We start from the raw sequence: 57,671 nt of genomic DNA on the forward strand, positions 1-57,671 counted from the left end.
ACCATCAGCCTGCCGCTGATTATTTCTGAAAATCTGACAGCAGGGCAGGTCGGTCTGCCGATGGGTATGCCTGGCATCGCGCCGGTTCTGGCGGGTGCGCGTCTTGATAATCTGCAGGAGGCAAAAGCATGAGTTGGTTAACGCCGGATCTTATCGACATCCTGCTGAGCATTCTGAAAGCGATTGTTATCCTGCTGGTGGTGGTCACCTGCGGCGCGTTCATGAGCTTTGGTGAACGTCGTCTGCTCGGTCTGTTCCAGAACCGTTACGGACCGAACCGCGTGGGCTGGGGTGGTTCACTCCAGCTGGTCGCGGACATGATCAAGATGTTCTTTAAAGAGGACTGGATCCCGCGCTTCTCGGATCGCGTGATCTTTACTCTGGCACCGATGATCGCCTTCACCTCGCTGCTGCTGGCGTTTGCTATCGTTCCGGTCAGCCCGACCTGGGTGGTCGCTGACCTGAACATCGGCATTCTGTTCTTCCTGATGATGGCTGGTCTCGCGGTTTACGCGGTCCTGTTCGCAGGCTGGTCCAGTAACAACAAATACTCGCTGCTGGGCGCGATGCGTGCTTCCGCGCAGACGCTGAGCTACGAAGTGTTCCTGGGGCTCTCCCTGATGGGCGTGGTGGCGCAGGCCGGTTCATTCAACATGACCGACATCGTCAACAACCAGGCCGACATCTGGAACGTTATCCCGCAGTTCTTTGGGTTTATTACCTTTGCTATCGCGGGCGTGGCCGTGTGTCACCGTCACCCGTTTGACCAGCCGGAAGCCGAACAGGAACTGGCCGACGGTTACCACATTGAATATTCCGGCATGAAGTTCGGTCTGTTCTTTGTGGGCGAGTACATCGGTATCGTCACCATTTCCGCGTTGATGGTAACGCTGTTCTTTGGTGGCTGGCATGGCCCGTTCTTACCGCCGTTCATCTGGTTCGCGCTGAAAACCGCGTTCTTCATGATGATGTTCATTTTGATTCGCGCAGCGTTACCGCGTCCACGTTATGACCAGGTAATGTCCTTCGGCTGGAAAGTGTGCCTGCCGCTGACGCTCGTCAACTTGTTGGTAACGGCAGCTGTCATTCTCTGGCAGCAGCCATAAGGGGCTATAGACCATGACCTTAAAAGAATTACTGGTAGGTTTCGGTACCCAGGTACGCAGTATCTGGATGATCGGCCTGCACGCGTTTGCTAAACGCGAAACCCGGATGTACCCGGAAGAGCCGGTATATCTGCCGCCGCGCTACCGTGGCCGTATCGTGCTGACGCGCGACCCTGACGGCTCCGAGCGCTGCGTTGCCTGTAACCTGTGTGCGGTAGCGTGTCCGGTCGGCTGTATCTCTCTGCAGAAAGCCGAGACGGTAGACGGCCGCTGGTACCCTGAGTTCTTCCGCATCAACTTCTCACGCTGCATTTTCTGCGGTCTGTGTGAAGAAGCGTGCCCAACCACGGCGATTCAGCTGACTCCAGACTTCGAGCTGGGTGAGTACAAGCGTCAGGACCTGGTGTACGAGAAAGAGGATCTGCTGATTTCCGGTCCGGGCAAATACCCGGAATATAACTTCTACCGGATGGCGGGTATGGCAATCGACGGCAAAGATAAGGGCGAAGCAGAGAATGAAGCTAAGCCTATCGACGTCAAGAGCCTGTTACCGTAAGGAGAGGGCAATGGAATTCGCTTTTTATATCTGTGGCCTTATCGCCATCCTGGCTACGCTGCGAGTGATTACGCACACCAATCCGGTGCATGCGCTGCTGTACTTAATCATTTCGCTGCTGGCTATTTCCGGGGTGTTCTTCGCGCTGGGCGCGCACTTCGCCGGTGCGCTGGAGATCATCGTTTACGCCGGGGCCATCATGGTGCTGTTCGTGTTCGTAGTGATGATGCTGAACCTGGGCGGCTCTGAAATTGAGCAGGAACGTCAGTGGTTAAAACCGCAGGTGTGGATTGGCCCGGCAATTTTGTCGGCCATCATGCTGGTGGTGATCGTTTACGCCATTCTGGGCGTGAACGATCAGGGCATCGACGGCACGCCAATTGGTGCGAAAGAGGTGGGTATCACGCTCTTTGGCCCATACGTTCTGGCGGTGGAACTGGCCTCTATGTTGCTGCTGGCAGGCCTGGTTGTGGCTTTCCACGTTGGCCGCGAAGAGCGTGCTGGCGAGGTGCTGAGCAACCGCACTGACGACCGCGCGAAAAGAAAAACGGAGGAGCGCGCATGATCCCCTTAACACATGGACTGATCCTCGCTGCGATTTTATTCGTTCTGGGTCTGACCGGTCTGGTTATCCGCCGCAATCTGCTGTTTATGCTGATCGGCCTGGAAATCATGATTAACGCCTCCGCACTGGCCTTCGTGGTCGCCGGAAGCTACTGGGGCCAGACCGATGGTCAGGTGATGTACATTCTCGCCATCAGCCTCGCGGCTGCTGAAGCGAGTATTGGCCTGGCGCTGTTGCTGCAGCTCCATCGTCGCCGCCAGAATCTGAACATCGATTCAGTAAGTGAGTTGCGTGGATGAACATGCTTGCCTTAACCATTATTTTTCCGCTGATTGGCTTCGTGCTGCTGGCGTTTTCTCGCGGCCGCTGGTCTGAGAATCTGTCCGCGACCGTTGGCATGGGCTCTGTCGGCCTGGCTGCGCTGGTCACAGCGTATGCGGGTATCGACTTCTTTAACAACGGACGCCAGCCTTTCAGCGTGCCGCTGTGGACCTGGATGTCGGTCGGTGATTTCAACATCGGTTTCAACCTGGTGCTGGACGGCCTCTCGCTGACCATGCTCTCCGTGGTCACCGGCGTCGGCTTCCTGATCCACATGTTTGCCTCCTGGTACATGCGCGGTGAAGAGGGTTACTCCCGCTTCTTCGCCTACACCAACCTGTTTATTGCCAGCATGGTCGTTCTGGTGCTGGCCGATAACCTGCTGCTGATGTATCTGGGCTGGGAAGGCGTGGGCCTGTGCTCTTACCTGCTGATCGGTTTCTACTATACCGATCCGAAGAATGGCGCAGCGGCCATGAAAGCGTTCGTCGTGACCCGCGTGGGTGACGTCTTCCTCGCGTTCGCGCTGTTCATTCTCTACAACGAACTGGGCACGCTGAACTTCCGCGAGATGGTGGAACTGGCGCCAGCACACTTCGCCGCAGGCAATAACATGCTGTGGTGGGCAACGCTGATGCTGCTGGGCGGTGCCGTGGGTAAATCCGCGCAGCTGCCGCTGCAGACATGGCTGGCCGACGCGATGGCGGGTCCAACCCCTGTCTCCGCGCTGATCCACGCCGCGACCATGGTCACCGCCGGTGTTTACCTGATTGCGCGTACTCATGGCCTGTTCCTGATGACCCCGGAAATTCTGCATCTGGTGGGTATCGTCGGTGCGGTCACGCTGGTGCTGGCAGGCTTTGCCGCGCTGGTTCAGACCGACATCAAGCGCGTTCTCGCGTACTCCACCATGAGCCAGATTGGCTACATGTTCCTGGCGCTGGGCGTTCAGGCGTGGGACGCGGCCATTTTCCACCTGATGACGCACGCGTTCTTCAAAGCGCTGCTGTTCCTCTCATCCGGTTCGGTGATTCTGGCCTGCCATCACGAGCAGAACATCTTCAAGATGGGCGGACTGCGTAAGTCCATCCCGCTGGTCTACGTCTGCTTCCTGGTGGGCGGCGCGGCGCTGGCGGCACTGCCGCTGATCACCGCGGGCTTCTTCAGTAAGGACGAAATCCTTGCGGGTGCCATGGCGAATGGTCATATCAATCTGATGGTTGCGGGTCTGGTCGGTGCGTTCATGACCTCCCTGTATACCTTCCGTATGATTTTCATCGTATTCCACGGTAAAGAACAAATTCACGCTCACGCAGGGAAGGGGATTACCCACCACCTGCCGCTGATTGTGCTGCTGGTACTCTCCACCTTCGTTGGCGCGATGATTGTGCCTCCGCTGCAGGGCGTACTGCCGGCGACAACCGAGCTTGAGCACGGTCGTGTTCTGACGCTTGAAATCACCTCCGGTGTGGTCGCTATCGCGGGTATCCTGATTGCGGCATGGCTGTGGCTGGGCAAACGTACGCTGGTCACTGCCGTGGCCAACAGTGCGCCGGGCCGCCTGCTGGGCACCTGGTGGTACAACGCGTGGGGCTTTGACTGGCTGTACGACATGATCTTCGTTAAGCCGTTCCTGGGCATCGCGTGGCTGCTGAAGCGCGACCCGCTGAACAGCCTGATGAACATCCCGGCGCTCCTCTCCCGCTTTGCAGGTAAAGGCCTGCTGTACAGCGAGAACGGTTACCTGCGCTGGTATGTGGCGTCCATGAGCATTGGTGCGGTTGTGGTGCTGGCGCTGCTGATGGTATTGCGTTGATCGTTAAGTGAATTTTATTCGAATTCGTTGAAAATCAGGCCCCTGCTGGGGGCCTTAAAAAGGAATGTAAATCGCCATGTTACTACCCTGGCTAATATTAATTCCCTTCATCGGCGGCTTCCTGTGCTGGCAGACTGAACGCTTTGGCGTGAAGATGCCGCGCTGGATCGCGCTGATCACCATGGGATTGACGCTCGCGCTTGGCCTGCAACTGTGGTTGCAGGGCGGTTACTCACTAACCCAGTCTGCGGGCATTCCGCAGTGGCAGTCTGAGTTCATCCTGCCGTGGATCCCACGTTTCGGCATTACGATCCACCTGGCGATTGACGGTCTGTCGCTGCTGATGGTGGTGCTGACCGGTCTGCTCGGCGTTCTGGCGGTACTCTGCTCCTGGCGTGAAATCGAAAAATACCAGGGCTTCTTCCACCTGAACCTGATGTGGATCCTGGGCGGCGTAATCGGCGTGTTCCTTGCTATCGACATGTTCCTGTTCTTCTTCTTCTGGGAGATGATGCTGGTGCCGATGTACTTCCTGATCGCGCTGTGGGGCCACAAGGCGTCCGACGGTAAAACGCGTATCACGGCGGCAACCAAGTTCTTCATCTATACCCAGGCGAGCGGTCTGGTAATGCTGATTGCCATTCTGGCGCTGGTGTTCGTTCATCACAACGCAACCGGCACCTGGACCTTCAACTACGAAGACCTGCTGAAGACCCCGATGTCACACGGCGTTGAATACCTGCTGATGCTGGGCTTCTTCATTGCCTTCGCGGTGAAAATGCCGGTGGTTCCTCTGCACGGCTGGCTGCCAGACGCGCACTCCCAGGCACCAACGGCGGGTTCCGTTGACCTGGCGGGCATCCTGCTGAAAACGGCGGCCTACGGTCTGCTGCGTTTCGCACTGCCGCTGTTCCCGAATGCCTCCGCGGAGTTCGCACCGATTGCCATGTGGCTGGGTGTGATCGGTATCTTCTACGGTGCCTGGATGGCCTTCACGCAATACGACATCAAGCGTCTGATTGCTTATACCTCCGTTTCCCACATGGGCTTCGTGCTGATTGCTATCTACACCGGCAGCCAGCTGGCGTACCAGGGCGCGGTGATCCAGATGATTGCGCACGGTCTGTCCGCAGCCGGTCTCTTCATCCTGTGCGGCCAGCTGTATGAACGTCTGCATACCCGCGACATGCGTATGATGGGCGGTCTGTGGAGCAAAATTAAATGGCTGCCAGCGCTCTCCATGTTCTTCGCGGTGGCTACCCTGGGGATGCCGGGTACCGGTAACTTCGTCGGCGAATTCATGATTCTGTTCGGCAGCTTCAAAGTGGTACCGGTGATTACCGTGATCTCCACCTTTGGTCTGGTGTTCGCTTCCGTGTACTCGCTGGCGATGCTGCACCGCGCTTACTTCGGTAAAGCGAAGAGCGAAATTGCTGCACAAGAACTGCCGGGGATGTCGCTGCGTGAGCTGTTCATCATCCTGCTGCTGGTCGTACTGCTGGTGCTGTTGGGCTTCTTCCCGCAGCCGATTCTGGATACCTCGCACAGCGCGATGGGCAATATCCAGCAGTGGTTTGTTAATTCTGTTTCTACTACAAGGCCGTAATTCGCCATGACAATAACTCCACAACAACTGATCGCGCTGCTACCGCTGCTGATCGTCGGATTGACGGTGGTGGTTGTGATGCTCTCCATTGCGTGGCGACGCAATCACTTCCTGAATGCCACGCTGTCGGTCATCGGCCTGAATGCCGCGTTAGTCTCACTCTGGTTTGTTGGCCAGGGCGGGGCGATGGACGTCACCCCGCTGATGCGCGTTGACGGTTACGCCATGCTCTACACCGGGCTGGTGCTGCTGGCGAGCCTGGCAACCTGTACCTTTGCTTACCCGTGGCTTGAAGGCTACAACGACAACAAAGAAGAGTTTTACCTGCTGGTACTGATTGCCGCGCTGGGCGGCATTCTGCTGGCGAATGCCAACCATCTGGCCGCGCTGTTCCTCGGTATTGAGCTGATCTCTCTGCCGCTGTTCGGCCTGATTGGTTACGCCTTCCGTCAGAAGCGCTCTCTGGAAGCGAGCATCAAGTACACCATTCTGTCTGCTGCCGCGTCGTCCTTCCTGCTGTTTGGTATTGCGCTGCTGTACGCTCAGTCCGGTAACCTCTCCTTCATGGCGCTCGGCAAGAGCCTCGGCGACGGCATGCTGCATGAGCCGCTGCTGCTGGCGGGTCTGGGCATGATGATCGTTGGCCTCGGCTTCAAGCTCTCTCTGGTTCCGTTCCACCTATGGACACCAGACGTATACCAGGGGGCGCCTGCTCCGGTGTCGACCTTCCTGGCGACGGCGAGCAAAATCGCTATCTTCGGTGTGGTCATGCGTCTGTTCCTGTACGCGCCGGTGGGTGATAGTGAAGCCGTTCGCGTGGTGCTGGGCATCATCGCGTTCGTCTCCATCATCTTCGGTAACCTGATGGCGCTGAGCCAGACCAACATCAAGCGTCTGCTGGGCTACTCGTCCATCTCTCATCTGGGCTACCTGCTGGTGGCGCTGATTGCGCTGCAGAGCGGTGAGATGTCGATGGAAGCCGTAGGCGTGTATCTGGCCGGTTACCTGTTCAGCAGCCTCGGCGCCTTCGGCGTGGTGAGCCTGATGTCCAGTCCGTACCGTGGTCCGGATGCCGATTCACTGTTCTCCTACCGTGGTCTGTTCTGGCACCGTCCAATTCTGTCCGCGGTAATGACCGTGATGATGCTCTCTCTGGCGGGTATCCCGATGACGCTGGGCTTTATCGGTAAGTTCTACGTGCTGGCCGTTGGTGTGCAGGCGCACCTGTGGTGGCTGACTGCCGGTGTCGTTATCGGCTCCGCGATTGGCCTCTACTACTACCTGCGTGTGGCCGTGAGCCTGTACCTGAGCGCGCCTCAGCAGCTCAACCGTGATGCTCCAGGCAACTGGCAGTACAGCGCCGGTGGTATCGTAGTGCTTATCTCCGCGCTGCTGGTGCTGATCTTCGGTATCTATCCGCAGCCGCTGATTGATATCGTGCAGCGAGCGATGCCGCTGATGTAATAGCATTATATATAATGAAACCGCTGGATTATCCCGGCGGTTTTTTTCATCATCAGAAAAGTTGCGTGGGGTTGCGCATAACAAAAAGGTTAATGACAAGTCCCGGTGATTGCGATGTATTATGTCTTTGACTGAGCTGAAAGAAGGGAATGAAAATGCGACAGCCGTACCGGATAGAGAGTCTTACCTTGAAAGGTGTGGGGGTATTTGAACACACACATATTAATTTTCCGCAGATTGCCAATGAAATGAGGGATGCGAAAAAGGCCGAGATTCATATCTTTACAGGGCCGAATGGTTGCGGGAAAAGCACGGTTTTATACGCGCTAGCCAGTACTCTAAACCCGCAACCAGGAGGCGACGCATTAGTTAGAAAACGCTACCACGGAAACAATAGCTACGTACAGTTTTCTTTTTCAGGGGAAAAGGGAATTATTGGAGTTCAAGAGCCATTACAACCTGATACTCTTCCTGCTATCTGGAGCACAGAATCGTACTATTACGCCGTAGAAAATTCGAATTCAAGTAAGATTTACCACAATAGACCGTATTTAAATATTAATGAGCAATGGAATTCTTCGTCTTTCAATTTTGCTGCTTTTGCTTATTCAGGGGTTCGAGAACAAATAACTAGTTTTGACATAGGTGCCATTCAGGAAATTAAAACATCGCCGTTTGAAAACTCATTGTCTTTTTCAAATACAGTAAGACCAAAACTTCTGGCACAATGGATAGCAAATAGTATTACACAGGCTGTATTGGCTCGTGATGAAGGTAACGAAGTTGAGGCAAAGGAATATGATAGAGCGCTAACTCAGATTTCAGCATTTATTAAAAATGTCTGTGGTATTGAAACAAAATTTAGGTTGAAAAGAAAACCTCTGGCTGTCGCTATTAGCGTCGAAGGGCAGGATATTGCTTTTGATACTCTGCCTGAAGGGTTAAAGTCTATGATTACATGGATTGTTGATCTGGCGTTACGATTGGAATCAATCCCGTGGAAAGACAGTTGCGAAATTTTCGCACAACCGATCATCCTTTTTCTCGATGAAGTGGATATTCACTTGCACCCTAAATGGCAGCGGAGAATATTACCAGCAATACAAAAACTTCTTCCGAATGCTCAAATTTTTGTTTCTACTCATTCTCCATTTGTTGTGGGTTCGGTTGAGGATGCTTATGTGTATCGCCTACCTGAACCGCATCGTAATGAGTGTCGAGATGCATCCATTGCTGAGAACATTAAAGCTATTGATTCGAAAGCGGGAAAAAGTTATCAATTGATACTTTCCGATGTATTTGGAATTGACGAAGAGTTTGATGTGGAAACTGAAGAACAGCTTGCTGAATTCAAGTCTTTGATACATCAACATTTGCTCACCGAACAATATGGTGAGGCTATTAATGGACTTGCCAAAAAATTGAGTGATAAAGGTGAGGAGCTTTCTGAAATTGTCAGCCTTGAGCTTCGCCAGATGCAGCGTTTGATGAGCAAAAAACAAGGATAATGTGATGTATGCTTTTCAAAGGACTCCATGTCCTGATTATCTTAACGAGTGTTGGGAAGTGTTGGGTCTGCGCTATGTGGAAGCAAAGAATCGAAATCCTGGTTATAAGTTCCGTTGGTATACAGCATTTCGATATGATGAAACTAGGCGGTTGCTTAATGAAATGACGCAAGGTCATTGTGCTTTTTGTGATGGTGGTGATTTAGGTGCTATCAGCCGAGAAACTATAGAACACTTCAGACCGAAAAGCCATCCAGAATTCAGGCGGCTGGCTTTTCAATGGCAAAACCTTTATCCATGTTGCGATCAATGTCAGACTCAAAAATTAGAAAATTTTGATATTAACCTACTTGTTGCAGATGAATTTGGTTACCGGTTTGAAGATTTCTTCATCGCAGATTATGCCAATGGCGAGATCCGACCAAACCCGCTTGCCAGTGAACATAATCAGCAACGCGCGCAATGTACTATTGATTTTTACGGACTTAATACATCACTTAGGGCACGTTGCCGTAAAAAGGAATTAAAGCGGTTTCGGCAGCGAAATCCGGAAGAAGATTTTCTGAACGACTTTAGTTATCGCTATTTCCTTATGGATGCCTGAAACAGGCATCCAGGTATGATATTTAAGCCAGCTGCTTCCTGCTAATCAACGGCCCGCCAATCTTCTTCATCGAACGATCCAGCACTTCCTCAATCACCGACGACAGCTCGTTCAGCTCAAACTTCGCCACGTACCCATCCGCCTTCACCTTGCGAATATGATCTTCGTTGGCGTTGCCGGAAAGGGAGGAGTGGATCACTACCGGAATATCCTTCAGAACCGGGTCGGTTTTGATTTTGCGCGTCAGCGTAAATCCGTCCATCTCCGGCATTTCGAGGTCGGTCAGCACCAGAGCGATCTTATCGGTGATCGGCACGCCCTCAGCCTGCGCCTGCGCGGCCAGCACGCCAATTTTTTCCCACGCGTCTTTGCCGGTGATGTGCAGCTGCGCTGGGATCTCCATCGCCTGCAGACCTTTCTCCAGCATCGAACGTGCCACTTTGGAATCTTCCGCCACAATCGCGACTGCGCCCGGCTTGATGTTGAACTTGGTGGTTTTCAGATTGGTGGCGTGCAGATCGTGGTTGGCTGGGGTGATGTCATAGAGGATCTGCTCAACGTCCAGTACCATCGCCAGATCGTTGGTATCCGTTTTCTCATCCAGGCAGGCAATGCTGGTGATATAGCGGCCGCTGACGGCTGTTTCCGCCGCGTGCACCTGCTTCCAGTCCAGACGCATGATGTTTTCAACCGACTCCACGGCAAAGGCCTGCACGCTGCGGGCATATTCGGTGATAAGCAGGATGTTCAGCCCGGTGGTAGGCTTACAGCCCGCCACGGCGGCCAGATCGATCACCGGGATCACCTGATCGCGAATATTCACCATCCCCATCAGCGGTGATTTCATCCCGGCGGGTTTTGTGAATTCCGGCATCGGCACAATTTCACGCAGCTTAAAGACGTTAATGCCAAACAGCTCGGATTTATTTTCGTTCAGAGAGGTGCCAAGACGGAACAGCAACAGTTCAAAACGGTTCGACAGGGTCAGATTCGCCCTGTCATCAATATCTTTCTGGAAATTATCCATTCTACCCTCGAGAGAAATGCTGACCTTTTAATCGTTATCGGCATTCTGAGAGAAAAATGAAGGGCTAAACGCTGACCTTAGCGAAATCTTCGGCCAGCTCGCACGCCGGGAACACCGCCAGGCACTCTGCCAGCAGGCTTGCACACCCCCGCGCGTCGTAGCGGGAACTAACGTGAGTGACGATCAGCCTCCCGACGCCTGCGTCGCGGGCAAGCTGCGCCGCCTGACGCGTGGAGCTATGGCCGCGGCCGTTGGCTTTCTCTTCCATCGCTGTTTCCAGCGTGGCTTCGTGCACCATCACGTCAACGCCCTGGGCAAGCTGAAGGGTGGCAGGGCACGGCGCCGTGTCGCCAAAGATAGCCAGCTTCTTGCCCGGCTCGGGCGCGGCGAGATAATCCTGGCCGTCGATCGTGCGCCCGTCCTCCAGCGTAACGCTCTCGCCCTGTTTGAGTCGCTGGAACAGCGGTCCGGGTTTTACGCCAGCGGCCATCAGCGCGGCGGCGTCCAGCGCGCCGGGTTTGTCATGCGCTTCAATGCGATAGCCATAGCACTCAACGGGATGATTCAGCGGCTGAGCGCTCACCTTATAATCACCGTCATCGAAAACCAGTCCTTCGCTAATCTCAACGATCTCCAGCGGATAATCCGTCCATGATCCGCTCAGGCGCAGCGCGGTTTCAACAAATTCACGCACACCCGCAGGACCGTAAATCGTCAGCGGATTGGCGTTGCCGGCCATGGAGCGGCTGCACAGCAGGCCCGGCAGGCCAAACAGATGGTCGCCGTGCAGGTGAGTAATAAAAATTTTATCCAGCTTGCCGGGGTGATACGCGGTGTGCAGCAGCTGATGCTGCGTCCCTTCACCGCAGTCAAACAGCCACAGCCCGCCGCGGGTGGGATGCTTAAGATCCAGCAGAATTGCCGTCACGTTTCGTGAGCGGGTTGGCACGCCAGCGGACGTACCCAGAAAAATCAGTTCCATAACGCAATCAGCCCTTTGCCGAACGGGGAGGAGTTTAGTATAACGTGATGAACCCCAGGAAGGAGAAAGAGATGATCCAGTGGCAAGATTTACATCATAGTGAGCTCACCGTTCATTCGCTCTACGCGCTGCTTAAACTGCGCTGCGAAGTGTTTGTGGTTGAACAGACGTGCCCGTATCAGGACATCGACGGCGATGACCTCGTTGGCGAAAACCGCCATATCCTCGGCTGGAAGGATAACGAGCTGGTGGCGTATGCGAGGATTCTGAAAAGCGAGGACGATGTCGAGCCCGTGGTGATAGGCCGCGTCATTATCAGCGGTAACGCTCGGGGTGAGAAACTGGGCTATCAGCTGATGGAAAAAACGCTGGAGTCATGCCAGAAACAGTGGCCGGACAAGGCGTTATACCTGGGCGCGCAGGCGCACCTGCAATCCTTCTATGGTCATTTCGGTTTTATGCCGGTCACCGACATCTACGACGAAGACGGTATTCCGCACATCGGCATGGCGCGGGAAGCGAAACAGGCGTAATGGCGCGTCGTTGTCTATAGTTAGCGGACTGGTGTACTAACATGGAGAAAAATATGTCATTTCAATCCTGGGATACCCGTATCGACGACGACCTGACCTTACTGAGCGAAACGCTGGAAGAGGTGTTACGTTCCTCGGGCGACCCTGCCGACCAGAAGTATATCGAGCTGAAAGCCCGTGCCGAGCAGGCGCTCCACGACGTTAAAAACCGCGTCAGCCATGCGTCTGATACTTACTACTACCGCGCCAAAAAAGCGGTTTATCGTGCCGATGATTACGTCCATGAAAAACCGTGGCAGGGCATTGGGGTGGGCGCAGCCGTAGGGCTGGTGCTGGGTCTGCTGCTGGCCCGTCGTTAAGCCGTTTAACCACTCCCTATACGTGGGTACTGATATTTCTTATGGTACCCCGTATAATATGAGGTTTTAACAGGGAGAGGTTCGCGTGAATTCGATTTTCCTCGCGCTGGAACAATTGCGTAGCCATCTTTCGCAAGCGTTACCTGCCACATCCGGCCTGCGTCATTTCGACGTCTCTTTCCCGTTAAACGATGCCTTCGATCCCCTCGCCTGGCTGGGCGAGCAGCAGTGCTATCCCCAGTTTTACTGGCAACAGCGTAACGGCGATGAAGAGCTGGCCGCGCTGGGAGCGGTGGTCCAATTCTCCTCTCTGGCGTTAGCCTCGCAGTTTTTAAGTGCGCAACACGCCCCTGAAGATACCCGTATCTGCGGCCTGAACGCGTTTAACCCGGAGCAGGGCAGCCTCTTTTTACCGCGTCTGCTGTGGCGACGTACCGCTGGCAACGCCACGTTGCGTCTGCAGCTGTGGAGCGACAGCTCGCTTGAGGACGATGCCGACACCGCGCGGGCGTTCTTACAGCAACTGCTTCCCGCCAGACCGATCCGTCCGCTCTCCGTGCAGGTTGAGCGCGAAACCCATCACCCGGAAAAACCGCAATGGCTTAGCCTTATCGGCAAAGCGACAGAGACGATTGCACGCGGTGATTTCGAAAAGGTCGTTCTCGCCCGAGCCACCGACCTGCAGTGTAAACAGCGCGTTAACCCCGTCGCGCTGATGGCCGCCAGCCGCGCCCTGAATTTAAACTGCTATCATTTCTGCATGATATTCGACGCCAGCAACGCGTTTCTCGGCTCCACGCCCGAGCGTCTCTGGCGGCGGCGCGGCAAGCTGCTGCGCACCGAAGCGCTGGCGGGCACCGTCGCCAGCCATACTGACGATAAACAGGCGCAGCGTCTGGGCGAGTGGCTGTTGAATGACGATAAAAACCAGCGCGAAAATATGCTGGTGGTGGAAGATATCTGCCAGCGTCTTCAACACCATACGCAGACGCTGGAGGTGTTGCCGGCTCAGGTCGTCCGCCTGCGCAAAGTGCAGCACTTACGCCGCTGTATCTGGACCGAGCTCAAGCAGGCCGACGATGAGCTGTGCCTGCACGTGCTACAGCCGACGGCGGCGGTTGCCGGGCTTCCGCGACAGCCAGCGCGCGAGTTTATTCAGCACGTTGAACCCTTTAACCGCGAGTGGTACGCCGGTTCGGCCGGGTATTTATCCCCCGAACAAAGCGAATTCTGCGTGGCGCTGCGCTCGGCGCGCGTACAGGAAGACGCTCTGCGGCTTTACGCCGGAGCGGGCATTGTCAGCGGCTCTGACCCGGAGCAGGAGTGGCAGGAGATCGAAAACAAAGCCGCCGGATTGCGCTCTCTGCTCCTAAGGGATTAATACTGATTCGCGCAATCCCGATTCATATCAAAATTCCAATTTTTTCTATTATTTATACTGTGTCGCATTCTTGATACCGGACAATCTCATGTCAGTAAGTTCTTTTAACCGACGCTGGGCGGCGGTGATCCTTGAAGCCCTGACGCGCCATGGCGTCAGGCACGTGTGTATTGCACCGGGTTCTCGCTCAACGCCGCTGACGCTGGCGGCGGCTGAAAACCGGGCGTTTGTTCACCACACCCACTTTGACGAGCGAGGTCTGGGGCATCTCGCGCTCGGGCTGGCGAAGGTCAGCAAAGAACCCGTGGCGGTGATTGTCACTTCCGGTACCGCCGTGGCGAACCTCTATCCGGCCCTGATTGAAGCCGGGTTAACCGGTGAAAAACTGATCCTGCTGACGGCCGACCGTCCGCCTGAGCTAATCGACTGCGGCGCCAACCAGGCCATTCGCCAGCCCGGACTTTTTTCTACGCACCCTTCGCAGACGGTTTCGTTACCGCGTCCCACCCAAGATATTCCTGCAAGCTGGCTGGTCTCCACCGTCGATCACGCCATGGCGACATTGCGCAGCGGGGCGCTGCATATCAACTGCCCGTTTGCCGAGCCGCTGTACGGCGAGCTGGACGATACCGACCTTGACTGGCAGCGGTCGCTCGGCGAATGGTGGCAGAGCGAAAAGCCGTGGCTGCGCGAGCAGACGCATCTTGAGAGCGCGAAACAGCGCGACTGGTTCTTCTGGCGGCAGAAGCGAGGCGTGGTCATCGCCGGGCGCATGAGTGCCGCCGAAGGCAGGCTGGTCGCCGAATGGGCGCAAACCCTCGGCTGGCCGCTGATTGGCGACGTGCTTTCCCAGACCGGCCAGCCGCTGCCGTGCGCCGATCTCTGGCTGGGAAACGCGAAAGCGGTTACTGAGCTTTCGCAGGCGCAGATTGTGGTCCAGATCGGCGCAAGCCTGACCGGAAAACGTCTGCTGCAGTGGCAGGCGACCTGCACGCCGGAAGAGTACTGGGTGGTGGACGCGCTGGAAGGGCGGCTCGACCCGGCGCACCATCGCGGCCGTCGTCTGGTGAGCAAAATTGATAGCTGGCTGGAACTGCACCCGGCGGAAAAACGTCAGCCCTGGGCGGTGGCGATCCCTGAGCTGTCGCGTCAGGCGTGGGAAATCACCAAAGCGCGCTGTGAGACATTCAGCGAGGCCGGGCTGGCGCACCGTATTCGCCAATACCTGCCGGAACAGGGGCAGCTGTTTGTCGGCAACAGCCTGGTCGTACGGCTGATCGATGCCTTTTCGAAGCTGCCGGCGGGCTACCCGGTGTACAGCAACCGCGGTGCCAGCGGCATCGACGGGCTGATCTCGACGGCGGCGGGGGTGCAGCGCGCCAGCGCGAAATCGACGCTGGCGATCGTGGGCGATCTCTCCGCGCTCTACGATCTCAACGCGCTGGCGCTACTGCGTCAGGCGTCCGCGCCGTTTGTGCTGATTGTGGTCAACAACAACGGCGGGCAGATTTTCTCCCTGTTGCCAACGCCCCAGAGCGAGCGCGAGCGCTTCTACCTGATGCCGCAGAACGTGCAGTTTGAACACGCCGCGGCGATGTTCAGCCTGAAATACCATCGCCCGGAAAGCTGGGAACAGCTGGAAGCGGCGTTAAGCACCGCCTGGAAGCAGCCGGGCGCGACGCTGGTTGAGCTGGTGGTGAACGAGGCCGATGGCGCGCAGACCCTGCAAAGCCTGCTGGCGCAGGTGAGCCAGCTGTGATCCTCTCGGGCGTGCAGCAGGCCGGAAAACCGGGCTATCCCTGGCTGGTCTTTTTGCACGGTTTTTCCGGCGACTGCCGCGAGTGGCAGGCTGTCGGGAAGCAACTCGGCGAGTATTCCCGGCTCTGTCTTGACCTGCCGGGCCACGGTGCGTCCGGGGATATTGCCGTGACGGGGTTCGACGAGATGAGCACGTTACTTACCCGAACTCTGCTTAGTTACAACATACTGAACTACTGGCTGGTGGGGTACTCCCTCGGCGGCCGCATTGCGATGTTTCATGCCTGCCAGCAGCCAAAGGGGCTGCTGGGGGTGATCGTTGAAGGTGGACATCCGGGCCTGCTTGATGAGGATGAGCGTCACGCGCGGTGGACATCCGACCGCCGCTGGGCGACGCGTTTTCGCACCGAACCGCTGGAAAAGGTCTTTACCGACTGGTATCAACAGCCGGTATTTGCTTCCCTCACTGACCACCAGCGCAAGGCGCTTATCGCCCTGCGCAGCCTGAACAACGGCCCGACGCTGGCGAAGATGCTCGAAGCAACGTCGCTGGCCGTGCAGCCCGATTTGCGTGCCGCGATTAGCGTATGCAATTTCCCTTTTGACTATATCTACGGTGAACGTGACCAGAAGTTCGCGGCCCTGGCCGCTGAACTGGACGCCGTTCGCCATGCGATTCCAAACGCCGGACACAACGCCCACCGGGAAAACCCCGACGCGGTTGCCGCGAGTCTGGCTCAGATACTGCGTCTTCGAATAAAGGACACTCTATGATCTATCCTGATGAACACATGCTTTATGCGCCGGTTGAATGGCAGGACTGCTCCGAAGGCTACACCGACATTCGTTACCACAAATCCGCCGACGGCATTGCCAAAATCACCATCAACCGTCCGCAGGTGCGTAACGCCTTCCGTCCGCTGACCGTCAAAGAGATGATTCAGGCCCTGGCGGATGCGCGCTACGACGACAATATCGGCGTGATCGTGCTGACCGGTGAAGGCGAGAAGGCCTTCTGCTCCGGTGGCGATCAGAAGGTGCGCGGTGACTACGGCGGATACCAGGATGATGCGGGCACGCACCACCTGAACGTCCTCGATTTCCAGCGCCAGATCCGCACCTGCCCGAAACCGGTTGTCGCGATGGTGGCGGGCTACTCCATCGGCGGCGGCCACGTGCTGCACATGATGTGCGACCTGACCATCGCTGCTGAAAACGCCATCTTCGGCCAGACCGGCCCGAAAGTGGGCTCCTTCGACGGCGGCTGGGGTGCCTCTTACATGGCGCGCATCGTCGGGCAGAAAAAAGCCCGCGAAATCTGGTTCCTGTGCCGCCAGTACAACGCACAGGAAGCGCTGGATATGGGCCTGGTGAATACCGTGGTGCCGCTTGCCGATCTCGAAAAAGAGACCGTGCGCTGGTGCCGCGAGATGCTGCAAAACAGCCCGATGGCGCTGCGCTGCCTGAAAGCGGCACTTAATGCCGACTGTGACGGTCAGGCGGGTCTGCAGGAGCTGGCGGGCAACGCCACCATGCTGTTCTACATGACCGAAGAGGGTCAGGAAGGGCGCAACGCGTTTAACGAAAAACGCCAGCCGGACTTCAGCAAATACAAACGGAACCCGTAATGCGTCGCGCGCAGGTTTACCGCTGGCAGATACCGATGGACGCGGGCGTGGTGCTGCGTGAACGGCGGTTAAAAACCCGTGACGGCTTCTTCGTGCATTTGCAGCAGGGCGAGCAGGAAGGCTGGGGCGAGATTTCGCCTCTGCCGGGCTTTAGCCTGGAGTCGCTGGATGAGGCGCAGTCTGCATTGCTGACGTGGGTAAAGGCGTGGCGTGAGGGCGCAAACCCGGCATTACCGGACGCGCGTTCCGCCGCCTTTGGCATCAGCTGCGCGCTGGCGGAGCTGGACGGTAGCCTGCCGGAAGAGGCTAATTATCGCGCGGCACCGCTCTGCACGGGCGATCCGGACGAGCTGTTCGCGCTGCTCGCCGCCATGCCGGGCGAGAAAGTGGCGAAAATCAAAGTCGGTCTCTACGAAGCGGTGCGTGACGGCATGGTCGCCAACCTGCTGCTGGAAGCGATCCCCGATCTGCACCTGCGTCTGGATGCCAACCGCGCGTGGACGCCGCTTAAGGCGCTGCAGTTCGCGAAGTACGTTAACCCGGCGTACCGCAGCCGCATTGCCTTCCTCGAAGAACCGTGCAAAACCCGCGATGATTCGCGCGCCTTTGCCCGCGAAACGGGGATCGCCATCGCCTGGGATGAAAGCCTGCGCGAGGACGATTTTGAATTTGTCGCCGAGCCCGGCGTCAGCGCGGTGGTGATTAAGCCGACGCTAACCGGCAGCCTGGCGAAGGTGCGCGAGCAGGTCTCGGCGGCGCACGCGCTGGGGCTGACGGCGGTGATCAGCTCGTCGATAGAGTCCAGTCTGGGGCTGACCCAGCTGGCGCGCATTGCCGCCTGGTTAACGCCGGAGACGGTTCCCGGCCTCGACACGCTGAACCTGATGCAGGCTCAGCTTCTCCGCGAGTGGCCTGCCAGCACGCTGCCGTGCCTCGACGCAGAGGCGCTGGAGCCGTTGCTATGAGTTTTACCGACTGGCCCTGGCGTCACTGGCGCGCGCTTTTTGCCGATAAACCGGCCCTGAGGCTGAATGATGAAGCGCTCACCTGGCAGCAGTTGTGCGCGCGCGTCGACCGCCTTGCGGCAGGGTTTCACCAGCAGGGCGTGGCGGAGGGCGACGGCGTACTGCTGCTGGCCTATAACCACCCGCAAACGCTGCTGGCATGGCTGGCGCTGCTTCAGTGCGGGGCACGTATTCTTCCCGTTAATCCGCAGCTGCCGCGCCCGCTGCTCGACGTGCTGATCCCGCAGATGACGCTGCGCTTTGCGCTGGTGCTGGACGGCAGCTACGACGGCCTTCATGGCCTGAGCATGTGCGAGCCAGCGGATGCGTACTGCGCTGCGTGGCAGCCGTCGCGGCTGGCCACCATGACGCTCACCTCCGGCTCCACCGGGCTGCCGAAGGCGGCGGTGCATACCTGCGCCGCCCATCTTGCCAGCGCCCGCGGCGTGCTGTCGCTGATGCCCTACGGGGATAATGACGACTGGCTGCTTTCGCTGCCGCTGTTTCACGTTTCCGGCCAGGGGATTTTATGGCGCTGGCTGCAGGCCGGTGCGCGCTTAACCGTGCGGGAGAAGCAGCCGCTGGAGCAGGCGCTACGCGGCTGCACCCACGCCTCGCTGGTGCCGACCCAGCTCTGGCGTCTCCTGAATAGCGAAAGCCACATCGCACTGAAAGCGGTGCTGCTCGGCGGGGCGGCCATTCCCGTGACGCTGACGCAAAAGGCCCGGGAACAGGGCGTTCGAACGTACTGCGGCTACGGCCTCACCGAGTTTGCCTCTACCGTCTGCGCAAAAGAGGCTGACGGCGATCCGGACGTGGGCCGTGCGCTGCCGGGCAGAGAGGTGCAGGTCGTTAACGGTGAAGTCTGGATCAAAGCACAGAGCATGGCTTCCGGCTACTGGCGGGACGGCGCGCTGATACCGCTGACCAACGCGCAGGGCTGGTTTGCCACTCGCGATCGTGGGGAATGGCATGGCGACCGTCTGACGATTTTAGGCCGCATGGACAATCTCTTTTTCAGCGGTGGAGAGGGGATCCAGCCGGAATCGCTGGAGCGCGTTATCGCCGCGCATCCGCAGATTAACCAGGTGTTTATCGTCCCGCTGGATGACGCCGAGTTTGGGCAGCGTCCGGTGGCGGTGGTGGAGTGCGAGCCGGGAACGGATATCACCCGTTTCCCGACCTGGGTACAGGGTAGGCTGGCGCGCTTTGAGCAGCCCGTTCACTGGCTGGTGCTGCCGGCTGAGCTAAAAAATGGCGGGATTAAGATCTCCCGCCAGGCGTTAAAGCAGTGGGTCAATGCCCAGCTGTCCGTATAGTTAGCCGATATCCGGCTCCGGTTTGCGCTGGCGACGACGCAGCAGGCGCAACACCGGCGGCACCACAATCACCATGACCGCGAGCGCTAACAGAACCTTCGCGACGCTGCTGTCCCACAGTATCGACACATTACCGTTGCTGATGGACAGGGCGCGGCGCAGGTTCTGCTCCAGCATCTCACCCAGCACAAAGCCCAAAATCAGCGGAGACATTGGGAAGTGCATTTTTCGCAAGATGTAGCCGAACACGCCGAGGACCACCATCAGCACGAGGTCAAACGTGGTGCTGTGCACCGCGTAAACCCCCACCGCAGAGACGGCGGCAATGGCGGGTACCAGGAACCATAGCGGAATCGTCAGCATGCGGGTGAACAACCCAATCAGCGGGATATTCATCACCAGCAGCATGACGTTAGCGATCAGCAGCGCGGCAATCAGCCCCCAGACAATATCAGGCTGCTCGGTAAACATCGCCGGGCCGGGCGTAATGTTATAGAGCGTCAGCGCGCCCATCATCACCGCCGTGGTGCCGGATCCCGGCACGCCCAGGGTCAGCATCGGGATAAACGAGCCGCAGGCCGAGGCGTTATTGGCCGCCTCAGGCGCGGCGACGCCGCGAATATCGCCTTTACCAAAGCTGTCGCTATTGCCGCTGAGCTTCTTCTCGGTCATGTAGGTGATGGCGCTGGCGATAGTGGCCCCGGCGCCCGGCAGGATGCCGACGAAGAAGCCAATCACCGACGAGCGCAGCGTGGCGCCGATGCACTGCGCGCCCTCTTTAGCGCTAAAGAGCATCCGGCCGGTTTTGCGCACCAGCGTCTGCCCGCTGCTGGTATGCTCCAGCATCAGTAAGATCTCAGAGACAGAGAACAGGCCGATCACGACGACAATGAACTGCACGCCATCGGACAGGTGAACGCTGTCGAAGGTAAAGCGATAGACCCCGGTGTTGGCATCCACGCCGACGGTGGCTAACCCTAAGCCAATCAGCGCGGATAAAAACGACTTCAGCGGATTTTGCGCCATCATGCTGCCGAGGCAGGCAATGGCGAACACCATCAGGGCAAAATATTCTGCCGGACCAAACGCCAGCGACCACTGGGCCAGCGCAGGAGCGAACAGAATAATGCCGCCAATGGCAATCAGTGAGCCAAAGAATGAACTGACCGCAGAGATGGAGAGCGCCACGCCGCCGCGTCCCTGCCGCGCCATTGGGTAGCCGTCCAGCGCGGTCATGATCGCCGCCGCATCCCCCGGCACGTTAAGCAGGATCGACGAAATGCGTCCGCCATATTCACAGCCGATGTAGACCGTTGCCAGCAGGATCAGCGCCGATTCCGCAGGCAGATGCAGGGCAAACGCCAGCGGGAGTAAAATCGCCACGCCGTTGATCGGCCCAAGGCCCGGCAGCAGGCCGACAATCGTGCCCACGAAACAGCCGATCAGGGCGATCACCAGGTTTTCCGGGGTCATCGCCACGGCGAACCCCTGCGAGAGGTAAATCCAGGTATCCATAGCGTGCTCCGTTAATTAAGCCAGGCGCCGAGCGGTAACGTCACGTCCAGCAGGCGGTCAAAGGCGTACCACAGTAAAATCCCCATCACCACGCCAGAGATCCCCGCCGCGGGGAGGGTGGCGTTAAACAGCATGCCGATGACCATCGTCAGAATGGCGGTCGCCACCGGGAAGCCGAGCCACTCAAAGCCCCAGGCATACATCAGCAGGACAATCACCATCACCAGCAGACGCTGCAGAATGCGACGCGGCGGCCACTCGACGGTATCCGGGCGGCGAAGCAGCAGCGCCACCGAGCAGAGCAGCATCAGGCCGACGATGCCCATCGGGAAGGGGCGGGGTCCCACGGGTTCATAGCTGTATTCGCTGTGGATCTGCCAGGCGACAAACATCCCGCCAACGCAGAGCAGCAGCCATATCCCGGCAAAAATACGATCGCTCATAGCGCCTCCGGTTATTTCGCCAGGCCAAAGGCTTTCGCCTGTTCGCGGTAGTCATTCACCTGTTTTTTGACGTACTCATCCAGTGGCTTACCGGTCAGGTTGAACTCAAACAGTCCGCGCAGATCGCGCTGTTTCTTAAATTCTTCCGTCTGCTGGAGTTTGTTGAACGCGTCGACCCACCACTGGTACTCGGCGTCGGTCACTTTTGGCCCGACGAAGAAGCCGCGGATGATCGGCCAGACCAGGTTATAACCCTGCTCTTTGGCGGTCGGGACGTTCGCCAGCTGGCCCGGCAGACGGTTTTCCGAGAAGACCGCCAGCACGCGGATTTTATCCCCGCTCAGGTACGGCACCATCTCGCTAAGATCGCCGGAAACGGCCTGAACGTGCTTGCCCATCAGCGCCGTGACCGGTTCGCCGCCGCCCTCAAAGGCCACGTAGCGCATCTTGTGCGGGTCAACCTTCGCCTGCTGGGCGAGAAGGGCCGCTTTCATCCAGTCCTGGCTGCCGATAGACGCCCCTGCGCCAATCACCACGCTGTTCGGATCTTTTTCCATAGCGATCAGCAGATCTTTCAGGGATTTCCACGGGGAATCGGCACGCACGGCAATCATTCCGTAGTCGGTGCCGACGGTCGCCAGCCAGCGCACGTCGTCCACACCGTAGCGGCCAAACTTGCCCTGCGACAGGTTCAGCAGCGAGCCGCCGGAGAAGGCCACTACCGTTCCCGCTTCCGCCGGACGTTGCGCGACAATCGCGTTATAGGCCACCGCGCCCACGCCGCCTGGCATGTAGGTGACGCGCATCGGTTTCTCAATGGCCTTCGTCTCCAGCAGGCTGACCTGAATAAGCTTGCAGGTGAGATCGAAACCGCCGCCCGGTTTGGCCGGGGCGATACATTCGGTACGGGACGGAGCGTCCTGGGCCTGAACGACAGAGGTACTCAACAGCAATACGCTTGCAGCAAGGGTAGAAAGTAATTGTTTTTTCATCGTTTATCCTCACGCCGGGGGTACGGGTCTTTTTTTCTGATTATGTGAACCACCTTGTAGCGGTTCCGTTGCGTGATTGTTAAAACAATAACCTTTCATTTCCCTTTCAACGGGACACCAACTTTACAGGATGTGACATGCGTCTCTTACTCGCAGAAGATAATCGTGAGCTGGCTCACTGGCTGGAGAAAGCGCTGGTGCAGGAAGGCTTTGCCGTGGACTGCGTCTCCGACGGACGTGCCGCCGACCATCTGCTGCAGGGTGAAAACTACGCGGTCGCTATTCTGGACATCGGCATGCCCGGTTTTGACGGCCTGGAAGTGGTCCACCGCCTCAGAAAACGGGGGCAGACGCTGCCGGTGCTGTTTCTTACCGCCCGCAGCAACGTGGCGGATCGGGTGAAGGGACTGAACGCCGGGGCAGATGACTATCTGCCAAAACCGTTTGAGCTGGAGGAGCTTGATGCGCGTCTGCGCGCCCTGTTGCGCCGAAGCGAGGGTCGAACGCAGGAGCGCCAGCGCCTTGGGGAGCTGGAGTATGACGACGAGGGCTTTTTCCTGCTGCGCGATGAACCGCTTTCCCTGACGCCGCGGGAGCTCTCCCTGATGAAAGTGCTGATGCACCGCCGGACCCGTCCGGTTTCACGACAGCAGCTTTTCGACCAGGTGTTCAGCCTGAACGACGACGTCAGCCCTGAAAGCATCGATCTCTATATTCACCGGCTGCGTAAGAAGCTGACCGGCAGCGGCGTGCGGATAACCACCCTTCGGGGGCTTGGGTACGTGCTGGAGTGCGGCGATGAGGTGGGTTAAGCCGCAGTCGCTCTATCTGCAGCTGCTGCTTTTCCTGGGCCTGCCGCTGCTGCTGCTGTGGGGATTGTCGGCCTTTAACAGCTACGTTAGCGCGCTGCAGGCGGCCACGCAGGCCTACGATCGCACGCTGTTATCCTCTGCCCGCACCATCTCCGAGCGGCTGGAGGTGCGCAACAGCAGGTTGGCGGTCGACGTGCCCTGGGTGGTGCTCGACAGCTTTGAGCTCAACATGAACGACCGGCTCTACTATAAGGTGGTCGACCCCGACGGACGGGTGATCTCCGGCTATGACGATCTGCCGAAGATGCCGCCTGCGACGTCGCGCACCACGCTCTATCCGGCGCTGGCCTGGTTTTACCACACCGAATATCGCGGCCAGGCGATTCGGGTGGCGCGCCTGCTGCAGCCCGTAAATGAAGATAATGTTTTTGGCATGGCGGAGATTTACGTCGCCGAGACGCTCCAGTCCCGCCGCTATCTCGCCAGCCAGTTGCTCTTTTCATCCTGGGTTTCACAGGGGCTGCTGGTGCTGCTGACGCTGGTGCTGACCGCATGGCTGCTGCGCCGCGTGCTGCGCCCAATGCGCCAGCTTTCGTCACTGATGGTGCGGCGCGAGCCGGGCCTGCTCGCACCGCTGCCGGAGCTGCTGCCCTGGTCGGAGACCCGGCTGCTGATAGTCGCCTTTAACCGCTATATCGACCGGCTGCGCGGCGTGCTTTCGCGTCAGGAACGCTTTAACGCGGATGCGTCGCACCAGCTCAAAACGCCGCTGGCGGTGCTTAAAACCCAGGTCTCCGTCGCCCTCGCGCGTCAGGATCCCGCCCTGTGGCAGGAGAGCCTGCGGGCAATGAATGTCACGCTGGACGACACTATCGTGCTCACCGAGCGGCTGCTGCAGCTTTCAGCGGTGAAGGGAAAAGAGCAGGGGGATCGTCATTTTACGCCTGTGGATCTGGTTCAGGTGGTGCAGAACTGCTGCTTTTCCCGGCTGGCGCAGGCGCGGAGCAAGGCGATCGATTTGGGATATGACGGTGTACAGCAGCCGGTCACGATCGAAGGCGATGACGTTCTGCTGGGCGAGCTGTGCGCCAACCTGCTGGAGAACGCGATTAAATATACGCCTGCAGGCGGGACCGTGACCGTTTTCCTGCGCGTGGATGGCGGCGCCGTTGAGCTGAGCGTTGAGGACAGCGGCCCCGGCATTGAAGAGGATCAGATCTACCAGGCGATGCAGCCTTTCCACCGTCTGGACAACGTCGGGAACGCCGCCGGTTCCGGGATTGGGCTGGCGCTGGCGGGGGATATCGCCCGGCTGCACCGCAGCCATTTGCAGATGACCCGCAGCGAAACGCTGGGTGGCCTTTGCGTCAAAATGCGCTTTCTGCTGCTTACGTAAAAAAGCAGAGGGTTTCAAATCGTTACAATCTTCCTGTCCGCCGCACGCAGAGTGCTTGATCCCCCGGAGACTCAGGTTAAAATCTCGCGGTTTTGGGGACTTCTCTATAATTATGCAGGATCGCGATAATGAAAAAAGTGGCATTACTGGGCCTCGGCCTGATGGTTGTATCTGCGGCGGCTAACGCCATTAGCATTAATGGTTCGGCGGGTCAGGACTATACCCACCTCGGTTTTGGCATGGGTACTGACACCTCCGGTCTGGCAATGACCGGCGGCTGGACGCACAACGATGACGACGGCGATGCTGCAAGCCTCGGCCTCGGTCTGAATATTCCTCTTGGCCCATTCCTGGCCACCGTTGGCGGTAAAGGTATCTACACCAACCCGAACGACGGTGATGAAGGGTACGCAGCGGCAGTGGGCGGCGGCCTGCAGTGGAAAATTGGCGACAGCTTCGGCCTGTTTGGCGAGTACTACTACTCTCCGGATTCCCTCTCCAGCGGCATCGACAGCTATGAAGAAGCCAACGCCGGCGCGCGCTGGACCATCATGCGTCCGATTACCATCGAAGCGGGCTACCGTTATCTGAACCTGGCCGGTAAAGACGGCAACCGCGATAACGCGCTGGCTGACGGCCCGTACGTGGGCGTGAGCGCAGGCTTCTAATCGTTCCGGCGCGGCGTTCCGTCGCGCCAGTTTCTCTCATCTCCACCCCGCGTTTGCGCTATAGTGTTTTGACCAAATAAGCGGGAGAACACAATGATTAACGTGGAGATGTTATCCACCGGCGACGAAGTGCTGCACGGACAGATTATTGATACCAATGCTGCCTGGCTTGCCGATCTTTTCTTTGAGCAAGGATTACCGTTAACGCGCCGCAATACCGTGGGCGACAATCTGGAGTCACTGGTCGCTGTTCTGCGCGAGCGCAGTGAACAGTGCGACGTGCTGATCGTGAACGGCGGGCTCGGCCCCACCGGTGACGATCTTAGCGCGCTGGCCGCCGCGACCGCAAAAGGCGAAGGGCTGGTGCTGCACGAGGCGTGGCTTTCGCAGATGGAACGCTTCTTCTCCGAACGTGGCCGCGTCATGGCCCCCAGCAACCGCAAGCAGGCTGAAATTCCCGCCAGCGCCGAGCTGGTTGATAACCCGGTCGGTACCGCATGCGGGTTTGCCATGCAACTGAATCGCTGCCTGATGTTCTTCACGCCGGGCGTGCCTTCCGAATTTAAGGTAATGGTCGAGCAGCAGATCCTGCCGCGCCTTCGCCAGCGTTTTACTCTGCCTGAACCTCCGCTGTGCCTGCGCCTGACCACCTTTGGCCGCTCGGAAAGCGATCTGGCCCAGAGCCTTGACCACCTTCCGCTGCCGCCGGGCGTCTCCATGGGCTATCGCTCCTCTATGCCGATCATTGAACTCAAATTAACAGGACCGGCCGCGCAGAAAGAGGCGATGCTGGCCCTGTGGCCTGAGGTGCAGCGCGTGGCGGGCGAAAGCCTGATTTTTGAAGGGACGGAAGGGTTGCCTGAGCAGATTGCAAAACATCTGCAGACTCGCCAGCTCAGCGTGACCTTAAGCGAGCAGTTCACCGGTGGCCTGCTGGCGCTGCAATTGTCGCGCGTCAACGCGCCGCTGCTCGCCAGCGAAGTGGTGCCGTTTCAGCAGGAGACCCTGGCGCAAACCGCCCGCTGGGCTTCCGAAAGAAGGGTGAAGCATTTTGCCGGTCTGGCGCTGTTTGTCGGCGGGCTGGATGAGGATTACCTCAACTTCGCGCTGGCGACGCCGGAAGGCACCTGGGCGCTGCGGGTAAAAATGAGCATCACCCGCCACAGCCTGGCGGTGCGTCAGGAGGTCTGCGCCATGATGGCGCTGAATATGCTGCGCCGCTGGCTCAACGGCAAAGAGGTCGCCAGCGAGCACGGCTGGATTAACGTTGTCGAGTCGCTGTTCGTTGAGTAACGCCTGTGCCGGGGCCTTTCGCCCCGGCAACGTTCAGCCCAGCGCTTTCGCCAGCAGGGTAATCGGATGTTCGCAGCGCTTGCTGGTGGACATCTCAATCTGCCATTTACAGGTTTCGCAGTCCGTCACCACGATATCCGCGCCGCTCTCTTCAATCTGGCGGAACAGCGGGGCGCCAATTGCCTGTGAGGTTTCGTAGTTTTCACGCTTAAAGCCGTAGGTGCCTGCGATGCCGCAGCAGCGCGAATCCAGCACCGTCAGCTCCAGCCCCGGAATTAACCGCAGCAGCTCCAGCGTATAGAGCGACCAGCCCATTTTCTCCATATGACACGGGGTGTGATAGACCACCTTCAGCGGCAATGTTCCCAGCGGCAACGTCTGCCCGCTGTCCAGCTTGCGCCAGAGGAAGCGCGTCGCCAGCTCGATGTGCTCGCGCAGTCCGGCGTTATCCACGTCCAGCAGGTGCGGATACTCATCGCGCAGGGTGAAGGTGCAGGTGGACGACGTCGCCAGCACCGGCATGCCTTTATCGACAATCGCTTCGCGCAGGGAGGTGACATTGCTTTTGGCCTGCCTGCGCGCTTTATCGGTAAACCCGTTGGCAATCAGCGGCACGCCGCAGCACTTCTCTTTGCTAAGCAGCTGTACGCCTGTTCCCATGGCGTTCAGCACCTTCAGCAGGTCTTTTCCCAGCTGCGGATGGTTGTAGTTCACATAGCAGCCGTGGAAAAAGGCTACCCGATCGTCGTACTGCGCCTGCTGCTCCGCGACGGTTTTATACCAGCGACGGAAGGTGCCGTGAGAATATTTTGGCAGGCTGCGGTGATGGTCTATCTTCAGCGTGGCATCCAGCAGTTGACGCACCGGCTTGAGTGAGGTTGCGGCATTCACCAGCGGGGCAAACGGCGTGGAGACGCTGCCCATCAGATCGGTATGGCTCAGGATCGCATCGCGCAGTGACGGCTTTTGCGTGCTATAGCGCGCCCGGGCGCGCTGGATGATGTCGCCGATTTTCACGTCCGACGGGCAGGCGACCTCGCAGCGCTTGCAGTTGATGCAGTATTTCAGCGCCTCGTCGTAAAGCCTGCCGTCCTTCAGGCGCAGGCGCTCGCCGTCCGGCCCGGCCTGCTTTGGCCCAGGGTAGCGCGGGTTCACGCCGCTGACCGGGCAGACGGTAGTACAGACCGTGCATTTAATGCAGCTTTCGAAACGGGTGTCGTTCATTGTTCAGCCTCCACGCGCTGGATAATCTGCTCGGCTACATACAGCGCCGTGACGGCGCAAACCCCGCCGCCGCATCCCTGGGGGATCGGATCGTATCCGCCCAGCAGCGAGCCGATGGCAAAAAGATTATCGACGGGCATACCGGAAAGCTGCGGATGTAGCCGGTTATCGACAATTACGCCAAACTGCTGCCAGGGCTGCGGCGTGAAGAAATCACACTGATACCAGTCCGTGCGGGAAGCGGTTTGCCGCACATCCAGCCCCATAATCGCTTCCCGGATGCCCTCCCGGCTGCTCAGCAGCCCGTTGCTGAAGAAGCTTCCGCTCGCCAGCACCGTATAGCGGGCGCGAAGCGGAATATCCTCGTGGTTGCGCGTCCAGATTTCGCTCACCGCGCCTTCGGTCAGGGTGATTTTTTTCACCTCGTCACCCGCCATCCACACGCCGCCCTGCGCAACAAACTGGCGCTGAAGCTGGGTGTGCAGACGAATGCCGGGTACGGAAGGGGGAAGCGTCGGCAGTAAACCGAGCGTGCAGGGCAGACGATCCGAGAGCCAGCGCCAGAGCCGGTTGTCGTTTAAACCAAAGCAGGCGGGCATTAACAGGGCATCGCAGGTTTCACCGAGCGGCCTGAGCGCGTCATACAGCAGCGGCCATTTGTCCTCGTTATCCAGAAAACGGGCGATATTCACCGCACGAAACTCGCTCGGGTTATCGCGCAGGATATCCAGCTCGGGCAGCTCTATTTCTGCCGTGTCGGCGTTGATGCCCTGGCGACAGAGCGAGGCCGCCGCGAGATGGGGTTGAAAATCAAGAAAGCCGCTAATACCCACCACCCGCACTCGTCCCGCGCTGACGGGGGCCACGGGAACTTCCTCCGGGCTGAGCCACGCGGAGCGCAGGGTGCCGAGCGGCGTGATGCGCTGGTGATTTTGCCTGGCGCTTCCCTTCAGACGCGCGCCGCAGCCCGCCAGCAGCGCTTCGGCTTCCAGCGCAAAGCGGTCAATATGCTGCGCGCCAACCAGGTGATAGGGGTGCTCCGGCGGCAGCCTGTCGCGGTACGCTTCGTCCACCAGATCCAGCGATCCCGACGAGAAGTGCAGGGCGCTCTGGCCGCGGGTGATAATGGCGCAGCGCAGCCCCTGCTTCGTGAGTTTGATGCCGCAGAGCAAGCCTGCCAGCCCGCCGCCGACGATTACGGTATCAAATTTCATCGTGTTGCTCCTTCTCCAGGCCGCAAAGCCCCTGATAGACCCAGCGGGTAAATTCGCTTTCGCGCAGGGCATCACCCCAGGCGACAGGCTGAATGCCTTTCCAGCGCTCGTTCAGAAACGCGCTGAGCTGATCGAGCGACTGGGTGGCGGTGGTGGTATGAAAACGCTGCAGCAGCCCGGCGGCACGACAGGCGCACAGCTCGCCCTGACAGGTCCCCATTCCGACGCGGGTGCGGCGGCGGAGATCCAACAGGCTGTTGACCGTCAGGTTCTCTACCGCGTACTGCACTTCGCCTGCGGTAACGGCTTCGCACTCGCACACCAGGCTGCGGCTCAGTCGTCCTTCACCGAGCCACTGCGGCGTTCTGTCGCCGTGCCGGTAGATGGCCGAACCGCGCAGCGGCGCGGGCAGGGAGATGATTTTTTGCAGCGTTTTTTCGGTAGACTGGCGCGATCCCGGCAGCGGCTGTTCTGCGGTAACGCACGGTTCGGTATTTCCGAGCTTGCGGCAGACGGCATCGGTCGCCCACTCGGCCATCAGCCGGTAGGTCATCAGCTTGCCGCCGGTAATGGTGATAAACCCGTCCATGCCGTCGCGCTCGGCGTGATCGAGCAGCACGATGCCGCGGCTGACGTTACGTCCGCTCGGATCGTTATCGCTGGCGACAAGGGGACGCACGCCCGCGTAGGCGCGCAGAATACGCGTCTGCGCCATCACCGGCGCCAGCTTTTCCCCTTCGCGCAGCAGAATATCCACTTCTTCGGCGGTGACCCGGTTGACGTCAATGTCGCTGTAGTCAACGTGCGTTGACGTCGTACCGATGAGCGAAATGGTGTCGCCCGGCACCAGAATGTCGGCGTCAGACGGTTTGCGGCAGCGGTTGATGACGTGGTTATTGATGCGGTGGTCAAGGATCAGCAGCGAACCTTTGGCCGGGAACATGCGGATGGATAAATCGGCGTATTCCGCGATGCGCTGGCCCCAGATCCCCGCCGCGTTGACCACCACGGCGGCGTGCAGCTCGCTGTGTTCGTTATATTGCGTATCAAACACCCGCACGCCGCAGATGCGATGACCCTCGCGGATAAGCCCGGTCACTTCATGTCCGGTCAGAATGCGCGCGCCATGCTCGCGGGCATCCAGCATGTTGGCGGCGGTCAGGCGGAACGGATCGACGGTGCCGTCAGGCACCTTCACCGCGCCGATCAGCGTCGGGTTCACCGACGGCTCCAGCCGCCGGGCCAGCGCCGGATCCATGGCCTCTGCCTGAATGCCTGCTGCAGTACAGGCGGTTATAAAGGTTGACTGAAAGGCGAGGTCATCTTCGGGAAGGGTAATAAAGAGGCCGTCGGTCGGCTCTATGCAGTGTCGGGCGATACGCTTGAGGATCTGGTTTTCAGCGATACATTCGCGCGCGGATTCACCGTCGGTGACCGCATACCGCGCGCCGCTGTGCAGCAGGCCGTGGTTACGCCCCGTCGCGCCGGTGGCGATATCGTGGCGCTCCAGAAGCGTGACGCTTAAGCCGCGAAGGGCGCAGTCGCGTGCGATGCCGGCGCCGGTTGCGCCACCGCCAATGATAATCACATCGCTGTAGCGTGGATCGTGAATTGTCATTGCCTTTCCTCTATGTTCGTTTTTTAGCATTTAGCCACATAGATCGTGTGGTTTGTTTGATTTCGAACATAAACGCGCGAAATTCGAAACTGAAACGTGATTTCATGCGCTTTTTTGCGCATTCTGTCATATTTCTGTAACAATTTGTGCGTTGATTCACAGTAACAAACCGCATGTTTTTTTAACATCCCCGCCTCTGTAACCGGGCGCGAGATGCCTGGTCATTTTTTGAAAGGCCACGGAGGCTGTTATGCTCAGTATCTTCAAACCTGCGCCGCATCGGGCGCGACTGCCAGAGGCAGAGATCGATCCTCTCTACCGCCGTCTGCGTTGGCAAATCTTCCTCGGGATCTTCTTCGGGTATGCGGCGTACTATCTTGTACGTAAAAACTTTGCGCTCGCCATGCCGTATCTGGTGGAGCAGGGCTTCTCACGCGGCGACCTGGGCTTCGCGCTGTCGGGGATCTCCATCGCCTACGGTTTTTCTAAATTCATCATGGGTTCCGTGTCGGACCGCTCGAATCCGCGCGTGTTCCTGCCCGCCGGTCTGATCCTCGCGGCAGCGGTCATGCTGTTCATGGGCTTTGTGCCGTGGGCGACGTCCAGCATTGCCATCATGTTCGTGCTGCTGTTCCTCTGCGGCTGGTTCCAGGGGATGGGGTGGCCGCCGTGCGGACGTACCATGGTGCACTGGTGGTCGCAGAAGGAGCGTGGCGGCATTGTGTCGGTGTGGAACTGCGCGCATAACGTCGGGGGCGGGCTTCCACCTCTGCTGTTCCTGCTGGGGATGGCCTGGTTCAACGACTGGCACGCGGCGCTCTACATGCCTGCCTTTGGTGCTATTCTGGTGGCGATTATTGCCTTCGCCCTGATGCGCGACACGCCGCAGTCCTGCGGGCTGCCGCCAATCGAAGAGTACAAAAACGACTATCCGGATGACTACAGCGAGAAGCACGAAGAAGAGCTGACCGCGAAACAGATCTTCATGAAGTACGTGCTGCCGAACAAGCTGCTGTGGTACATCGCGGTGGCGAACGTGTTCGTATACCTGCTGCGCTACGGCATCCTCGACTGGTCCCCGACCTACCTGAAAGAGGTGAAGCACTTCGCGCTGGATAAATCCTCCTGGGCGTACTTCCTCTATGAATATGCCGGGATCCCGGGCACGCTGATTTGCGGCTGGATGTCGGACAAAGTGTTTAAAGGCAACCGCGGCGCAACGGGCGTGTTCTTTATGACCCTGGTGACCATCGCGACTGTCGTTTACTGGCTTAACCCGCCGGGTAACCCATCAGTAGACATGGCCTGTATGATCGTTATCGGCTTCCTGATTTACGGCCCGGTGATGCTGATCGGTCTGCACGCGCTTGAGCTGGCGCCGAAAAAAGCGGCGGGCACGGCGGCAGGCTTTACCGGTCTGTTTGGCTACCTCGGCGGTTCCGTCGCGGCGAGCGCTATCGTGGGCTACACCGTTGACTTCTTCGGCTGGGACGGCGGCTTTATGGTGATGATTGGCGGTAGCGTGCTGGCGGTTCTGCTGCTGGTTGTTGTGATGATCGGCGAGAAACGTCACCACGCGGAAGTGCTGGCGCGTCGTCAATAAGGAGCATTGCGATGAAATTAACTCCATTAACCACCGGCCTGCTGCTGGCAGGCCTGATGACTGGCTCTGCCCTGGCGGTGGATAAAATCGTTATCGCCCACCGCGGTGCCAGCGGCTATCTGCCGGAGCATACGCTGCCGGCGAAAGCGATGGCCTATGCCCAGGGGGCGGATTACCTGGAGCAGGATCTGGTGATGACGAAGGACGACCAGCTGGTCGTCCTGCATGACCACTATCTTGACCGCGTCACGGACGTGGCGGAGCGTTTCCCGGACCGCGCGCGCAAAGACGGTCGTTACTACGCCATCGACTTTACCCTGGATGAAATTCGCTCTCTGAAGTTTACCGAAGGCTTTGAGATTGAAAACGGCAAGAAGGTGCAGGTTTACCCGGGACGCTTCCCGATGGGCAAATCTGACTTCCGGATCCATACCTTCCAGGAAGAGATTGAGTTTGTTCAGGGGCTGAACCACTCGACCGGTAAAAACATCGGTATCTACCCGGAAATCAAAGCGCCGTGGTTCCACCATCAGGAAGGGAAGGACATTGCCGCGAAGACGCTGGAGGTGCTGAAACAGTACGGCTACACCAGCAAGAAGGACAAAGTCTACCTGCAGTGTTTTGACGCCGCCGAGCTGAAGCGCATCAAAACCGAGCTGGAGCCGAAGATGGGGATGGATCTCAATCTGGTGCAGCTGATTGCCTACACCGACTGGAATGAAACCCAGGAGAAGCAGCCGGATGGGAAGTGGGTGAACTACAGCTACGACTGGATGTTCAAGCCGGGCGCGATGAAGCAGATTGCGCAGTACGCTGACGGCATCGGGCCGGATTATCACATGCTGGTGGCGGAAGGCTCAACGCCTGGCCACGTGAAGCTGACGGCGATGGTGAAAGAGGCGCACGCCAGCAAGATGCAGGTGCATCCGTACACGGTGCGTGCCGATCAGCTGCCGCCATATGCCACCGATGTGAATCAGCTTTACGAGGTGTTGTATAAGCAGGCGGACGTGGACGGGCTGTTTACGGATTTCCCGGATAAAGCGGTGACGTTCTTAAAATAGAAAAAAGGGCCGTAAGGCCCTTTTTTACATCTCGATCTCAATATCGCCTTTTGCCCGGCAGCAGCAGGGCAAAATTTCACCTTCACTGATAAAGGCCAGCGGTTCGGTCAGCCAGTCCACCTGGCCTGCAACCAGACGGCAGCGGCAGGAGCCGCAATAGCCTTCACGACACTGGTACTCTACCTCCACCTGATGCGCTTCAAGCGCCACCAGCAGGGAAGGGTGCTCTTCCTGGCACAGCACTTCGGTGCCAGAAAGGCTCAGCGTTACGCGCGTCATCAGAGCTGGAAGTCGCTCAGGTCGTCGGTGTTGACTTCAGAATCAATCTGACCGACCAGATAAGAGCTCACTTCCACTTCCTGCGGCGCAACCTGCACGTTATCGGATACCAGCCAGGTGTTGATCCACGGAATCGGGTTAGAGCGCGTCTGGAACGGCAGGTCCAGACCAACCGCCTGCATGCGGATGTTGGTGATGTACTCCACGTACTGGCACAGAATATCTTTGTTCAGGCCAATCATGGAGCCGTCGCGGAACAGGTAGTCTGCCCACTCTTTCTCCTGCTGAGCCGCCAGCACGAACAGGTCGTAGCACTCCTGCTTGCACTCTTCGGCGATTTCCGCCATCTCCGGGTCGTCCGTACCGCTGCGCAGCAGGTTCAGCATGTGCTGGGTGCCGGTCAGGTGCAGGGCTTCGTCACGAGCGATCAAACGGATGATTTTGGCGTTGCCTTCCATCAGCTTGCGCTCGGCAAAGGCGAAGGAGCAGGCGAAGCTCACGTAGAAGCGGATCGCTTCCAGCGCGTTAACGCTCATCAGGCAGAGGTACAGCTGCTTTTTCAGCGCGCGCAGGTTCACGGTAACGGTTTTGCCGTTCACGCTGTGGGTGCCTTCGCCCAGCAGATGCCAGTAGCTGGTCATCTCGATCAGCTCGTCGTAGTAGTGCGCAATGCCTTCCGCGCGCTTCTGGATCTGCTCGTTAGTGACGATATCGTCAAACACCACCGCCGGATCGTTCACGATGTTGCGGATGATGTGGGTGTAAGAGCGGGAGTGGATCGTCTCGGAGAACGCCCAGGTTTCCACCCAGGTTTCCAGCTCAGGAATCGAGATCAGCGGCAACAGCGCCACGTTCGGGCTACGGCCCTGAATGGAGTCCAGCAGCGTCTGGTACTTCAGATTGCTGATGAAAATATGCTTTTCGTGATCCGGCAGCGACTGGTAATCAATACGGTCGCGGGAAACGTCAACTTCTTCCGGACGCCAGAAGAAGGAGAGTTGCTTTTCAATCAGCTTTTCGAAGATGTCATATTTTTGCTGATCGTAGCGTGCCACGTTGACCGGCTGGCCGAAGAACATTGGCTCTTTGAGCTGGTCGTTTTTCGTCTGTGAAAAGGTGGTATATGCCATGAGTGTGTCCTGTCTTACGAAATAAAGGCGGGGATATCCCCGCCCTTCATTAGATCTTACATGCGCCGCTTTCGCAGCCATCGTCCTGAATTGACGGTACCAGGTCGTCCTGCGCGTCTTCTGCACCGTCACGGGTGTTGTGATAGTACAGCGTTTTCACGCCAAATTTGTAGGCGGTCAGCAGGTCTTTCAACAGCTGCTGCATCGGTACCTTGCCGGACGGGAAGCGCGTCGGGTCGTAGTTAGTATTGGCAGAGATCGACTGGTCGATAAACTTCTGCATGATACCCACCAGCTGCAGGTAGCCGTCGTTGTTTGGCATCTCCCACAGCAGCTCGTAGTTGTTGCCCAGCGTTTCGTAATCCGGCACCACCTGACGCAGCACGCCGTCTTTCGACGCTTTAATGCTGACGTGGCCGCGCGGTGGCTCAATACCGTTGGTGGCGTTGGAGATCTGCGAAGAGGTCTCGGACGGCATCAGGGCAGAGAGCGTGGAGTTACGCAGGCCGTGCGTTTTGATGGACTCGCGCAGGCGTTCCCAGTCCAGGTGCAGCGGCTCGCTGACGATCGCATCCAGGTCTTTCTTATAGGTGTCGATCGGCAGAATGCCTTTTGCATAGGTGGTTTCGTTGAACCACGGGCACGCGCCTTGCTCTTTCGCCAGCTCGTTAGAGGCTTTCATCAGGTAGTACTGAATCGCTTCGAACGTCTGGTGCGTCAGGTTGTTAGCGCTGCCGTCGGAGTATCGCTTGCCGTTTTTCGCCAGCCAGTAGGCGAAGTTGATCACGCCGATACCCAGGGTACGACGGCCCATTGCGCCGCGTTTAGCGGCCGGGATTGGGTAATCCTGGTAGTCCAGCAGGGCATCCAGCGCACGTACCGCCAGCACGGCCAGCTCTTCCAGCTCGTCCAGGCTCTTAATCGCACCCAGGTTGAACGCGGAGAGCGTACACAGGGCGATTTCGCCGTTTTCGTCGTTCACGTCTTCCAGTGGTTTGGTCGGCAGGGCGATCTCCAGGCACAGGTTAGACTGGCGCACTGGCGCAACCGCCGGATCAAACGGGCTGTGGGTGTTGCAGTGGTCAACGTTCTGGATGTAGATACGGCCGGTAGAGGCGCGCTCCTGCATCATCAGGGAGAACAGGTCTACCGCCTTCAGGCGCTGTTTACGGATGCTGTCGTCTTTTTCATATTTGGTGTACAGACGCTCGAACTCGTCCTGATCGGCGAAGAACGCGTCATACAGGCCAGGGACGTCGGACGGGCTGAATAGGGTAATGTCTTCCCCTTTCAGCAGACGGGTGTACATCAGCTTGTTGATCTGCACGCCGTAGTCCATGTGACGCACGCGGTTGCCTTCCACGCCGCGGTTGTTTTTCAGTACCAGCAGGCTTTCCACTTCCAGGTGCCACATTGGGTAGAACAGGGTCGCTGCGCCGCCGCGCACGCCGCCCTGAGAGCAGGATTTTACCGCCGTCTGGAAGTGCTTATAGAACGGGATACAGCCGGTGTGGAACGCTTCACCGCCGCGAATCGGGCTGCCCAGCGCGCGGATGCGACCGGCGTTGATGCCGATACCGGCACGCTGGGAGACGTATTTCACGATGGCGCTGGAGGTGGCGTTGATGGAATCCAGGCTGTCACCACACTCGATCAGTACGCAGGAGCTGAACTGACGGGTAGGAGTGCGCACGCCAGACATGATCGGCGTTGGCAGAGAAATTTTGAACGTCGATACCGCATCGTAGAAACGCTTCACGTAGTCCAGACGGGTGTCGCGCGGGTAGTTTGAGAACAGGCAGGCAGCCACCAGAATATAGAGGAACTGGGCGCTTTCGTAGATCTCACCGGTCACACGGTTCTGAACCAGGTATTTGCCTTCGAGCTGCTTCACCGCCGCGTAGGAGAAGTTCATGTCGCGCCAGTGATCGATAAACCCGTTCATCTGCTCGAACTCTTCTTCCGTATAGTCTTCCAGCAGATGCGTGTCGTATTTGCCCAGCTCAACCATTTTCACCACGTGATCGTAAAGCTTCGGCGGCTCGAACTGGCCGTAGGCTTTCTTACGCAGGTGGAAAATCGCCAGACGCGCAGCGAGGTACTGATAATCCGGTGCGTCGCGGGAGATCAGATCCGCCGCTGCTTTGATAATGGTTTCGTGGATATCAGACGTTTTGATGCCGTCGTAGAACTGAATGTGAGAACGCAGTTCAACCTGGGATATAGATACGTTATTCAGTCCTTCTGCTGCCCAGTCGAGAACTCGATGGATTTTGTCCAGATTGATACGCTCGGTAGTACCGTCGCGCTTTGTCACCAGCAGACTCTGATTCATGTGGGTTTTACCTGTCCGTGAAATAAAAAATATCCCCCGCTTATCCACAGATCCGTCTTGTGACTAACTCTGTGGATAAATACTACATATAGGGGGTTTGCGATAAGAAAAACGCTATATGGTGAGTATTCTAGTATCGAATCTTTTCAGCACAAGGGTTGATTTTGAGGTTAAATTGAGGTTGTGAAAGGGTAAAAAAGCGTAAGTCCTCGTACCGTAAGGCCTGGAAGAGATGTCAATAATTTAGAAAAAAAATTCAAAATTTGATCGAGTGCTGATTTCTTCAACGGGAGGTCAGAATTGCGCAACATGATGTCGCGCAATCATTATAAGAATAACGGATGACGTTAGTCGTTTTTGGCGGTTGTATGCAACATATAGTTAACATCCACGCCCGGGGCAAGTTTGAATTTATCCGTTAGCGGGTTGTAGTGCAGGCCCGTGATGTGCTGCTCCTTAAGCCACGTCTGGTCAACCCAGCCCAGCAGTTCGGCAGGCTTGATAAACTTCTTCACGTCGTGCGTCCCTTTCGGCACCATGCGCAGCACATATTCTGCGCCGACCACGGCCATCAGCCAGGCTTTACCGTTGCGGTTAATTGTCGAGAAGAAGACCTGGCCGCCCGGCTTCACCAGTTTTGCACAGGCGTTTACCACCGACTGCGGATCCGGAACGTGCTCCAGCATCTCCATGCAGGTCACCACATCATACTGGTGGGCATGTTTTGCCGCGTGCTCTTCCACGGTTTCCTGCACATATTCCACCCGTATACCGGACTCCAGCGCATGAAGACGGGCAACCTGTAGAGGCTCGAAGCCCATGTCCAGGCCGGTGACGGTGGCCCCTTCGCGCGCCATGCTCTCCGCCAGGATGCCACCGCCGCAGCCGACGTCGAGCACTTTCTTACCGAACAGACCGCCGGAACGCTCCGCGATATAGCCCAGACGCAGCGGGTTAATGCGATGCAGCGGTTTGAACTCACCTTCGAGATCCCACCAGCGGGACGCCACCGCTTCAAATTTGGCAATCTCTTCGTGGTCAACGTTGTGTGCCACCGGGGATTTTTCGGCATTCATGGGCGCTTTTACTCCTTATTTAGCAAGACAAATGAGTATATCAGGCAATCCCTGTGAATAAAGCGTATAGGTTTACCTGTATCACCGCGGCTGTGTTATAATTTGCGACCTTTGAATCCGGGATACAGTAGAGGGATAGCGGTTAGATGAGCGACCTTGCGAGAGAAATTACACCGGTTAACATCGAGGAAGAGCTGAAAAGCTCCTATCTGGACTATGCGATGTCGGTCATTGTTGGCCGTGCGCTGCCGGATGTCCGCGATGGCCTGAAGCCGGTACACCGTCGCGTACTATACGCCATGAACGTATTGGGCAATGACTGGAATAAAGCCTACAAAAAATCTGCCCGTGTCGTTGGTGACGTAATCGGTAAATACCATCCCCATGGTGATTCCGCGGTGTACGACACCATTGTCCGTATGGCGCAGCCATTCTCGCTGCGTTACATGCTGGTAGATGGTCAGGGTAACTTTGGTTCTATCGACGGCGACTCCGCCGCGGCAATGCGTTATACGGAAATCCGTCTGGCGAAGATTGCCCATGAGCTGATGGCCGACCTGGAAAAAGAGACGGTTGATTTCGTTGATAACTACGACGGCACGGAAAAAATTCCTGACGTTATGCCAACGAAGATCCCTAACCTGCTGGTGAACGGCTCGTCCGGTATCGCCGTGGGTATGGCGACCAACATTCCGCCGCACAACATCACGGAAGTGATCAACGGCTGCCTGGCCTATATCGACGATGAAGACATCAGCATTGAAGGGCTGATGGAACACATCCCGGGCCCGGACTTCCCGACGGCGGCGATCATCAACGGTCGTCGCGGCATTGAAGAAGCGTACCGCACCGGTCGCGGCAAGATTTACATCCGTGCCCGCGCCGAAGTGGAAGCGGACGCCAAAACCGGCCGTGAAACTATCATTGTTCACGAGATCCCGTATCAGGTGAACAAAGCGCGTCTGATTGAAAAAATCGCCGAGCTGGTAAAAGAGAAACGCGTTGAAGGCATCAGCGCGCTGCGTGACGAGTCTGACAAAGACGGTATGCGCATCGTGATTGAAATCAAGCGCGACGCGGTGGGTGAGGTTGTGCTGAACAACCTGTACTCCCAGACTCAGCTTCAGGTCTCCTTCGGTATCAACATGGTTGCGCTGCACCATGGTCAGCCGAAGATCATGAACCTGAAAGAGATCCTGAGCGCGTTCGTGCGTCACCGCCGCGAAGTGGTGACCCGTCGTACCATATTCGAACTGCGCAAAGCGCGCGATCGCGCTCATATCCTTGAAGCGCTGGCGGTTGCGCTGGCGAACATCGACCCGATCATCGAGCTGATCCGCCGTGCGCCGACGCCGGCAGAAGCGAAAGCGTCGCTGGTTGCGCGTCCGTGGGATCTGGGCAACGTGGCGGCGATGCTGGAACGTGCGGGCGACGACGCCGCGCGTCCTGAGTGGCTCGAGCCTGAATTCGGCGTGCGTGACGGTCAGTACTACCTGACTGAACAGCAGGCCCAGGCGATTCTGGATCTGCGCCTGCAGAAGCTGACCGGCCTTGAGCATGAAAAACTGCTCGACGAGTACAAAGAGCTGCTGGAGCAAATTGCTGAGCTGCTGCACATCCTGGGTAGCGCCGAGCGCCTGATGGAAGTGATCCGCGAAGAGCTGGAACTGGTCCGCGATCAGTTCGGCGACGAGCGCCGCACCGAAATCACCGCGAACAGCTCTGATATCAACATTGAAGATCTGATCAACCGCGAAGACGTGGTAGTGACCCTGTCTCACCAGGGCTACGTGAAGTATCAGCCTCTGACCGACTACGAAGCACAGCGTCGTGGCGGTAAAGGTAAATCTGCGGCACGTATTAAAGAAGAAGACTTTATTGACCGTCTGCTGGTGGCTAACACCCACGATACGATCCTCTGCTTCTCCAGCCGTGGCCGTCTGTACTGGATGAAGGTCTATCAGCTGCCGGAAGCGAGCCGCGGTGCGCGCGGTCGTCCAATCGTCAACCTGCTGCCGCTGGAAGCGAACGAACGTATCACCGCCATCCTGCCGGTACGCGAGTACGAAGAGGGCGTGAACGTCTTTATGGCGACCGCCAGCGGTACCGTGAAGAAAACCGCGCTGACCGAGTTCAGCCGTCCGCGTTCTGCCGGTATTATTGCGGTAAACCTGAACGAAGGCGACGAGCTGATCGGTGTGGATCTGACCTCCGGTTCTGATGAAGTGATGCTGTTCTCTGCGGCCGGTAAAGTGGTGCGCTTCAAAGAGAACGCCGTGCGCGCAATGGGTCGTACGGCGACCGGCGTGCGCGGTATTAAGCTGGCGGGTGAAGACTCCGTTGTTTCCCTGATCGTTCCACGTGGCGAAGGCGCAATCCTGACCGTCACCCAGAACGGCTACGGTAAACGTACGGCGGAAAGCGAATACCCGACCAAGTCACGCGGCACGCAGGGCGTTATCTCCATCAAGGTTACCGAGCGCAACGGTTCTGTTGTGGGCGCGGTGCAGGTGGACGATGCCGACCAGATTATGATGATCACCGATGCCGGTACGCTGGTGCGTACGCGCGTATCCGAGATCAGCGTGGTGGGCCGTAACACCCAGGGCGTTATCCTCATCCGTACGGCGGAAGATGAAAACGTGGTCGGTCTGCAGCGCGTTGCTGAGCCGGTGGACGACGAAGAGCTCGATTCCATCGACGGCAGCGTCGCGGAAGGTGATGATGAAATCGCACCGGAAGCAGAGAGCGACGACGACGCAGCGGATGACGCTGACGAGTAATCTCTTCTGACGCATAAAGGGCCGGATTCCGGCCCTTTTCTTTTGCAGATGCAGATACGTGAACGTTGCGACAAGCCGCGTTTACCGCTACCTTAACCACATTCTTTTGACCCCGACGGCGGAGCCTCGCCCCTTTGAAATACCTCGTCTCCTTTCGTACCACGCTGAAAGTTTCTCGCTATCTGTTCCGGGCGCTGGCGCTCCTGCTTTGGCTGCTGGTGGCCTTGCTGTCGGTGTTTTACATCGTCAATGCGCTGAACCAGAAAGAAGCGGAGATCCGCCAGGAGTTTAATTTAAGCTCCGATCAGGCCCAGCGCTACATTCAGCGAACGTCTGACGTGATGAAGGAGCTGAAGTATATTGCCGAAAATCGGCTGACGGCAGAAAACGGTATTCTTGCCCTGCGCGGGCGCAATGATAAAACCGAAGTACCGGACTTCCAGCCGCTTTTCCCGGACTCGGATTGCTCCACCATGAGCAGCACCTGGCGCGGGTCGCTGGAATCCCTCGCCTGGTTTATGCGCTACTGGCGCGACAACTTCTCCGCCGCCTACGACCTTAACCGCGTATTCCTGATTGGCAGTGAAAACCTCTGCATGGCTGACTTTGGCCTGCGCGATGTGCCCGTCGAGCGCGATGATGCGCTGAAAAGCCTGCACGAGCGTATTGTGAAATATCGCAATGCGCCGCAGGACGAGCGCGGGAACAACATTTTCTGGATTAGCCAGGGGCCGCGCATGGGCGTGGGCTATTTCTACGCGCTGACGCCGGTCTACCTGGGCAATCGCCTGCAGGCGCTGCTGGGGATTGAACAGACCATCCGCATGGAAAACTTCTTCACGCCGGGCAGCCTGCCGATGGGCGTGACCATTCTGGATGAAAACGGGCATCAGCTGATCTCACTCGCCGGGCCGGATAAAAGTTTGAACGTCGATCCGCACTGGATGCAGGAACGCTCATGGTTTGGCTACACCTCCGGCTTCCGCGAGCTGGTGCTGAAAAAAAGCCTGCCGCCATCGTCGCTGAGCATTGTTTACTCGCTGCCGGTGGATATGGTCCTTGAGCGGATACGCATTCTTATTATGAATGCGATCCTGCTGAACCTGCTGGTGGGCGGGGCGCTGTTTACGCTGGCGCGCATGTATGAGCGGAGAATCTTTATTCCCGCCGAAAGTGACGCCCAGCGTCTGGAGGAGCACGAGCAGTTCAACCGCAAGATTGTCGCCTCGGCTCCGGTGGGGATCTGCATTCTTCGTACCCAGGACGGGACCAACATCCTGAGTAACGAGCTGGCGCACAACTACCTGAACATGCTGACGCACGAGGACCGGCAAAGGCTGACGCAAATCATCTGCGGCCAGCAGGTGAACTTTGTCGACGTGCTCACCAGCACCCACACTAACCTGCAGATCAGCTTTGTTCATTCCCGCTATCGCAATGAAAACGTAGCGATTTGCGTGCTGGTGGATGTCTCCGCGCGCGTGAAGATGGAAGAGTCGCTGCAGGAGATGGCGCAGGCCGCGGAGCAGGCCAGCCAGTCGAAATCCATGTTCCTGGCTACCGTCAGTCACGAGCTGCGTACGCCGCTGTACGGGATTATCGGTAACCTCGATCTGCTGCAGACGAAGGAATTGCCGAAAGGCGTCGACCGGCTGGTAACGGCGATGAACAACTCCTCCAGCCTGCTGCTGAAGATCATCAGCGATATTCTCGACTTCTCTAAAATTGAGTCTGAGCAGCTGAAAATTGAGCCGCGCGAGTTTTCGCCGCGTGAGGTCATGAACCACATCAGCGCCAACTATCTGCCGCTGGTGGTGCGTAAACAGCTGGGGCTCTACTGCTTCATTGAACCGGACGTGCCGCTGACGCTGCACGGCGACCCGATGCGCCTGCAGCAGGTCATCTCTAACCTGCTCAGCAATGCCATCAAATTCACCGATATCGGCTGCATTGTGCTACACGTCTGCCGGGCGGGAGATTACCTCAGCATCCGCGTGCGCGACACGGGGGTGGGCATACCGGCCAAGGAGGTGGTACGTCTGTTCGATCCGTTCTTCCAGGTCGGCACCGGCGTGCAGCGTAACTTCCAGGGCACCGGTCTGGGGCTAGCGATTTGCGAGAAGCTCGTCAGCATGATGGACGGCGACATTTCCGTGGATACCGAGCCCGGCATGGGCAGCCAGTTCACCATCCGCATTCCGCTCTATTCCGCGCAGTATCCGGCAAAAGCCACGGTTGACGGGCTGAACGATAAGCGCTGCTGGCTGGCGGTCAATAATGCCTCGCTGAATGACTATCTGACGGCGCTGCTCGCCCATAGCGGCGTGAGGGTCTGCCGCTATGAAGGCCAGACGCCGGACGTGGACGATGTGCTCATCGCCGACGAGATGCCGGAACAGCCGTGGCAGGGGAGAGGAACGGTGCTCTTCTGCCGTCGCCACATTGGCATACCGGTTGAACGTGCGCCGGGGGAATGGGTGCACAGCGTCGCAACGCCGCATGAGCTGTTGAGCCTGCTGGCCCGTATCTATAAAGTCGAGCTGGAAGAGAACGACGGTGCAGTCGCGCTGCCGTCACCGGAAGGTCTGGCGTCAGTGAATGACGATATGATGATTCTGGTGGTGGATGACCATCCGATTAACCGCCGCCTGCTGGCTGACCAGCTCGGATCGCTGGGCTATCAGTGCAAAACCGCCAATGACGGCGTGGATGCGCTGAATGTGCTGAGTAAAAATCATATTGATATCGTGCTGAGCGACGTCAACATGCCTAACATGGACGGCTACCGTCTGACGCAGCGCATCCGACAGCTTGGCCTGACGCTGCCTGTCGTGGGCGTGACGGCGAACGCGCTGGCGGAAGAGAAACAGCGCTGTCTGGAGTCGGGCATGGACAGCTGCCTGTCGAAACCGGTGACGCTGGACGTGCTCAAACAAACGCTGTCTGTTTATGCGGATCGCGTGAGAAAAACCAGAATATAAAAAAGGCCCGTAAGGGCCTTTTTTATTTGCCCGGCGGCGCTGCGCTTGCGCGGGCCTACGGGTTCTGTAGGCCGGGTAAGCGTGAGCGCCATCCGGCATTTACAGTGGGGGATCAATCCTTATCCGATGCGCTCAGCGTAACGGAGGAGAGATAGTTCAGCAGGGCAATATCGTTGTCCACGCCCAGCTTCATCATTGCTGATTTTTTCTGGCTGCTGATGGTTTTAATGCTGCGGTTCAGCTTCTTGGCAATCTCGGTCACCAGGAAACCTTCGGCGAACAGGCGCAGAACTTCGCTCTCTTTCGGCGACAGGCGTTTGTCACCGTAGCCACCCGCGCTGATTTTTTCCAGCAGACGAGAGACGCTCTCAGGCGTGAACTTCTTGCCTTTCTGCAGCGCAGCCAGCGCTTTTGGCAGATCGGTCGGGGCGCCTTGCTTCAGCACAATTCCTTCGATATCCAGATCCAGCACGGCGCTCAGGATCGCCGGGTTGTTGTTCATGGTCAGAACAATAATCGAGATGTCAGGGAAGTGACGTTTAATATATTTGATGAGCGTGATCCCATCACCGTATTTGTCTCCAGGCATAGAGAGATCGGTAATGAGCACGTGCGCATCAAGCTTTGGGAGGTTATTGATCAGTGCTGTAGAGTCTTCAAATTCACCGACTACATTCACCCACTCGATCTGTTCAAGTGATTTGCGAATACCGAACAGTACAATCGGATGGTCATCGGCAATAATTACGTTCATATTGTTCATGTATAAGGCTACCTTGCTACAGCAAGCTTTTGACGTAGGCGTCAATGTCGCTGATGTATTTTTCAATGCCAGAGGCATCTTTCTCACGAATTAGATGTTCCAGCGTTTCACATAACTGCTTGCCGGGAACCAGATTAAGCATGGCAAACACCCCTTTAAGCCGGTGTGCTGTCTGTGCCAGCGCTGCAAAATCATTCGCAGCGGACTCAGTATACAACCGCTTCACATCATCTGGTACTGTATCAACAAAGAGGGAATAGTATCCGCTGGCGTGAAGCTCGGCATTTTCATTACCGCCTAACGGGGATTCCGTTATCTCTTCCTGCGCCAGCTGCTCTTCAATTAGTTGTAGTACAGCTTCCTGCATCGCATTGCTTATATTAAAGTTGACGCGCAGCTGGCCAGGGCCGATTTTCCGCACGCGTGACTCATCATCGCTTAAAAGCAAGCCCGAGGCAGTAAGATTAGACGGATTATCAGTTAAAAACAGATCAAATTCTTGACTTGCCAGCCTTTCATCCGGCGTGATGCAGGCCGCGCCCCAGTTTTCGAGCTGACGAACCACAATATTGCGGATCTCGTTTGAGGTCACATCCACCATCACCACGACGTCATCCAGCAGGCGTTCTTCATCTTCTTCCTGTGGATTGGCGGCCATTTTCACGTGGAGAGAGTAACGGGTGCCGAGCGATTCACGGGCCTTGATATTCAGATGGCCGCCGAGCTTACGCGCCAGCTGATCGCATAGCCAGAAGGTCAGGGCGTTAGCCTTGCCGTAATGATCGCTTTGCGTGTCATTCAGGAACGGGAAGTGCAGATTATCAATTTCACTCGCCGTCACGCCTTCCCCGGTGTCCAGAATGCGGAACGTCAGGCGATCTTCCGCCGACTCGTCGGTGCTCACTTCAAGGGTGATCTTGCCGATTTGCGTGGTGGTCACGGCGTACTGAATAATCATCAGCAGAATACGACGCAGCGCCTCGCGGTCGCCGTGACGTTCGTCATTGGCGGGTAAATGGTTGTTGATTAGCAGCTGCAGCCCTTTGCGCTTAATTACGGGCAGGACTTCCGGAACCACTTCATCGATCAGATCCTGAATGGAGAAGAGAGAAGGGGTACCTTTCCAGAAATCATTTTCCAGCATGTTTGCCAGTTGGATCTCATCCACCATGCGGACCAGCGAGTCGGCCTGGCAGGCGAGCTGGTGGCTTTCAGACGTGTTTAACGCCGCCGCCTGGGTCGCCAGCGTTTTTAACGGCTGCTTGAAGGCATCGCCAATATTCTGCATGAATGCCGCGCGCCCCTGCTGGTTCTTCTCATACAGCCTTTGCGCCTGCTTGAGCTTTTTATTCACCAGCACTTCGCGATCCTGATCGCGAATGATGAAGATTTGCGTACGCGGTGCCACCTGGCTGCGGAACTGACGGATCTCGTAAAGTTCATTGTTAATCGTGGCCTGAATAACCCCCTGGTGCTGATCCGCCATAGTGGTGATGTTCTGCAGGTTAAGGTGCGGCAGCAGATGGTCAGCAATTTTATTGCTCATCACCGTGCGATTCGATTCCTGATCGTGAACTAACACCCCTAGCGGCAGCACGGAGACAATCTCTTCATTGAGCGCGCGCAATACGCGCAGCTCGTTGGTGTTGCCTGCGGAGACCGCAGACGCGTCGCTCTGGCGTCCCGGCTGGAAGCGGAAGGTACTGTAGCCAAACAGGGCCAGCGCCAGCAGGCCAATATTCAGCAGCAGCGGCAGCAGAATATTTTGCAGGGTATCAAGCAGCAGCGTGCCGAACGGTACCTGCCACACCAGACGCATGCCGGTTGAGTTCAGCGACGAGGCAATTTCAATTTTCGAGCCGTTAAAGGAGATGGTGACGCTCTCTGCGGCCTCTTTGTCGGACGCCGCACGCATGTTCTGGGTGCTGCTGTCCGGCTCCAGACGGAAGCTGTCGAGCGGCATATCCGGCGGGATCAAATCATTAATGGGTAAATCGAAGGCCACGACCGTCGCCAGATGACCCGGCTGGTTAAAGGTGGTACGCAGGGTAAAATAGTGACCATTCTGCCAGGCCAGCCGGCGCAGCGATGAGAAGCTCTCACGTTCATCAAGGGCGTTGGCCTGCTGCAGCATTTCTGCCCGGCGGGAGTCGACAATGCTGCCGACCGTCGTCTCTTTAAATCCGGAAGAGAGATCTTTTAACGGCAGCGTCGAAATCAGGATCATGCTGTTGTCCTGACCGTTCAGATAGTACATCGACCACGGCACCGTTTCGGCGCCCCAGAGGGTATCCAGGTAGGTCGAAATACGCTGCGTCATCTCAAGGGTCGCGCTGTCGTGAGAGCCAAAGATAAGCGCTTCAGTCTTACGCTGCGGTTTTTCGAGATAGTAGACATCCTGCTTCAGCCGCGTCTCCTGAAGCCCATCTCCGGATGAGCTGGCAGGCGCTGCCGCAATGTTGTCGTAAATCTGCCAGGTGGCGTAGCGCCAGGTATCAATGCGCTTGTGTACGGCGTGGGTAATATCCACCACCTGATAGCTCTTATCCTTCAGCCAGGCGTTAACCGCGCTCTGCACCATCACGCCCATTGTGACTAACAGCACCACGATCAAAAGAAGAAAGAAACGGGTGATGCTTCCGGGCAGGAGGGAGAATTTGCTCTGGGCGGTAGTTTCAGTCTGACTCATTGATATCTTTAACCCGTGATGGTCGTGCTCTGTGGCGATAGGGCAGTATAAAGGGTAATAACTGAATTTCCAGCGCCACTGTCCTTCAACAAGCGACTTTTTCGATGACCCGTGCGAGAGAGGAAGTACGCCTTAAATGTGTACAAGCACATAGTGCATGTACAAATAAAAAATGAATTTAGTCAGAAAATAGCACGAATTAACAAGAAATTAAGTTTTGAGCGAATTTTTCCGTTATGTACAGGGGCGAGCGTGAATTTAGTTAATAGTCGTTACAATTACGCGGCGGTAGCACAAAAAAGGAAAAGTTACGTAAAGAAGGGTAAAAAAAAACCGAATGCGACGCATCCGGTTGAATTAGGGATAAACAGACATTCAAAGCTGAATGACGGTAATAAATAAAGTTAATGATGATAGCGAGAGTTATTTTAGAGACTGGAGTCGATCTTGTTTTGTCATTCAGTGCGGTAACGTTTTTTATTTTAACTCTTTGATATTTATTGGTTCATTTTTCGTTTTGATTATGAGTGCTAAATTTCTAAGCTTTTTGTGCTTTGTAAAAGTTCCTTTTCATTTACATCTTGAAACATGTTGATGGATAAATGAAACATCTTCAAAGTTTTCGTATCATATTCGCATTGGATTATTCTGTAATTTTGCGGAGAATGAATTTGCCGACTGGTTAATGAGGGTTAACCAGTAAGCAGTGGCAATTATAAGGCATATAACAGAGGGTTAATAAAATGAAAGTTAAAGTACTGTCCCTCCTGGTACCAGCACTGCTGGTAGCAGGCGCAGCAAATGCGGCCGAAATTTATAACAAAGATGGCAACAAATTAGATCTGTACGGCAAAGTTGATGGTCTGCACTATTTCTCTGACGACAAGAGTGCTGACGGCGACCAGACCTACATGCGTCTTGGCTTCAAAGGCGAAACTCAGGTTAACGATCAGCTGACCGGTTACGGCCAGTGGGAATACCAGATCCAGGGCAACACGACTGAAAGCGACAACCAGTCCTGGACGCGTGTGGCGTTTGCTGGTCTGAAATTCGCTGAAGCGGGCTCTTTCGATTACGGTCGTAACTACGGCGTGATCTACGACGTAACTTCCTGGACTGACGTTCTGCCAGAATTTGGCGGCGATACCTACGGCTCAGACAACTTCCTGCAGTCTCGTGCTAACGGCGTGGCGACCTATCGTAACCAGGACTTCTTTGGTCTGGTGGATGGCCTGAACTTTGCGCTGCAGTATCAGGGTAAAAACGGTAGCGTAAGCGGCGAAAACGTCGGTGGACGCAGCCTGCTGAAACAGAACGGCGACGGCTACGGTGCATCCGTAACCTATAACCTGGGCGAAGGCTTCAGTGTGGGTGGTGCGATGTCCTCCTCCAAACGTACCGCTGACCAGAACGCACCGGGCGTTTACGGTAACGGCGATCACGCAGAAGTCTATTCTGGCGGCCTGAAATATGATGCCAACAACATCTACCTGGCTGCGCAGTACTCTCAGACCTACAACGCAACCCGCTTCGGTACCTCTAACGGCAGCAGCCCGACTACCGCTTACGGTTTTGCTAACAAAGCGCAGAACTTCGAAGTGGTTGCTCAGTACCAGTTCGACTTCGGCCTGCGTCCATCCGTGGCTTACCTGCAGTCCAAAGGTAAAGACATCGAAGGTTACGGCGATCAGGATCTGCTGAAATATGTTGATGTGGGTGCGACTTACTACTTCAACAAAAACATGTCCACCTACGTGGATTACAAAATCAACCTGGTTGATGAAAATGAGTTCACCCGTCAGGCCGGTATCGGCACTGATGATATCGTCGCGCTGGGTCTGGTTTACCAGTTCTAATCGCGTCATCGTGTGACTAAGGGGCCTGAAGGCCCCTTTTTTGTGCTTTTTTTTGGCCTCACAATGCAACCGTTTTGGTGTACTCTTGCCGCCCTGGCATGAGGATAATAATGAATGGACATGACTTTTTTACGCGCCAGCTTTCTGGCTATGCTTTTTTTCCTGACCGCGTGTGACGATTCCGCGCCCGTGGCGAAAACCGATGCACCCGCCGCGACGGTGCTCGAAGGCAAAACGATGGGCACCTTCTGGCGCGTCAGCGTGATGGGCCTGGATAAAACGCGCGCTGATGAACTTCGCGGTAAAATCCAGTCTCAGCTGGACGCCGACGACCAGCTGCTCTCAACCTATAAAAATGACTCGGCGCTGATGCGCTTTAATCTTTCTACCAGTACCTCCCTGTGGCCGGTGAGCGAAGCGATGGCCGATATCGTCACCGAATCAATGCGCGTGGGATATAAAACCAACGGCGCGATGGATGTCACCGTCGGGCCTCTGGTCAATCTCTGGGGGTTTGGCCCGAACAAACAGCCGGATACCACACCCGATCAGGCGGCCATTGATGATGCCCGCGCCCGGACAGGGCTAAAGCATCTGACGGTGATCAACCAGTACGGCCAGCAGTATCTGCAGAAAGACATCCCCGATCTGTTTGTCGATCTGTCGACGGTAGGTGAAGGTTACGCGGCGGATCACCTTGCCGCGCTGATGACGCAGGAAGGGATATCGCGCTACCTGGTCTCCGTGGGGGGCGCGTTAGTCAGCCGGGGCATGAACGCCAGCGGTAAACCGTGGCGCGTGGCGATTCAAAAACCGACCGATCGGCAAAACGCCGTACAGGCCATTGTGGATATTAACGGGCACGGCATCAGCACTTCCGGGAGCTACCGTAACTATTACGAGCTCGACGGGAAGCGAATTTCGCACGTGATCGATTCGCTGACCGGACGTCCCATCACGCATAACCTGGTCTCGGTGACCGTGATTGCCCCCACTGCGCTGGAAGCCGACGCCTGGGATACCGGATTAATGGTTCTCGGCCCGGAAAAAGCCAAAGAGGTGGTTCGTCAGGAAGGACTGGCGGTTTATATGATCACTAAAGAGGGCGACGGGTTCAAAACCTGGAGCTCGCCGCAGTTCAACAGCTTCCTGGTGAGCGACAAAAATTAAAAAGCAAGGTTGCGGGTTTTTTATCACTGGCACTCGGGCACGCTAAAGGTATGCTTGTAAGAGGAGCTGATGATGAAAAATCCAACCTATATGAATGATGAGGATCGCTGGCAGGCCGTTCTGGCTCGCGATCCGCGCGCTGACGATCGGTTTGTCTTTGCCGTGCAGACGACGGGGATTTTCTGCCGCCCGTCATGCCGCGCCCGTCACGCGCTGCGTAAAAACGTCTGCTTTTATCCCGATGTCCAGCATGCCGTTCAGGCAGGGTTTCGCCCGTGTAAGCGCTGCATGCCGGACAAACGCGATCCGAATCAGCAAAAGCTGGCGAAAGTGGAGCACGCCTGTCGCCTTCTGGAGCAGGATCCCGCGCTGACGCTTGAAGGCCTGGCGCAGCAGGTCGCCATGAGTCCTTTCCATTTCCACCGGCTGTTTAAGTCCGTCACCGGGATGACGCCAAAAGCCTGGCAGCAGGCGGCGCGGGGGCAGCGTCTGCGCGCGGCACTTGCGCAGGGAAACAAAATTACCGATGCCGTGCTGGCGGCAGGGTTTCCCGACAGCAGCAGCTATTACCGTAAAGCCAACGATGCGCTGGGCATGACGGCGAAGCAGTACCGCAAAGGCGAGGTGGCGGTGCGTTACGCCATCGGCGACTGTTCGCTGGGACGCTGCCTGGTTGCGGAAAGCGAGCGGGGAATTTGCGCGATACTGCTGGGCGACAACGATACCAAACTGGCAGAAGAATTTGCGACGCTGTTTCCAAACGCGGAGCCTGCCCCGCAGGAAGATGCCTTTGCCCAGCGTATCAGCCAGGTCATTGCCAGTATTGATAACCACGTGGTGCCGCTGGCGCTGCCGCTGGATATACGCGGCACCGCGTTCCAGCAGCGGGTCTGGCAGGCCCTTCGTGACATCCCCTGCGGGGAAACGGCCAGCTATCAGCAGGTGGCGAAGGCGATTGGCCAGCCCAACGCGGTGCGTGCCGTCGCGGGTGCCTGTGCGGCAAACAGGCTGGCGATTGTGATCCCCTGTCACCGCGTGGTCCGCAACGACGGCGCGCTATCGGGCTATCGCTGGGGGGCAGCGCGAAAAGCGCTATTACTGAAACGTGAGGCGAAACGCCGGGAGGGATAATGCTCGATCTTTTTGCGGATGCTGAACCGTGGCAGGAACCGCTTGCGCCCGGGGCAGTGATCCTGCGCCGCTTTGCACTCTCCCGTGCGGCGGCATTGCTTGCCGGTATTGAAGAGGTCACGGCGGTTTCACCGTTTCGCCATATGGTGACGCCGGGCGGCTACACCATGTCGGTGGCCATGGCCAACTGCGGCGAACTGGGGTGGGCGACGAACGAACGTGGGTATGTGTATGCCCCGAACGATCCCACGACCGGCCAGCCGTGGCCCCCGATGCCGGCAGTTTTTCAGGCGCTCTGCCACGAGGCTGCTGTGGCGGCGGATTATCCTGACTTCCGGCCTGATGCCTGCCTGATTAACCGCTACGCCATCGGTGCGAAGCTCTCGCTGCATCAGGACAAAGATGAACCCGATCTGCGCGCGCCCATCGTCTCGGTATCGTTGGGTCTGCCCGCCGTCTTCCAGTTTGGCGGATTGCGCCGCAACGATCCGCTCAGGCGCATTATGCTGGAGCACGGCGACGTGGTGGTGTGGGGCAGGGAGTCACGGCTGTACTATCACGGCATTCAGCCCCTGAAGCCCGGGGTTCATCCCCTCACTGGCGAGTACCGCTATAATCTGACTTTCCGTCAGGCGGGATTGAACAAACAAAAATAAGAATTATTCTTGATGTCCGCTCAGGGCAGTTTACACTGCTGGCTGATTTTTATTGTCCGGATTGCCTGCATGCAACTACTTCTTCTTGTCTGGCGTCAGTACCGCTGGCCCTTCATTGCCGTAATGGCCTTAAGCCTTGCCAGCGCGGCGCTGGGTATTGGCCTGATCGCGTTTATAAACGTGCGGCTGATCGAAATGGTCGACACCTCACTCTCGGTTCTGCCGGAGTTTCTTGGCCTGCTCCTGCTGTTGATGGCGGTTACGCTCGGCTCTCAGCTGGCGCTGACCGCGCTCGGCCACCATTTCGTTTTCCGCCTGCGCAGCGAGTTCATCAAGCGGATCCTCGACACGCAGGTTGAGCGCGTGGAGCAGCTCGGCAGCGCCTCCCTGCTGGCGGGGCTGACCAGCGATGTGCGCGCGATTACCATCGCGTTTGTCCGCCTGCCGGAGCTGGTGCAGGGGATCATCCTTACCTTTGGCTCGGCGGCCTATCTCGCCTGGCTTTCGACCAAAATGCTGGCGGTGACCGCGGTGTGGATTGCCATCACCATCTGGGGCGGTTTCATGCTGGTGTCGCGCGTCTATAAACACATGGCGGTCCTGCGCGAAACGGAAGATAAGCTCTATAACGATTACCAGACGGTACTGGAAGGGCGCAAAGAGCTGACCCTCAACCGCGAGCGTGCCGAGCATATCTTCAATAACCTCTATATCCCGGACGCGCGCGAATACCGGCACCACATTATTCGCGCCGATACCTTCCACCTGAGCGCGGTGAACTGGTCCAACATTATGATGCTGGGCGCCATTGGCCTGGTATTCTGGATGGCGAACAGCCTGGGCTGGGCGGACACCAACGTGGCGGCGACCTACTCGCTGACCCTGCTGTTCCTGCGTACGCCGCTGCTCTCGGCCGTCGGCGCATTGCCCACCTTGCTGAGCGCGCAGGTGGCGTTTAACAAGCTTAAGAAGTTCGACCTGGCGCCATTTAAGGCTGAATTCCCGCGCCCGCAGGCCTTCCCGAACTGGCAGACCCTGGAGCTGCGCGACGTGACGTTCCGCTATCAGGACAACGCCTTCTCCGTGGGACCGGTCAACCTGACGATTCACCGCGGCGAACTGCTGTTCCTCATCGGCGGCAACGGTAGCGGAAAATCCACGCTGGCGATGTTGCTCACCGGACTTTACCAGCCGCAGTCGGGCGAGATCCTGCTGGACGGTAAGGCGCTGAGCGCGGAGAAACCCGAGGATTACCGCAAGCTTTTCTCAGCGGTATTCACCGATGTCTGGCTGTTTGACCAGCTGCTGGGGCCGGAAGGGCAGCAGGCCAATCCGGCGCTGGTTGAGAAATGGCTTGCGCAGCTGCAGATGTCGCACAAGCTGGAGCTCCAGGACGGCAAAATCCTGAACCTCAAGCTCTCTAAGGGGCAGAAGAAGCGCGTGGCGCTGCTGCTGGCGCTGGCGGAAGAGCGTGACATCATCCTGCTGGATGAATGGGCGGCGGATCAGGACCCGCACTTCCGTCGCGAGTTTTATCAGGTGCTGCTGCCGCTGATGCAGGAGATGGGCAAGACCATTTTCGCCATCAGCCACGACGATCATTACTTCATTCACGCCGACCGTCTGCTGGAGATGCGCGACGGCAGGCTGAGCGAGCTGACCGGCGACGAGCGCGATGCGGCGTCGCGTGACGCGGTGGCGCGCACGGCCTGATGCACTCACTCTAACCCTCTCCCACGCGGAGAGGGGATAATCGTGGCCGTAATGCCGATTTTTTCTCCATCCCGCCTCGCTGTTTATTCTTATTTACATATCCTCGCGCTATGCTTAGTCTCAACTCATTTAATGGATTTATGATTGATGTCGGTATTAAAGAAAAACAGCGCCAGGCAGCGTGACCAGGAACGTGCGCGACTCATCTGGCTTCTCACGACCGATAAAGCGGTCACGTCTACGCTATTAGGCAAACTGACCCTGGCTGAGCAATATGATGTCGGCACCTTAGCCGACGATATTGCTGAGGTAGGTGCGCTGGTTGCTCATTTACCGCCGCCGGATCTGGCGGATACCCTGGAAGCGCTTCCTTCGGAAGAGCGTCACGCCCTCTGGCGCCTGGTACAGGATCACGAGCGCGGCCAGGTTCTGCTTGAAGCCTCGGAAAACGTCTGGGATGACCTGATCGATGAGATGAGCGATCGGGATATCCTCGACGCCCTGCAAACCCTGGATATCGACGAGCAGATTTACCTTGTACAGCATCTGCCGCGTAACCTGACCGGCCGCCTGCTGGCCTCTCTGCCTGCCGATGAACGTGCGCGCGTGCGTCAGGTGATGCACTACGAGAAAAACAGCGTCGGCGCGATCATGGAGTTCGGCGTTATCACGGTACGTCCGGACGTCACGCTCGGTACCGTGCAGCGCTACCTGCGCCGCCTGGGCAAAATGCCGGACAACACCGATAAGCTGTTTGTCACCTCGCGGGATAAAACCCTGCTTGGCGAGCTGGAGCTGAAAACCATCCTGCTCAACAGCGCCCAGCAGCGGGTGAGCGAGGTGATGGAAAACGAGCCGATGGTCTTCTCCCCGGAAGACGATGCGGAAAAAGCGGCGCGTACCTTTGAACGTGATGACCTTGTGAGTGCGGCGGTCGTAGACTCCGTTGGCAAACTGATGGGCCGTCTGACCATTGATGAAATCGTTGACGTGGTTTATGAAGAGACCGATAACGACCTGCGCGCGCTAGGCGGGATCAGCGCCGAAGATGACGTCCACGCCTCCGTCGGTAAGGCGGTGAAAACCCGCTGGGCTTGGCTGGCTATTAACCTGTGTACCGCCTTCATCGCTTCCCGCGTGATTGACGGCTTTGAACACACCATTTCGCAGCTGGTGGCGCTGGCCTCGCTGATGCCGATTGTGGCCGGAATTGGCGGCAACACCGGAAACCAGACCATCACCATGATCGTCCGCGCGCTGGCGCTGGAAAATATTCAGCCCGGTAACTTCGCCTTTCTGATCTTCAGGGAAATGGGCGTGGCGCTGATTAACGGCCTGGTATGGGGGGGCATTATGGGCGGCATCACGTGGTGGCTGTATGACGATATGGCCTTAGGCGGCGTGATGATGCTGGCGATGGTGCTGAATTTGCTGGTGGCATCGATGATGGGCGTCATTATCCCGCTGACGATGACCAAACTGGGGCGCGACCCCGCGGTGGGGTCGAGCGTGATGATCACCGCCATCACCGATACCGGCGGTTTCTTTATTTTTCTTGGGCTGGCAACGATTTTTCTGCTTTAACCCGACGCTTAATGCGGGCGGGGATCAGTGCCATGACGATAATCCCGCCCAGCACGCCAACCGCCAGGTTGCCGGTTGATACCGTGGCGGCTACCGTCACCAGCATCACCACCGTTTCGGCAACCGGGGCATTTTTTATCGTGGCGGGCTGAAGGCTGTGCCAGCTGAAGGTTTTGACGGCAACAATCGCCATAATCCCCGCCAGCACCGCCATCGGGATTTTGGCCATCACTTCGCTGAGCGCCGTTACCAGGAGCAGCAGCACGATGCCCGCCGCAATGGTTGAAATGCGGCTTCGTCCTTTCCCCATCTCCACGTTAACGATGGTTTGTCCGATCATCGCGCAGCCCGCAATGCCACCGTAGAGCCCGGCCATGATATTCCCCACGCCCAGCCCGATGCTCTCGCGACGCTTGCTGGAAGGCGTAACCGTCAGTTCATCCACGAGTTTTGCCGTCAGCAGGGACTCCAGCAGACCGACGAAGGCAATACTCAACGCGCACGGCCAGATAATGTTCAGCGTCTGTAAATTAAGCGGCACCAGCAGCTCGGTAAATCCAGGCAGACCGCCAGTCATTGAGCCTTCATCACCGACAGTCGGCAGGATCTGACCGGTGGTGACGGTGAAAAGGGTTAACAGCACAATCGCAATCAGCGGGGAAGGGACGCTTTTAATATAGCGCGGCACCCACAGCACAATCAGCAGCGTCAGCACGAACAGGCCCACAATCAGCGGGCTTCGGCTCCAGAAATGCGGCACCTGAGCGAAGAAAATCAAAATGCCAAGGGCGTTAACAAATCCGGTCATCACCGATTGGGGAATAAAGCGCATCAGCCTTGCCATGCCCAGCACGCCAAACAGAATCTGGATCACGCCAGCCATCAGCACGGCCGGAAGAATGTACTGTACCCCGTGCTGATGCACCATCGGGCCAATCACCAGCGCTACGGAACCGGCCGCAGCCGTGACCATCGCCGGACGACCGCCCAGCACGGAGAGAGCAAGACACAGCACCACGGAGGCGATCAGGCTGACCTTCGGGTCAACGCCCGCCACCACGGAAAATGAGATCACTTCGGGGATCAGCGCCAGAGCGGTAATTACCCCCGCCAGCGTTTCACGCGCCAGTTGTTTAGGGGAGTGCAGCACGCTGGCTACACTGTCTTCAGGGGATACGGCAGAATGAGGTAAGGACATAACAGTTCGCTGGTTAGGGCAGGCTTCCGTGCGCGCGATCACAAAGTGCAGCATAGTAGCCATAAATTCCTCCTTATACCAGTTGCGCGCCGCAATCCCCTACAAACAATCCATCATTAAATTTCACAATTACAATAATTTCGTAACCTTTAAACAATATTTAAAAGTTGTTACCGTGCCCACGCAGCTTTTTTCACCTGCAATTTCCACGCATCAAGCACTTTTACACTAAGGCATAAATTATGAAAAAAATGACTGCCATGCTCTTTTCTCTGGCTGTCGGGCTCAACGCCGTCTCAATGGCAGCGAAAGCAGACGCACCAAAAGAGCAGGAAACGGACGTCCTTTTAATTGGTGGCGGCATCATGAGCGCCACGCTGGGAACCTATCTGCAAGAACTGCAGCCGGACTGGTCCATGACCATGGTCGAGCGCCTCGATGGCGTGGCGCAGGAGAGTTCGAACGGCTGGAATAACGCTGGTACGGGCCATTCGGCACTCATGGAACTGAACTATACGCCGCAGAAAAAGGACGGTTCCATTAGTATCGAGAAGGCGGTAGAGATCAACGAAGCGTTCCAGATCTCGCGTCAGTTCTGGTCCCACCAGGTCAACAGCGGCGTGATGCACGACCCGCACTCCTTCATCAATACCGTGCCGCACATGAGCTTTGTGTGGGGCGAGCAAAACGTGAATTTCCTGCGCGCGCGTTACGCTGCGCTGCAGCAGAGCACCCTGTTCCGCGGGATGAAATACTCTGAAGACCACGCGCAGATTAAAGAGTGGGCGCCGCTGGTCATGGAAGGCCGTGATCCGAACCAGAAAGTGGCGGCAACCCGTACCGAAATTGGCACCGACGTGAACTACGGCGAAATTACCCGTCAGCTGGTGGCGTCCCTGAAGAAGAAAGATAACTTCAATTTGCAGCTCAGCACCGAAGTGCGCGGCT

48 protein-coding genes (2 of these 48 cut by a window edge) are annotated in these 57,671 nt (G+C 57.4%); 33 read left to right on the top strand and 15 right to left on the bottom strand.

The window, feature by feature from the left end:
* The 10 genes from nuoG to INF73_RS12800 form a co-directional block, all read left to right on the top strand.
* Positions 1-132, top strand: the end of a protein-coding gene (nuoG, locus tag INF73_RS12755) for an NADH-quinone oxidoreductase subunit NuoG (protein ID WP_045259693.1). 2,592 nt of this gene lie to the left of the window's left edge; only the last 132 of its 2,724 coding nucleotides appear in the window; its start codon lies off the left edge, out of view; the stop codon is at positions 130-132.
* Complete coding sequence (nuoH, locus tag INF73_RS12760; protein ID WP_008500211.1) at positions 129-1,106, top strand: NADH-quinone oxidoreductase subunit NuoH; 978 nt, start codon at positions 129-131, stop codon at positions 1,104-1,106. Before nuoG ends, nuoH begins: the two co-directional genes overlap by 4 nt.
* Positions 1,107-1,119: 13 nt before the next feature.
* A complete protein-coding gene (nuoI, locus tag INF73_RS12765; protein WP_003861491.1) occupies positions 1,120-1,662 on the top strand; it encodes an NADH-quinone oxidoreductase subunit NuoI in 543 nt (180 codons plus the stop codon).
* A 10-nt stretch (positions 1,663-1,672) separates the two neighbouring features.
* Positions 1,673-2,227 (top strand): NADH-quinone oxidoreductase subunit J, encoded by a 555-nt coding sequence (gene nuoJ, locus INF73_RS12770; protein ID WP_008500212.1) that lies wholly within the window; start codon positions 1,673-1,675, stop codon positions 2,225-2,227.
* Positions 2,224-2,526: an NADH-quinone oxidoreductase subunit NuoK gene (nuoK, locus tag INF73_RS12775; RefSeq protein WP_003861496.1), complete on the top strand. Its 303-nt coding sequence runs from the start codon at positions 2,224-2,226 to the stop codon at positions 2,524-2,526. Before nuoJ ends, nuoK begins: the two co-directional genes overlap by 4 nt.
* Positions 2,523-4,364 carry an NADH-quinone oxidoreductase subunit L gene (nuoL, locus tag INF73_RS12780; protein WP_193541990.1) on the top strand — a complete coding sequence of 614 codons (1,842 nt, stop codon included), beginning with the start codon at positions 2,523-2,525 and terminating at the stop codon, positions 4,362-4,364. Before nuoK ends, nuoL begins: the two co-directional genes overlap by 4 nt.
* A 76-nt stretch (positions 4,365-4,440) precedes the next feature.
* A complete protein-coding gene (gene nuoM, locus INF73_RS12785) occupies positions 4,441-5,970 on the top strand; it encodes an NADH-quinone oxidoreductase subunit M (RefSeq protein WP_008500214.1) in 1,530 nt (509 codons plus the stop codon).
* 6 nt (positions 5,971-5,976) lie between these two features.
* Positions 5,977-7,434 (top strand): NADH-quinone oxidoreductase subunit NuoN, encoded by a 1,458-nt coding sequence (nuoN, locus tag INF73_RS12790; protein ID WP_028013929.1) that lies wholly within the window; start codon positions 5,977-5,979, stop codon positions 7,432-7,434.
* A gap of 155 nt (positions 7,435-7,589) precedes the next feature.
* The gene (locus tag INF73_RS12795) at positions 7,590-8,942 is read left to right on the top strand and encodes an AAA family ATPase (RefSeq protein WP_193541989.1); all 1,353 of its coding nucleotides are present in this window, start codon (positions 7,590-7,592) and stop codon (positions 8,940-8,942) included.
* Between the two features lie 4 nt (positions 8,943-8,946).
* Positions 8,947-9,546, top strand: coding sequence for a hypothetical protein (locus tag INF73_RS12800; RefSeq protein ID WP_193541988.1), 600 nt, complete (start codon positions 8,947-8,949; stop codon positions 9,544-9,546).
* A 22-nt stretch (positions 9,547-9,568) separates the two neighbouring features.
* On the opposite strand, the gene INF73_RS12805 is transcribed toward INF73_RS12800, so the two are convergent.
* The gene (locus INF73_RS12805; RefSeq protein WP_028013927.1) at positions 9,569-10,573 is read right to left on the bottom strand and encodes a chemotaxis protein; all 1,005 of its coding nucleotides are present in this window, start codon (positions 10,571-10,573) and stop codon (positions 9,569-9,571) included.
* A gap of 64 nt (positions 10,574-10,637) precedes the next feature.
* Positions 10,638-11,555: a ribonuclease BN gene (gene rbn / locus INF73_RS12810; protein WP_193541987.1), complete on the bottom strand. Its 918-nt coding sequence runs from the start codon at positions 11,553-11,555 to the stop codon at positions 10,638-10,640.
* A 71-nt stretch (positions 11,556-11,626) separates the two neighbouring features.
* Here rbn and INF73_RS12815 point away from each other — a divergent pair, with 71 nt between their 5' ends.
* The 8 genes from INF73_RS12815 to menE all read left to right on the top strand — a co-directional run bounded on the left by INF73_RS12815 (position 11,627) and on the right by menE (position 19,537).
* On the top strand, positions 11,627-12,088 hold the full coding sequence (locus INF73_RS12815) for a GNAT family N-acetyltransferase (protein ID WP_045629890.1): 462 nt from the start codon (positions 11,627-11,629) through the stop codon (positions 12,086-12,088).
* A 53-nt stretch (positions 12,089-12,141) separates the two neighbouring features.
* Positions 12,142-12,447 (top strand): stress response protein ElaB, encoded by a 306-nt coding sequence (elaB, locus tag INF73_RS12820; protein ID WP_028013924.1) that lies wholly within the window; start codon positions 12,142-12,144, stop codon positions 12,445-12,447.
* A gap of 85 nt (positions 12,448-12,532) precedes the next feature.
* The gene (menF, locus tag INF73_RS12825) at positions 12,533-13,828 is read left to right on the top strand and encodes an isochorismate synthase MenF (protein WP_045259697.1); all 1,296 of its coding nucleotides are present in this window, start codon (positions 12,533-12,535) and stop codon (positions 13,826-13,828) included.
* An 88-nt stretch (positions 13,829-13,916) separates the two neighbouring features.
* On the top strand, positions 13,917-15,587 hold the full coding sequence (gene menD, locus INF73_RS12830; protein WP_193541986.1) for a 2-succinyl-5-enolpyruvyl-6-hydroxy-3-cyclohexene-1-carboxylic-acid synthase: 1,671 nt from the start codon (positions 13,917-13,919) through the stop codon (positions 15,585-15,587).
* Complete coding sequence (gene menH, locus INF73_RS12835; RefSeq protein WP_193541985.1) at positions 15,584-16,360, top strand: 2-succinyl-6-hydroxy-2,4-cyclohexadiene-1-carboxylate synthase; 777 nt, start codon at positions 15,584-15,586, stop codon at positions 16,358-16,360. Before menD ends, menH begins: the two co-directional genes overlap by 4 nt.
* Positions 16,357-17,214: a 1,4-dihydroxy-2-naphthoyl-CoA synthase gene (gene menB / locus INF73_RS12840; protein ID WP_045351809.1), complete on the top strand. Its 858-nt coding sequence runs from the start codon at positions 16,357-16,359 to the stop codon at positions 17,212-17,214. Before menH ends, menB begins: the two co-directional genes overlap by 4 nt.
* Positions 17,214-18,179, top strand: coding sequence for an o-succinylbenzoate synthase (menC, locus tag INF73_RS12845; protein ID WP_193541984.1), 966 nt, complete (start codon positions 17,214-17,216; stop codon positions 18,177-18,179). Before menB ends, menC begins: the two co-directional genes overlap by 1 nt.
* Positions 18,176-19,537: an o-succinylbenzoate--CoA ligase gene (gene menE / locus INF73_RS12850; protein ID WP_126300539.1), complete on the top strand. Its 1,362-nt coding sequence runs from the start codon at positions 18,176-18,178 to the stop codon at positions 19,535-19,537. The genes menC and menE overlap by 4 nt, the downstream gene beginning before the upstream one ends.
* On the opposite strand, the gene INF73_RS12855 is transcribed toward menE, so the two are convergent.
* From INF73_RS12855 to INF73_RS12865, 3 genes are read right to left on the bottom strand one after another with little or no spacing between them, the layout of a single operon-like run.
* Positions 19,538-21,052: a tripartite tricarboxylate transporter permease gene (locus INF73_RS12855; protein ID WP_041908947.1), complete on the bottom strand. Its 1,515-nt coding sequence runs from the start codon at positions 21,050-21,052 to the stop codon at positions 19,538-19,540.
* Positions 21,053-21,063: 11 nt separating this feature from the next.
* Positions 21,064-21,495 carry a tripartite tricarboxylate transporter TctB family protein gene (locus tag INF73_RS12860; protein WP_193541981.1) on the bottom strand — a complete coding sequence of 144 codons (432 nt, stop codon included), beginning with the start codon at positions 21,493-21,495 and terminating at the stop codon, positions 21,064-21,066.
* Positions 21,496-21,506: 11 nt separating this feature from the next.
* Positions 21,507-22,487: a tripartite tricarboxylate transporter substrate binding protein gene (locus INF73_RS12865; RefSeq protein ID WP_193541979.1), complete on the bottom strand. Its 981-nt coding sequence runs from the start codon at positions 22,485-22,487 to the stop codon at positions 21,507-21,509.
* A 137-nt stretch (positions 22,488-22,624) separates the two neighbouring features.
* Between INF73_RS12865 and tctD the strand changes: the two genes are divergently transcribed.
* The 4 genes from tctD (at position 22,625) to INF73_RS12885 (ending at position 26,656) form a co-directional block, all read left to right on the top strand.
* On the top strand, positions 22,625-23,299 hold the full coding sequence (gene tctD / locus INF73_RS12870; protein WP_193541977.1) for a transcriptional regulator TctD: 675 nt from the start codon (positions 22,625-22,627) through the stop codon (positions 23,297-23,299).
* Positions 23,286-24,695, top strand: coding sequence for a sensor histidine kinase (locus tag INF73_RS12875; protein WP_193541974.1), 1,410 nt, complete (start codon positions 23,286-23,288; stop codon positions 24,693-24,695). Before tctD ends, INF73_RS12875 begins: the two co-directional genes overlap by 14 nt.
* A 128-nt stretch (positions 24,696-24,823) precedes the next feature.
* The gene (locus tag INF73_RS12880; protein WP_028013913.1) at positions 24,824-25,363 is read left to right on the top strand and encodes a YfaZ family outer membrane protein; all 540 of its coding nucleotides are present in this window, start codon (positions 24,824-24,826) and stop codon (positions 25,361-25,363) included.
* 93 nt (positions 25,364-25,456) lie between these two features.
* Complete coding sequence (locus INF73_RS12885; protein ID WP_193541971.1) at positions 25,457-26,656, top strand: nicotinamide mononucleotide deamidase-related protein YfaY; 1,200 nt, start codon at positions 25,457-25,459, stop codon at positions 26,654-26,656.
* 33 nt (positions 26,657-26,689) lie between these two features.
* Here the strand turns inward: INF73_RS12885 and glpC are convergent, their stop codons facing one another.
* Genes glpC through glpA form a run of 3 tightly spaced genes read right to left on the bottom strand, consistent with a single transcriptional unit; the run spans position 26,690 to position 30,712 of the window.
* Positions 26,690-27,880 (bottom strand): anaerobic glycerol-3-phosphate dehydrogenase subunit GlpC, encoded by a 1,191-nt coding sequence (gene glpC / locus INF73_RS12890; RefSeq protein ID WP_041908957.1) that lies wholly within the window; start codon positions 27,878-27,880, stop codon positions 26,690-26,692.
* The gene (gene glpB, locus INF73_RS12895; protein WP_126300536.1) at positions 27,877-29,094 is read right to left on the bottom strand and encodes a glycerol-3-phosphate dehydrogenase subunit GlpB; all 1,218 of its coding nucleotides are present in this window, start codon (positions 29,092-29,094) and stop codon (positions 27,877-27,879) included. Before glpB ends, glpC begins: the two co-directional genes overlap by 4 nt.
* Positions 29,084-30,712: an anaerobic glycerol-3-phosphate dehydrogenase subunit A gene (gene glpA, locus INF73_RS12900; RefSeq protein ID WP_028013909.1), complete on the bottom strand. Its 1,629-nt coding sequence runs from the start codon at positions 30,710-30,712 to the stop codon at positions 29,084-29,086. Before glpA ends, glpB begins: the two co-directional genes overlap by 11 nt.
* A 250-nt stretch (positions 30,713-30,962) precedes the next feature.
* Between glpA and glpT the strand changes: the two genes are divergently transcribed.
* Entirely contained in the window at positions 30,963-32,315 is a 1,353-nt protein-coding gene (glpT, locus tag INF73_RS12905) for a glycerol-3-phosphate transporter (protein ID WP_028013908.1), read from the top strand.
* 11 nt (positions 32,316-32,326) lie between these two features.
* A complete protein-coding gene (gene glpQ / locus INF73_RS12910; RefSeq protein ID WP_193541969.1) occupies positions 32,327-33,379 on the top strand; it encodes a glycerophosphodiester phosphodiesterase in 1,053 nt (350 codons plus the stop codon).
* Positions 33,380-33,403: 24 nt separating this feature from the next.
* Here glpQ and yfaE read toward each other — a convergent pair whose 3' ends face one another.
* The 4 genes from yfaE to ubiG form a co-directional block, all read right to left on the bottom strand.
* Positions 33,404-33,658, bottom strand: coding sequence for a class I ribonucleotide reductase maintenance protein YfaE (yfaE, locus tag INF73_RS12915; RefSeq protein ID WP_010433414.1), 255 nt, complete (start codon positions 33,656-33,658; stop codon positions 33,404-33,406).
* Positions 33,658-34,788: a class Ia ribonucleoside-diphosphate reductase subunit beta gene (nrdB, locus tag INF73_RS12920; protein WP_041908962.1), complete on the bottom strand. Its 1,131-nt coding sequence runs from the start codon at positions 34,786-34,788 to the stop codon at positions 33,658-33,660. Before nrdB ends, yfaE begins: the two co-directional genes overlap by 1 nt.
* A 49-nt stretch (positions 34,789-34,837) precedes the next feature.
* On the bottom strand, positions 34,838-37,123 hold the full coding sequence (gene nrdA / locus INF73_RS12925; protein WP_193541968.1) for a class 1a ribonucleoside-diphosphate reductase subunit alpha: 2,286 nt from the start codon (positions 37,121-37,123) through the stop codon (positions 34,838-34,840).
* Between the two features lie 347 nt (positions 37,124-37,470).
* Positions 37,471-38,199, bottom strand: coding sequence for a bifunctional 2-polyprenyl-6-hydroxyphenol methylase/3-demethylubiquinol 3-O-methyltransferase UbiG (gene ubiG / locus INF73_RS12930; protein WP_028013904.1), 729 nt, complete (start codon positions 38,197-38,199; stop codon positions 37,471-37,473).
* Between the two features lie 146 nt (positions 38,200-38,345).
* On the opposite strand from ubiG, the gene gyrA reads away from it, so the two are divergent.
* Complete coding sequence (gene gyrA / locus INF73_RS12935) at positions 38,346-40,982, top strand: DNA topoisomerase (ATP-hydrolyzing) subunit A (RefSeq protein ID WP_028013903.1); 2,637 nt, start codon at positions 38,346-38,348, stop codon at positions 40,980-40,982.
* A gap of 134 nt (positions 40,983-41,116) precedes the next feature.
* Positions 41,117-43,963: a two-component system sensor histidine kinase RcsC gene (rcsC, locus tag INF73_RS12940; RefSeq protein ID WP_047367976.1), complete on the top strand. Its 2,847-nt coding sequence runs from the start codon at positions 41,117-41,119 to the stop codon at positions 43,961-43,963.
* Between the two features lie 112 nt (positions 43,964-44,075).
* Here the strand turns inward: rcsC and rcsB are convergent, their stop codons facing one another.
* Positions 44,076-44,726 carry a response regulator transcription factor RcsB gene (gene rcsB, locus INF73_RS12945; RefSeq protein WP_006176468.1) on the bottom strand — a complete coding sequence of 217 codons (651 nt, stop codon included), beginning with the start codon at positions 44,724-44,726 and terminating at the stop codon, positions 44,076-44,078.
* A gap of 16 nt (positions 44,727-44,742) precedes the next feature.
* Positions 44,743-47,415, bottom strand: a complete 2,673-nt coding sequence (gene rcsD, locus INF73_RS12950) for a phosphotransferase RcsD (protein WP_028013900.1) — start codon at positions 47,413-47,415, stop codon at positions 44,743-44,745.
* A gap of 743 nt (positions 47,416-48,158) precedes the next feature.
* Between rcsD and INF73_RS12955 the strand changes: the two genes are divergently transcribed.
* The 6 genes from INF73_RS12955 (at position 48,159) to mgtE (ending at position 55,525) form a co-directional block, all read left to right on the top strand.
* Positions 48,159-49,271: a porin OmpC gene (locus INF73_RS12955; RefSeq protein ID WP_028013899.1), complete on the top strand. Its 1,113-nt coding sequence runs from the start codon at positions 48,159-48,161 to the stop codon at positions 49,269-49,271.
* Between the two features lie 114 nt (positions 49,272-49,385).
* Positions 49,386-50,441: an FAD:protein FMN transferase ApbE gene (gene apbE, locus INF73_RS12960; RefSeq protein WP_193541966.1), complete on the top strand. Its 1,056-nt coding sequence runs from the start codon at positions 49,386-49,388 to the stop codon at positions 50,439-50,441.
* Positions 50,442-50,513: 72 nt separating this feature from the next.
* A complete protein-coding gene (gene ada / locus INF73_RS12965; protein WP_193541994.1) occupies positions 50,514-51,572 on the top strand; it encodes a bifunctional DNA-binding transcriptional regulator/O6-methylguanine-DNA methyltransferase Ada in 1,059 nt (352 codons plus the stop codon).
* Complete coding sequence (gene alkB / locus INF73_RS12970; RefSeq protein ID WP_193541964.1) at positions 51,572-52,228, top strand: DNA oxidative demethylase AlkB; 657 nt, start codon at positions 51,572-51,574, stop codon at positions 52,226-52,228. Before ada ends, alkB begins: the two co-directional genes overlap by 1 nt.
* 69 nt (positions 52,229-52,297) lie before the next feature.
* Positions 52,298-53,941 (top strand): multidrug ABC transporter permease/ATP-binding protein, encoded by a 1,644-nt coding sequence (locus INF73_RS12975; RefSeq protein WP_192971277.1) that lies wholly within the window; start codon positions 52,298-52,300, stop codon positions 53,939-53,941.
* 147 nt (positions 53,942-54,088) lie between these two features.
* On the top strand, positions 54,089-55,525 hold the full coding sequence (gene mgtE / locus INF73_RS12980) for a magnesium transporter (RefSeq protein ID WP_028013894.1): 1,437 nt from the start codon (positions 54,089-54,091) through the stop codon (positions 55,523-55,525).
* Here mgtE and INF73_RS12985 read toward each other — a convergent pair.
* Entirely contained in the window at positions 55,488-56,777 is a 1,290-nt protein-coding gene (locus INF73_RS12985; protein ID WP_045259768.1) for a SulP family inorganic anion transporter, read from the bottom strand. The two genes, mgtE and INF73_RS12985, sit on opposite strands and share 38 nt — an antisense overlap.
* 188 nt (positions 56,778-56,965) lie before the next feature.
* Here INF73_RS12985 and mqo point away from each other — a divergent pair, with 188 nt between their 5' ends.
* Positions 56,966-57,671: the 5' end (the start) of a malate dehydrogenase (quinone) gene (gene mqo / locus INF73_RS12990; protein ID WP_028013892.1), read on the top strand. The gene runs 944 nt beyond the window's last position; the window shows 706 of its 1,650 coding nt (coding positions 1-706); the start codon lies at positions 56,966-56,968; its stop codon lies beyond the right edge, outside the window.

Source organism: Enterobacter cloacae complex sp. P6RS, assembly GCF_014982245.1.
In the GTDB taxonomy this organism is placed as follows: Bacteria; Pseudomonadota; Gammaproteobacteria; order Enterobacterales; family Enterobacteriaceae; genus Enterobacter; species Enterobacter bugandensis.

Bases quoted from the DNA above. Each gene is read 5' to 3' on its own strand.
- rcsB (WP_006176468.1), bottom strand. From the start codon at position 44,726: ATGAACAATATGAACGTAATTATTGCCGATGACCATCCGATTGTACTG.
- INF73_RS12860 (WP_193541981.1), bottom strand. From the start codon at position 21,495: ATGAGCGATCGTATTTTTGCCGGGATATGGCTGCTGCTCTGCGTTGGC.
- INF73_RS12975 (WP_192971277.1), top strand. From the start codon at position 52,298: ATGCAACTACTTCTTCTTGTCTGGCGTCAGTACCGCTGGCCCTTCATT.
- nuoI (WP_003861491.1), top strand. From the start codon at position 1,120: ATGACCTTAAAAGAATTACTGGTAGGTTTCGGTACCCAGGTACGCAGT.
- menD (WP_193541986.1), top strand. From the start codon at position 13,917: ATGTCAGTAAGTTCTTTTAACCGACGCTGGGCGGCGGTGATCCTTGAA.
- elaB (WP_028013924.1), top strand. From the start codon at position 12,142: ATGTCATTTCAATCCTGGGATACCCGTATCGACGACGACCTGACCTTA.
- INF73_RS12815 (WP_045629890.1), top strand. From the start codon at position 11,627: ATGATCCAGTGGCAAGATTTACATCATAGTGAGCTCACCGTTCATTCG.
- yfaE (WP_010433414.1), bottom strand. From the start codon at position 33,658: ATGACGCGCGTAACGCTGAGCCTTTCTGGCACCGAAGTGCTGTGCCAG.
- INF73_RS12955 (WP_028013899.1), top strand. From the start codon at position 48,159: ATGAAAGTTAAAGTACTGTCCCTCCTGGTACCAGCACTGCTGGTAGCA.
- nuoJ (WP_008500212.1), top strand. From the start codon at position 1,673: ATGGAATTCGCTTTTTATATCTGTGGCCTTATCGCCATCCTGGCTACG.
- apbE (WP_193541966.1), top strand. From the start codon at position 49,386: ATGGACATGACTTTTTTACGCGCCAGCTTTCTGGCTATGCTTTTTTTC.
- nrdB (WP_041908962.1), bottom strand. From the start codon at position 34,788: ATGGCATATACCACCTTTTCACAGACGAAAAACGACCAGCTCAAAGAG.
- INF73_RS12800 (WP_193541988.1), top strand. From the start codon at position 8,947: ATGTATGCTTTTCAAAGGACTCCATGTCCTGATTATCTTAACGAGTGT.
- rbn (WP_193541987.1), bottom strand. From the start codon at position 11,555: ATGGAACTGATTTTTCTGGGTACGTCCGCTGGCGTGCCAACCCGCTCA.
- INF73_RS12985 (WP_045259768.1), bottom strand. From the start codon at position 56,777: ATGCTGCACTTTGTGATCGCGCGCACGGAAGCCTGCCCTAACCAGCGA.
- nuoK (WP_003861496.1), top strand. From the start codon at position 2,224: ATGATCCCCTTAACACATGGACTGATCCTCGCTGCGATTTTATTCGTT.
- ubiG (WP_028013904.1), bottom strand. From the start codon at position 38,199: ATGAATGCCGAAAAATCCCCGGTGGCACACAACGTTGACCACGAAGAG.
- nuoH (WP_008500211.1), top strand. From the start codon at position 129: ATGAGTTGGTTAACGCCGGATCTTATCGACATCCTGCTGAGCATTCTG.
- INF73_RS12880 (WP_028013913.1), top strand. From the start codon at position 24,824: ATGAAAAAAGTGGCATTACTGGGCCTCGGCCTGATGGTTGTATCTGCG.
- glpB (WP_126300536.1), bottom strand. From the start codon at position 29,094: ATGAAATTTGATACCGTAATCGTCGGCGGCGGGCTGGCAGGCTTGCTC.
- INF73_RS12865 (WP_193541979.1), bottom strand. From the start codon at position 22,487: ATGAAAAAACAATTACTTTCTACCCTTGCTGCAAGCGTATTGCTGTTG.
- rcsD (WP_028013900.1), bottom strand. From the start codon at position 47,415: ATGAGTCAGACTGAAACTACCGCCCAGAGCAAATTCTCCCTCCTGCCC.
- ada (WP_193541994.1), top strand. From the start codon at position 50,514: ATGAAAAATCCAACCTATATGAATGATGAGGATCGCTGGCAGGCCGTT.
- glpC (WP_041908957.1), bottom strand. From the start codon at position 27,880: ATGAACGACACCCGTTTCGAAAGCTGCATTAAATGCACGGTCTGTACT.
- INF73_RS12855 (WP_041908947.1), bottom strand. From the start codon at position 21,052: ATGGATACCTGGATTTACCTCTCGCAGGGGTTCGCCGTGGCGATGACC.
- INF73_RS12875 (WP_193541974.1), top strand. From the start codon at position 23,286: ATGAGGTGGGTTAAGCCGCAGTCGCTCTATCTGCAGCTGCTGCTTTTC.
- tctD (WP_193541977.1), top strand. From the start codon at position 22,625: ATGCGTCTCTTACTCGCAGAAGATAATCGTGAGCTGGCTCACTGGCTG.
- nuoN (WP_028013929.1), top strand. From the start codon at position 5,977: ATGACAATAACTCCACAACAACTGATCGCGCTGCTACCGCTGCTGATC.
- INF73_RS12885 (WP_193541971.1), top strand. From the start codon at position 25,457: ATGATTAACGTGGAGATGTTATCCACCGGCGACGAAGTGCTGCACGGA.
- mgtE (WP_028013894.1), top strand. From the start codon at position 54,089: ATGTCGGTATTAAAGAAAAACAGCGCCAGGCAGCGTGACCAGGAACGT.
- glpA (WP_028013909.1), bottom strand. From the start codon at position 30,712: ATGACAATTCACGATCCACGCTACAGCGATGTGATTATCATTGGCGGT.
- alkB (WP_193541964.1), top strand. From the start codon at position 51,572: ATGCTCGATCTTTTTGCGGATGCTGAACCGTGGCAGGAACCGCTTGCG.
- glpT (WP_028013908.1), top strand. From the start codon at position 30,963: ATGCTCAGTATCTTCAAACCTGCGCCGCATCGGGCGCGACTGCCAGAG.
- menE (WP_126300539.1), top strand. From the start codon at position 18,176: ATGAGTTTTACCGACTGGCCCTGGCGTCACTGGCGCGCGCTTTTTGCC.
- menB (WP_045351809.1), top strand. From the start codon at position 16,357: ATGATCTATCCTGATGAACACATGCTTTATGCGCCGGTTGAATGGCAG.
- INF73_RS12805 (WP_028013927.1), bottom strand. From the start codon at position 10,573: ATGGATAATTTCCAGAAAGATATTGATGACAGGGCGAATCTGACCCTG.
- nuoM (WP_008500214.1), top strand. From the start codon at position 4,441: ATGTTACTACCCTGGCTAATATTAATTCCCTTCATCGGCGGCTTCCTG.
- gyrA (WP_028013903.1), top strand. From the start codon at position 38,346: ATGAGCGACCTTGCGAGAGAAATTACACCGGTTAACATCGAGGAAGAG.
- menC (WP_193541984.1), top strand. From the start codon at position 17,214: ATGCGTCGCGCGCAGGTTTACCGCTGGCAGATACCGATGGACGCGGGC.
- glpQ (WP_193541969.1), top strand. From the start codon at position 32,327: ATGAAATTAACTCCATTAACCACCGGCCTGCTGCTGGCAGGCCTGATG.
- nuoL (WP_193541990.1), top strand. From the start codon at position 2,523: ATGAACATGCTTGCCTTAACCATTATTTTTCCGCTGATTGGCTTCGTG.
- INF73_RS12795 (WP_193541989.1), top strand. From the start codon at position 7,590: ATGCGACAGCCGTACCGGATAGAGAGTCTTACCTTGAAAGGTGTGGGG.
- nrdA (WP_193541968.1), bottom strand. From the start codon at position 37,123: ATGAATCAGAGTCTGCTGGTGACAAAGCGCGACGGTACTACCGAGCGT.